The organism is Nonomuraea sp. NPDC004580 (assembly GCF_040609855.1).
GTDB lineage: Bacteria > Actinomycetota > Actinomycetes > Streptosporangiales > Streptosporangiaceae > Nonomuraea > Nonomuraea salmonea.
The window spans coordinates 1-47,208 of sequence record NZ_JBEXLH010000064.1 but is presented as its reverse complement, the minus strand read 5'-3'; the positions used below and the strand labels follow the sequence as shown (position 1 = coordinate 47,208).

The following is a 47,208-nucleotide window of genomic DNA, read 5'->3' as shown; positions in this document are numbered from 1 at the left end:
GGCGGGCAGCAGCACCCCGGCCAGCACCAGGCCCGCCACCAGCACCAGCGCCGCCACCGGCAGGATCGTCAGACCGATGACCACGGCCGCGAGCCCGGCCATCGCCGCCGCGGCGGCCGGCAGGAGGCAGCGGACCAGCAGGTCCTGGACGGCCTCTGTGTCGTCCACCATCCGGCTCAGCAGGTCGGCGCCGCCGTGGCGGGGACGCTGGGGCGGGATGAGGGCCTCGTACAGGTCCTCCCTGGTGCCCGCCTGGGCGCGCAGGGCGACGTCGTGGCCGGTGAGGCGTTCTGCGTAGCGGAAGACGCCCTTGCCGGTGGCGAACGCCCGCGTCGCCACGATCGCCACGCTCAGGGCGGCCAGCGGCGGCTGCTCGGCCGCCCGCGTGATCAGCCACGCGGCGGCGGCGATGAGCCCGAGCCCGGCGAGGTCGGCCGCCGACCCGGCCAGCACCGCCCACCACACGCGCAACCCGATGCGCCGCTTCACGGCCTGCTCCCTTCCACGCGGACACCGGTGTCGGACAGCACGCGCCCGTCGTGGATCCGGATGACGCGGTCGGCCAGGTCGATCATGGCGGGCCGGTGCGCGACGATGACGGCCGTACGGCCCTGAGCCAGCTCGGCGGTGGCCGTCACCACCGCGGCCTCGCTGCGGCCGTCGAGGCGGGCCGTGGGCTCGTCCAGGAGCAGCACGGAGGCGGCGGGGCGACAGAAGGCGCGGGCCAGGGCGACGCGCTGGCGCTGGCCGGCGGACAGGTTCGTGCCGCGCTCGCCCAGGACCGTGCCGAACCCCTCCGGCAGGTCCTCGACGAAGTCGGCGTGCGCCGCCGCGGCGGCCTTGCGGACGTCCTCCAGGGACGCCGTGGGGGCGCCGAGCCGGATGTTGTCGGCCACCGACGTGGCGAACAGGTGCGGCCGCTGCGCCACGAACGCCAGCCGCCCCCGCCACCGCGCCAGGTCGAGCTCCCGCAGGTCGGTCCCGTCGATGAGGATCCGGCCTGAGGACGGCTGGACGAACCCGAGCACGAGGTGCAGCAGCGTGCTCTTGCCGCCCCCGCTCTCGCCGACCAGGGCCACCCGCTCGCCGGGGGAGATGGTGAGCGAGACGTCCTCCAGCGCCGCCGTTTCGCGGCCCGGATAGCGCACGGTGACCTTCTCCAGCCGGATCTCGGGCGCGCCGCCGCCGGGCACCGCACGGGTGCCGCCGCCGGCGCGCTCAGGCTCGTCGTCCAGGACGGCGAAGGCGGCGTCGGCCGCCGCCACCCCCTCCATGGAGGCGTGGAAGCGGGTCCCCATGGCCCGCAGCGGCAGGTACGCCTCCGGCGCCAGCAGCAGCACCAGCAGCGCCGTGGTCAGGTCGAGCGACCCCCCGAGCAGCCGCAGCCCGATCGGCACCGCCACCAGCGCCAGCGACAGCGACGCGCACAGTTCGAGCACAAGCGACGACAGGAACGCCACCCGCAGCGTCCGCATGGTGGCGCTGCGGTGGGCGTCGGCGACCTGCTTGATGACGCCGGCCTGGTAGCGGGCCCGGCCGAAGGCGCGCAGCGTGGGCAGCCCGCGCACGACGTCGAGGAAGTGGCCGCCGAGCCGCGACAGGGCGTGGAACTGCCGCTCGGTGACGGCCTTGGTGGTCATGCCGACGAGCGCGCCGAAGATGGGGATGAGCGGCAGCGTGACCAGAACGATCACGGCGCTGGCGAGGTCGGCGGCGAACAGCCGGATGAGCACGGCCACCGGCACCACCCCGGCCACGGCGATGGACGGCAGGTAGCCGGTCAGATAGTTGTCGAGCCCGTCGAGCCCGCGTCCCGCGAGCGTGACCAGCTCGCCCGAGCGGTGGGCGGCGAGCCGGGCGGGGCCCAGCTCGCGCAGCCGTTCCAGCAGCCGGTGGCGCAGCGCCGACTTGACGCCGGTCGCCGTGCGCCCGGCGAAGACCCCCTGTGCCCAGGCGAGCAGCGCCCGCACCCCGACCACCGCCGCCAGCACGCCGAGCGCCGCCGCGGTGAAGCGCCCGGACAGCACGCCCGCGAGCAGCTCGGCCTGCACCAGCACGAGCAGCCCTGCGAGCACCGCGGCGGCCATGGTGACGCCGAGGTGCGTGCGGACCGCACGCTCGGCCCGCATGAGCGAAAGCAAACCCTTGTGCACAGAGCCCCTCAGATCGCGCTCAGTAAGCCCTCAGAAGAACGAAGGGAGCAACGTGGCGGTCTTGCCTGGCCGGAAAGTCCGCCATACCCATACTTGCGCCCCCACCAGGATGGGTGCGACAGGCAGGACCATGAGACTCAGCACATTCAGCGTGGCCGGGGGAGCGGTGTGCGCCAGCAGGTACGGCATCGCGCCCGCCAGCACCCCGATCGCGGGCAGCGCGGCCACCAGCCCCGACACCAGCACCGCCCGCCCCGACCTGACGGCTCCGAACACGCCCGGCAGGCGCCAGGCCAGGAACGTCCAGCCGTGGAAGGCGAACAGCAGCGTCACCACGACGCCGAGCAGCAGGCCCAGCGGATGCACGACGGGGGCCTGGAAGCCGGTGGCGGCGGCGTACAGGGCCATGCCCCAGCCGGCGGACAGGCCGAGCGAGCCGAACGAGACGGCGCCGTCCCAGAAGCCCCGCCACAGCGACCCGCCGAGCCTGCGGCGGAACCACAGCCCGGCGTCGCGCAGCACCCAGCTCATCAGCATGGCCACGACCAGCGGATAGAGTCCGACCAGCACCTCGCCCTCCAGCAGCGGGTAGACCCCGGCCAGGGTCCCGGCGACGGCCACCAGCCACACCTCGTTGGCCAGCACGTACGGGGCGATCGCGGCCACCAGGCGGTCACGGTCGGCGCGCGTCCTGCCGAGCACCGGCAGCAGCAGCCCCACGCCGAGGTCGAAGCCCTCGAGCGCGAAGTATCCGGCGAGCAGCACGGCGAAGATGGCGAACCACAGCAGGTCCATCGTCAGCACCTCTCAGAAGGTCAGGGCGGGGGAGCGGGGCTCATCGGCGGCGGCGCCGAGGTCGAGCCCGCGCGGCCCGCGCCTGATCACCTTGGCGATGAGCACGTAGTCGACGACGGCGAGCAGGCCGAGCACGGCCGTGAAGGCGGCCAGCGAGCCCGTCACCATGCCGGGGGTCAGGCCCGGCGTCATGGCGTCGGCGACGCTGAGCCGCTCCCAGATCATCCACGGCTGCCTGCCGACCTCCCTGGCGATCCAGCCGAGTATCGACAGGACGAACGGCAGCGGCGTCATCAGCATGAGGATCGGATGCGCCCAGCGAGCCCGCGGCAGCACGCGGATCAGCGGCAGCATCACGAGCAGCACGACCAGCGCCAGGAGCTGGCCGATCTCGATCATGAAGCCGAGCGCGGTGGAGGCCACCGGGTTGTGCGCGCCGAACTTGTCCTCGGCGACGCCGGCGAACTGGGCGTAGCCGAAGGCCATGGTCACGAAGATGCCGACGGCGGCGGTGAGCACGCCGGTGCGCAGCGAGCGGCCGAAGAACTCCGTCTCGGGAGCATGCCGCCACAGCCGGTACGCGCTCGCGCCCACCAGCACCATCCCGCCGGTGAACAGCCCGGCCCCGATGACGTGCGGGAAGGAGAAGACCAGCGCCTTGTTGGCGAGCAGCGCGCCGAAGTCGGCCAGGCGCAGCCGCTCACCGTCAGCGACGGCGCCCGCCGGGTTCTGCAGGAACGAGTTGGCGACCATGATGAAGAACGCGCTGGCGTACGCGGTGAGCGTCACGACCCAGATGCAGGCCACGTGCGCCCACTTGGGCAGCCGGCCCCAGCCGAAGATCCACAGGCCGAGGAAGGTGGACTCCAGGAAGAAGGCCAGCAGCGTCTCCATGGCGAGGGGAGCCCCGAAGACGTCGCCGGCGTAGTCGGTCAGCCCGCTCCACGCCAGCCCGAACTGGAACTCCATCACGAGCCCGGTCACGATGCCGAGCGCGTAGTTGATGACGTAGACCTGCCCCCAGAAGCGCGTCATGCCTTCGTGCAGAGCCTGTCCCGACCGTGCCCACCTGGTGTGCATGATCGCGACCAGCGGCGCGAGGCCCAGCGTGAGCACCACGAACAGGAAGTGCAGGCTGCCGGTCACCGCGAACTGCGTGCGTGCCAGATCCAGTACGTCCATTCACCGCTCCGGAGTCGTGTTCATACGTAGGTAAGCTACACGTAGGAAGCCTACATGTAGATTGGCTACACGATGAACCGGTGTCTAGGATCGATGTCATGAACCCGGATGCGCTGCGCGGCCACATGGACGCTCTCCTGCTCTCCGTGCTGGAGGAGAAGCCGCTGCACGGCTACGCCATCATCGAGGCGCTGCAGGAACGCAGCGGAGGAGCGCTCAGCGTGCCCACCGGCACCGTCTATCCGGCGCTGCGCAAGCTCGAGCGCATCGGCCACCTGTCGAGCGAGTGGGCGACCGTCGGCGGCCGCAAGCGCCGCACCTACCGGCTCACCGATTCGGGCAGGAAGCAGCTGCAGGGGGAGCGGTCGGCCTGGCGGGAGTTCTCCACCGTGATCGGCAGCGTGCTGCGGGCCGAGTCGGCGGCGGTGTCGTGAGCGGTGTAGTGAGCGGTGTCGTGAGCGGGGCTCAGGCGCGCGTCACGCGTACGCACCTGGCGGCGCCGTAGAGCTGCAGGCCCCACATCGCCGAGGTGACCAGGTTCGCCAGCAGGGCCGGCAGCGCTTCGAGTGAGTTGGGTGCGTCGACGGCGAACGACAGCACCATCGCCAGCACGCCCGTGAGCGGCAGCGCCGTCCACACCATGATGCCCATCGACCGGACGGCCAGCCTGGGCTGCCGGATCCAGCGGGCGCCCCTGCTCAGCGCGAAGACCACGAGGCCGCCGTACAGGCCGGTGCCGAGCTGGAGCAGGTCGAGCAGCCGGGAGAGCGGGCCGTACCAGTCGGGCCTGTCGAGCCAGACGCTCGCGTCGGCGGGGTAGAGGTGCCACACCATCGACCACATCGCGACCGTGATCGGCACGCTGACGAACAGCAGCATGCCGAGCCGCCGCCCCGACGCGGCGGTCAGCTCAAGCTGGAAGCCCGGCGCGATCTCGGCCACCTCGCCGAACTCCTCGACCGCGCGCCGCTCGGCCTCCGCCCGGTCGAGCCCCTCGGCCTCGAACGCCTCGGCGGTGTCGAGCAGGCTGTCACGTGCCTCGACGACCAGGTCGTGCTTCGGCCCTGGCGGCCCGCAGACGGCTCTGTCCAGCTCGGCCACGTAGTCGTCGATGAGCATGGCTCAAGTGTAAAGAGAACGGCCGCCGGTCTCATCGGGGAATCCCCTGATATCCGGCGCGGGGCCGGAGCTTGTCATGTAGGAAAGGCCTCGTGGTTCCCCGGCATGGCGCCGATCGGCGGCCTGGTCGTCGGCGCGCCCGACCTCGACGCGCCGGCCGCCCGGCTGGGCGAGCACGGCGTCGCCTTCGACGGGCCGAGCGAGCCGGCGTGGGGGCGGCAGCTGCTCTTCCACGACCCCGACGGCAACGGTTTCGTGGTCAGCCAGGCGTGAGCGCCGACCACGTCTTCGCCGCGCTGGCCAGCCCCGCGCGGCGGGAGCTGCTGCGCCTGCTGCTCGACGAGGGCGCACAACCCGCCGGCCGGCTGGCCGAGCGGTTCGACATGAGCAGGCCCAGCGTGTCCGAGCACCTCAAGGTGCTCAGGGACGCGGGGCTGGTGTCGGAGACCCGCAAGGGCCGCGAACGCCACTACCGCCTGGAGGCGGGACCGCTGATGGAGATCCGCGACTGGCTCAGCCCGTACGAACGCTTCTGGCGAGAGCGCCTCGCCGCACTGACCACCCTGCTCGACGACCTGGAGGACGACCATGCCGCAGACCCCGCCACCCGCCGGCCCGCCGGAGACCGCTGAGGAGCGCACGGCCATCAGGCTCGACCAGTTCCTCGCCCACCCGCCGGCCAAGGTGTGGCGCGCGCTCACCGAGCCGGAGCTGCTGGCCCGCTGGCTCATGCCGAACGACTTCAAGCCCGAGGTCGGCCACCGCTTCGCCTTCACCACGACGCCCAAGAAGTCGGTCGGCTTCGACGGGGTCGTCCACTGCGAGGTGCTGGCGATCGAGCAGGAGAAGCTGCTCCGGCTGGCCTGGAGTGACGGGCGGGTGGACTGGACCGTGACCTGGCGGCTGGAGCCCGAGGGCAGGGGCACCAGGCTCTTCCTCGACCACGAGGGCTTCGACCCGGAGGACGAGCTGCAGCAGATGTCGCGGCGCATCATGGGCGGCGGCTGGCACCGCCACTTCGCCACCATCGAGGCGCTCGCCGCCGAGCTCTGAGCCCCGCACGCCCGCCGCCCCCCGACCGGCACTGTGGTCGGCACTGTGGTCGGCACTGTGGTCGGCACTGTGGTCGGCGGGCAGGGTGCGGGGTGTCGTCAGCGGGCGACGCCCTGGTTCGTCGGGGTGTGGTGCCGGCCGGCGTGGGAGGCCGTGCTCCACAGGACGGCCGCCGCCGTCAGCGCCGCCACCACGGCCAGCCAGAGCGCCGCCCGGCCGAGGCGCATGCCGTACCCGCACAGCAGCCACGACACCGACAGCCACCAGCCGTGACCGGCCTGGCGGCGCATCTCCATGGCGGCGAACGCGAAGTCGGCCGAGGTGGCGCGGTCGCTGGGGCGCAGGCCCGCATAGAGGGCGGCGAGCCCGTCGGGTGTGGCGCCCGGGTCGCCGGGGTCGTCATGGTGGTCGCTTCCGTGGCCGCTTCCGTGGCGGCCCCCGTGGCGGCCCCCGTGGCGGCCCCCGTGGCGGCCGCCTCGCAGGATGTGCTCGTCGGCCAGCACCCGGCGGCGGGAGAACCAGCGCAGCATCGGCCAGCGCAGGCTGAGCTGCACGCCGCGCGGCGTCAGCGCGAACGTGCAGTCCTTGACCCGCACTCCTGACGGGTGCGCCAGCCCCGCGAAGCGGCACGTCGTCAGGTCGAGCCCGTGCAACGCGAGGTCGACGGCGTCCACCTGGCGCAGCGAGGTGAGCGTGGAGCGGCCGCGCCCGGTCACGGTGGCCGGGCCGTGCAGCACCGCGCCCTCCAGGTCGGCCTGGGAGTCGGTGAGCCGCACGGTGGTGGGGCCGGTCACCTCGACGCCGCGCAGGTTCACGCCGCAGCAGGCCACGGCCACGTCGAGCAGCCCGTCGGCGCGCGCCCTGGCCGCCGACAGCCGCCCGGTGGCCGACAGGTACGCGTCGGCGGCGAAGTGGGCGGCCTCGAACCCGGCGTGCCCTTGGACCTTGCGGAACGACAGCGTACGGCCGAAGCGCGCACCCCTGAAGACCGCGCCGCCGCCCAGGCGGGCGCCGTCGAAGGTGGCGTACCCGTCGAACCTGGCGCGCTCGCACGACAGCCCGTGCCCGAACTCGGCCTGGCTGAACAGCGCGTCGCGCGACATCACGGCCTGGTCGAGCGAGACGTGCCCGCGTGCGGTGACGCCGTGGAAGGACAGCTCGCGGGCGAACCTGACGCCCGCCAGCGACACGTTGCCCTCGAACCTGGCGCCGAAGAACGAGGCCAGCCGGTCGAACCTGGCGCCGTCGAGCGACACGTCGCCGCAGAACGTCACCCCTGACAGCCGCACGTCGCCGGTGAAGGTGACCCGGTCGAGCCTGGCCCGTCCTGGACGGCCGCCCGTGGCGTCGAGGATGCGGGCCAGCAGGGCGCTGGTGACGGTGGTGCCGCGCAGGTCGAGCAGGCGGCCGGGGGAGAGCTCGGCGAGCGCCGCGCTCAGGTGCTCGGGATCGAGGTGGGCGAGACAGAGCCCGGTCGGACGGCTAGCGATTCCGGTGCAAGCAGCAGAATACGCGCAGGTGACCCAGTCCATGCTCAGGTGATACCCGCCGCCGCCGATGTCAAGGTTCGGCGATTTAATGTTCTATCCATCTTTATGTGGAAATATGCGGGTCATATTGGCCGTAAAGTGCCGGACATGCACGCTTTATCACGAGCATCCCTGGCGGCCTTGGTCGCGGTGGTGATCCCGGTGGCGGTCCCGGCCGCTCCCGCCGCCGCCGGCAACACGGCCGACCCCGCCTCAGGGCCCTGCGCCACCCCGGCCTCGCACCGCATCGCGCAGGTGCAGGGCGCCGGAGACGCCAGCCCCCTGGCCGGCCAGACGGTACGCGTCGAGGGCGTCGTGACCGCCGACTTCCAGCGGACCGACCAGCTCAGCGGCTTCTTCATCCAGGACCCCAGGCCGGACGCCGACCCGGCGACCTCGGAAGGGCTGTTCGCGTACGCCCGCGAGCCGGTCAAGGACGTCAAGGCCGGCGACCGGGTCCTGGTGACCGGCACGGTGACAGAGTTCAACGGCTGGACCGAGCTGTCGCCCGTCACCGCCGTGGACGTGTGCGGCAAGGGCAAGGTGGCGGCGCTGCCGTACCGGCTGCCGGTGGCCCCCGGCAAGAGCCTGGAGCCGGTCGAGAACATGCTGCTGACCTTCCCGCAGCCGCTCACCGTCAGCGAGCACTACAACTTGGGCCGCTACGGCGAGGTCACGCTCTCCTCCCAGGGCCGGCTGTTCCAGCCGACCGACCGGCGCGGCGTGGACACCGGGCTCAACGAGCGCCGCTCCCTGCTCGTGGACGACGCCTCCACCCGCGAGAACCCGGCCACGCTGCCGCCCATCGTGCGGACCGGCGACGTGGCACTCGGCGTCACCGGCGTGCTCGGCTACGGCTTCGGCTCCTACCGGCTGCAGCCCACCAAGCCCATCGCGTACGCGAACGCCAACCCGCGCACGCCCAAGCCGTTCCCGGTCATCGGGAACGTCAAGGTGGCCTCGTTCAACACCCTCAACTGGTTCACCACGCTCGGCTCGCGCGGCGCGAACAACGCCGCGGAGCAGGAGCGCCAGCTCGCCAAGCTGGTGGCCGCGCTCAAGGGCCTCGACGCCGACGCGGTCGCCCTCATGGAGGTCGAGAACAACGGCCAGACCGCCCTGCAGGCGCTCGTGGACGCGGTCAACGCCCAGGTCGGAGCCGGTACGTACGCCGCGCTCCCGCACCCGTACCCCGGCACCGACGCCATCCAGGTCGGCCTGATCTACAAGCCGGCCAAGCTCACCCCGGCCGGCGCGGCGCAGGCGTCGGACGACCCCGTCTTCAGCCGCCCCCCGCTGATCCAGACCTTCCGCAGGAAGGGCGGCGGCCAGCCGTTCACGATGCTCGTCAACCACCTCAAGTCGAAGGGCAGCTGCCCGTCCGGCGGCCCCGACGCCGACCAGGGCGACGGCCAGAGCTGCTGGAACGCCACCCGCGTCGCCCAGGCCCAGGCCCTGCTCGGCCTCATCGAGGACCGGGACCTGCCCAACCCGATCGTGCTCGGCGACCTCAACGCCTACGGCGAGGAGGACCCCATCGACACCCTAGAGGCGGGCGGCCTGACCAGCGTCACCAAGCGGTTCGTGCCCGCCGCGCAGCGCTACAGCTACCTGTTCGACGGGCTGGCGGGCGAGCTCGACCACGCCCTGGTCGGCAGGCAGCTGCTCAAGCGGGTCACCAGCGCCGCGATCTGGCACATCAACGCCGACGAGCCGCGCATCCGCGACTACAACACCGAGTTCAATCCGCCTGATCTCTACCGGCCGGACGCCTACCGCTCATCCGACCATGATCCGCTGGTCATCGGCCTGACCCTGCCGCCCGGCGGACGCTGAGCCCCGGCGGGCGCGGCCGATCCGAAGGGCCGCGCCCGCCGGCGGAGCATGGAATGCTGGGTGTGGGTACGTGGTTGAGACGGATGCACTGCTAGCGACAACGAGCAAGGAGCCACTTGTGGCGACCATCGAAGTAACCGAGAAGAACTTCAACGACATCGCCGACAAGGGGATCGTGCTGCTCGACTTCTGGGCCGAGTGGTGCCCGCCGTGCAAGAAGTTCGGGCCGATCTTCGAGCAGGCGTCGGACAAGCACGAGGACATCACCTTCGGCAAGATCGACACCGACGCGGAGCAGGGCCTCGCCCAGGGGTTCGACATCACCTCGATCCCCACGCTGATGGCCATCCGCGACGGCATCGTCGTCTTCGCGCAGGCCGGCGCCATCCCGGCGCCCGCGCTCGAAGACCTCATCAGGCAGGTCAGGGCCCTCGACATGGACGCCATCAGGGCCGAGCTCAGCGAAGAGCTGAAGAACGCCCAGCAGAACTGACCGCCGACACGTCGAGGCCCCGCCGGTTCACGGCGGGGCCTTTCTCATGCACGAATCAGATCCTGCGGGCGACGCCGACGTACCCGAAGGTGATGTGGTCGCCCAGCATCATCTCCTGGTCGGGACGCCACCTGGCGGGGAACGTCAGCCCCGGCTCGGCCAGCTCATAACCCTCGAAGAAGCGCTCGATCTGCTCCCGCGTGCGCAGGTTCAGCGCGGCCGTCGACTTCTTGTAGACCTCCAGCGCCTGCGGCGTCTCCTCCGGCGTCGGGTCCACCGCGTGGCTGATCACGAGGTAGCTGCCCGGCACGCTCGCCGCACGCAGCTTGGCCACCAGGTCGTAGGCGTCGTCGTCGGAGACGAAGTGCAGCAGCGCCAGCATCAGGAACGCCACCGGCTGGTCGAAGTCGACCAGCCCGCCCAGCTTGCCGAGCAGCGCGTCGGGCTCGCGCACGTCGGCCTGGAGGAAGTCGACGTTCTCCTTCCTGGCCAGCAGCGCCCTGCCGTGCACGCACACCACCGAGTCGTAGTCCACGTAGACCACGCGCGCCTCAGGGGCGATCTCGTGCGTGTTGCCCTGGGTGGGCAGGCCGGCGCCGAGATCGACGATCTGGCGTACGCCGGAGTCCACCAGGTGGCGCACCGCACGGCGAAGGAAGTCCCGGTTCGCCCTGGCGCCTTCCTTCGTGTGCGGGAATTTCTGGAGGATCTGTTCGGCCGCTGCCCGGTCGGCCGCGAAGTTGTCCTTGCCGTCGAGGAAGTAGTCGTACATGCGCGCGACGTTGGGGACGTTCGGGTCGACCCCCTCCGGAGCACCAGCCACGTCATTTCTCCTGAAATATGAGAGCTTTTCCGGGCGATCATAGCTCTCAAACCTCAGCTTTCTCCCGAATTCAGGATTGCCCGCCGATGAGACCTGGATCACTCTTTCCCCGAAAGCGACGCAGCGGACCGGAGAAGTACTCCGGCCCGCTGCGGGGTGAAAGGGGGACAGGCGCGTCACGCCGGGAACGGTCAGCCGCGGTAGAGCTCGGCGACGCGGAAGGCGAGGTCGAGGGACTGGCCGCGGTTGAGGCGCGGGTCGCAGGCCGTCTCGTAGCGGGTGGCGAGGTCGGCCTCGTTGATCTCGTGGCCGCCGCCCACGCACTCGGTCACGTCGTCACCGGTGAACTCGATGTGGATGCCGCCCGGGTGGGTGCCGAGCGAGCGGTGCACCTCGAAGAAGCCGGCCACCTCGTCGAGCACGTCGTCGACGCGCCGCGTCTTGTGACCGCTCGGCGCCTCGAACGTGTTGCCGTGCATCGGGTCGCAGATCCACGCCACCCGCGCGCCGGACGCGGTGACCTCCTTGACCAGCGCGGGCAGGTGCTCGCGGATCTTGGAGGCGCCCATCCGGGTGATGAACGTCAGCCGCCCCGCCTCGTTGGCCGGGTTGAGCTTGTCGACCAGCGCGAGCGCCTCGTCGGGCGAGGTGGTGGGCCCGAGCTTCACGCCGATCGGGTTGCGGATCTTGGAGAAGAAGTCGACATGGGCGCCGTCGAGCTGGCGGGTGCGCTCGCCGATCCAGACCATGTGGGCCGACACGTCGTACGGCAGCCCCGTACGCGAGTCGATGCGGGTGAGCGCGCGGTCGTAGTCGAGGATGAGCGCCTCGTGCGAGGAGTAGAACTCCACGGTGTGGAACTCCTCGGGCTCGGCCCGGCAGGCCCGCATGAAGGCCAGCGCCTGGTCGATCTCGCGAGCGAGCTGCTCGTAGCGGCGACCGGCCGGCGACTCGGCCACGAAGTCCTGGTTCCAGGCGTGCACCTGGCGCAGGTCGGCGTAACCGCCCTTGGTGAAGGCGCGGGCGAGGTTGAGCGTCACGGCGGAGGAGTGGTAGGCCTTGAGCAGCCGCCACGGGTCGGGCATGCGGGCCTCGGGCGTGAAGTCGAAGCCGTTGACCATGTCGCCCCGGTAGGCCGGCAGCTCCACGCCGTTGCGGACCTCGGTGGGCTTGGACCGCGGCTTGGCGAACTGCCCCGCGACCCGGCCGATCTTCACCACCGGCACCCGGCCGGCATAGGTCAGCACGATCGCCATCTGCAGCAACGTCTTCAGCTTCTGACGCACGTTGTCGGCGGTCGCGCCGGCGAACGTCTCGGCGCAGTCGCCGCCTTGCAGGACGAACGCCTCACCACGGGCGACGGCCGCCAGCTGCTCCTTGAGCTGGTCGCACTCGCCGGCGAAGACCAACGGGGGCAGGCCGCCGAGTTCGGCGACAACCTTGTCGAGCTCGCCGCGGTCTGGCCAGTCAGGCTGCTGCGCCGCGGGGAGGGCTCGCCAGGAATCGAGATCCACTAGATTGCTGCTCACGAGATACGAGGGTATTCCACTGGCTCGGCACCACCGACCCCCTTGTCCACGTTGTGAGAATGCGGTTATACGGGTGCGAACCCAGAGGAAGTCAAACTTGCTTTGCCATGAGGTGCTCGGGCCGTACGCCGAGGCCGATCACCCGGGCCACCAGCGCGTTGAGCACCGGGATCGCCGTCAGGTCGCGCGGCAGCCGGCGCGCCGGGTCGGCGTCGCCGCTGAGCGTGGGGCTGATGAAGCGGTTCTGGATCACCTGCTGCAGCGCCTGGGTGATCCGCGTGGGCGGCATGCGCCGCCGCTGCACCAGGTGCAGCGCCCGCTCCGGGATCGGCCCGCCGTGCCTGAGCGGGCCGGCCAGCAGGTTGGCGGTCGCGACCGCGTCCTGGACGGCCATGTTGATGCCGACGCCGAACACCGGTGACATGGCGTGCGCGGCGTCGCCGATGCACAGCAACCCCGGCCGGTGCCAGCGGCGCAGCCGGTCGAGGCGGACGGTCAGCACGCTGACGTCGTCGTAGCTGTTGATCTGCTCCGCCCGTCCGGCCAGCCAGGGCAGCAGCTCGGCGATCGGCCGGCGCAGCGCGCCGATGCCCTCGTGCGTCAGCCGCTCGTGGCCGCCCTTGAGTATCACGTACGCGAGCTGCCAGTAGTCGCCCCGGTTGATGGCGACCATCAGGCGGCCCCGCGAGACCCGCAGGAACGGATCCTCGCGGTCGCCCGGATCGCGCGGCAGCCGGAACCACAGCACGTCCATGGGCGCCCCGAGGTCCTGCGGCGTCAGGTCGGCCTTCGCGCGCAGCGCCGACGTGCGGCCGTCGGCGGCGACCGTCAGATCGGCCCTGATCTCGTGCTCGCCCGACGGGTCGCGGTAGCGCACCCCGCGGACCGCGCCGCCCTCGCGGATCAGGTCGACCGCCTCGGCGTTCATCAGCAGCCGGAAGTTCGGGTAGCGGGCCGCCGCGCGCGTGACGAGCGTGAGGAAGTCCCACTGCGGCACGAACGTGATGTAGTTGTACCTCGTCCGCAGGTTCCGCACGTTCACCAGGCGGATGTCGCCCGCGTCCGACACGACGGTCAGGCTGTACGCCTTGCGGTGCGGCAGCTTCAGCAGCTCCTCGGCCAGGCCCAGCTCGTCGAGCACCTCCATGGTCGAGGGGTGGATCGTGTCGCCCCTGAAGTCCCGCAGGAAGTCGCCGTGTTTCTCGAGCAGCGTCACCTCGGCGCCGGATCGCGCCAGAAGGAGGGCGAGCATCGCACCGGCGGGGCCGCCCCCCGCGATCACACATCCCATAATTCATCCCCCAATGAGATTGTCGCACCTTCGCCGAAATGCACAAGGGCGGGGGCCATCCGGCGTGCCAGGAGCGCCGAAGTACAGGGGTGAGCCGCCTCTCACACCTGGGAGTGGACGATGAACGACGAGCTCCACACCCTCTCGGGCGCCTACGCCGTGCACGCGCTGCCGTACGCCGAGTGGGTGCTGTTCGAGGAGCACCTGCACGTGTGCGACGGCTGCGCGGCCGAGGTCCGCCGGCTGCGCGAGACCGCGGCCCGCCTCGCGGAGACGGTCGCCGAACCTCCGCCCGCCCGCCTCCGCCGCCGCCTCCTCACCGCCGCCCACCGAACGCGGCCCCCGGGGATCCGCGACGACGCGCCCACGGTGTCGCATCGACTGCCCGTGCCGACCGTGCCGTCCGTGCCGTTCGTGCCGTCCGTGCCGTCCGTGCCGTCCGTGCCGTCCGTGCCGTCCGTGCCGCCCGGGGACGGCGATGGCGGGCGGGTGGTGCCGTTGGGGCGAAGGAGGCGGCGCGTGGAGGTGGTGGCCGGGGTGTCGGCCGCCGTGTCGGTCGCCGTGTCGGCGGCGGCGGCCGTGGCGCTCGGCGTGCTCGCCTTCGACGCCCGCCGCGACCTCGCCGACCTCACCGCCAGGAACGGCGAGCTGGCCGCCGTGCTGGCCGCGCCCGACGCCGAGACCATGCGGCGGCCGGTCAGCACCGGCGGCACCGGCACGGTCGTCATCTCGCGCGAGCGGGGGCGGATGGTGTTCACCTCGTCGGGGCTGGCCGAGCTGCCGCGCGCGAAGGCGTACGAGCTGTGGCTGATGGGCCCGGAAGGCCCGCGCCCGGCCGGCCTGCTGGAGCCCGGCCCCGGCGGGGCGAGCGGCCCGATGGTGCTGACCCCGCTGCGCCGCGACGACCGCGTGGCGCTCACCGTCGAACCGGCCGAGGGCTCCCGGCAGCCCACCACCGACCCCGTCATGCTCGCCGACCTCCCCAAGGCGTGACCCCTCGCACCCAGCCCGACATGTTCGCCGACCTCCCCGGGGCGTGCCCCCCAGCCCAGGCGTGATCGAATCGAGATGGACTATCGGGGCCTATCACCCGATAGTGCGATCATGCGTAAATTCGCGGCCCTGACACTGGCCGCCACAGTGTCATCCACCGTGTTATCCGCTCCGGCAGCGCCCGCGCACGCCGCCGGGCCCGGCTCGGCCACCGTCGTGCCGGTGCAGGTCACCGGAGCACCGGCCAAGCGGTTCAACCTGATCGTCATGGGCGACGGTTACACCGAGGCCGAGCAGGACGAGTTCAGGGCGGACGTGGACCGGCACCTCAACGTGATGTGGTCCATCGAGCCGTTCAAGTCGTACCGGAACTACATCAACGTCTACCGGATCGACATCGTCTCCGGCGAGTCCGGCATCAGCTGCGACCCCGGCCTGGACGCGCCGCGCAGGACCACCCCGCTCAGCATGGGCTTCTGGGGCCACTGCAACCCCGCCGGCGTGCAGCGCCTCATCACCATGGACAACACCGCCGCCACCCGCTACGCCGACCTGGTCACCGGCACGACCTCGGGGAACCGGCAGATCCTCGCGCTGGCCAACAGCGGCACGTACGGCGGCGCCGGCGGCTCGTACGCCACCGCGTCGGGCAGCAACAGCATGTCGGCCCTGATCAGCCCGCACGAGCTGGGCCACTCGCTGGGCGGCCTGCAGGACGAGTACGACTACTACCAGCGCGGCGTCCCCGGCGGCGCCTACACCGGGTCCGAGCCGTCGTCGGCCCACCACACGCTGCTGACCGAGCAGCAGATGCGCGACCAGCGCATGAAGTGGTGGCGCTGGCTGGGCGAGGAGAGCGAGTCGGGCGGCACGATCGGCCGCTACGAGGGCGGCCTGTACTACACGACGGGCGTGTGGCGCCCGAGCGCCCACTCCATGATGAAGACCCTCGGCTACGCCTACGACCAGGTCGGCCGCGAGGTCATGGTGCAGCGCATCACCGCGAAGACCGCGGTCGTGCAGGACGCGACGCCGACCGGCGCCCCGGTGGGCGCGGACCGGGTGCTGTGGGTGGAGCCGATGCGGCCGGTCGGCCACTCCCTGGTCACCACCTGGACGGTGGACGGCGAGCAGGTCGAGGGCGACCGCGACGTACTCGACCTGCGGACGCTGAACCTGTCGCCCGGCAGGCACACGGTCACTGCGACCGTCGCCGACCCGACGGACTTCGTCAGGGACCCGGAGATCAAGGCGGCCGTCAGCGCCACCCGCACCTGGACGGTGGACACCGCGCTCACCACCCCGCCGGACGGCGTCGAGCCGGCGTTCGTCTCGTCCACGCCGACCGACCGGCCGGTGGGCCGCGACGACGTCGTGTACGTGGGGACCACCCACCCGGCGGCGACCGTCCCCGAGGTCACCTGGACGCTGAACGGCGAGAGCCACCAGGGCACCGACCTGGACCTGGGCGAGCTGGACCTGCCCGAGGGCACGCACACGCTCACCGCGACCCTCGCGGGCGAGACGCTCACGTGGACGGTGGACGCCACCGCGCCGCGCACGGCGTACGCGCTGTCGGAGCCGCTGGCCAGGTCGGGCGACACCTACGTCTACAACGGCCCGTTCACGATGCGGCTGACCGGCGACGACGACCACGACGGCTACGTGGTCTCGGAGTCGCGGGTGGACGGCGACGGCTGGTTCACCTATTTCGGCTGGCCCACGTCGTCGGAGCTGCCGTGGACGTTCTCCGAGGAGGGCACGGAGATCGACTCGCTGGTCTACGGCAAGCTGCCGCGCGGCCGGCACACCATCGAATACCGCTCGATGGACGCGGCCGGCAACCACGGCAGGCCGAAGAGCTTCACCGTCACCACGATCGCGCCGCCGCCCGCCTGCACCCGCACGATCAAGGGCGCGCACCGGGGCCCGCTCACCGTCACCGGCGGCGTCACCTGCCTCGACGGCGCCGAGGTCACCGGCACGGTCACGGTCGGGAAGGGCGCGTCGCTGGTGGCGTCGGGCGGCCGGATCACCGGCGCGGTCAGCGCCGACCGGCCCGCCGAGGTGCACCTGCTCGGCACCCGGGTCAGCGGCGCGCTCGCGGTGCGCGGCGCGGCGAACCTGACCGTCGTGGGCGCCGACCTGCGCGGCGCGGCGCTGCTCACCGGGCTCAAGGACGGCGCGGCCGTCCTGTCGGGCAGCACGGTCAAGGGGGCGCTCGCCTGCTCCGGCGGCACGCCGGCCGACCTCGGCTTGCCGAACACGGTCAAGGGCGGCAGCAGCTGCGGCGACCTACTCGACGGGCCGCGCGGCCGCGCGTACGAGGCGGTCCAGCACGTCCGTCAGTGACGCGGTCGCGCTGACGCGGACCCTGGCGTACTCGTCCGGCGGGTACTGCCGGGGTCCGTTCTCGATGAGCAGGATCAGGTAGAGGTAGGCGCGGTAGAGGTCGAGCCTGGTGCGGGCGGCAGGGGTGAGCTCCAGCGGCGTCACCTCGCGGTAGCCGGCCAGCAGCGGGTCGTCGTCGGCCAGCTCCCCGAAGATCGTCGGCGTGACGAACTCGGCCAGCGGGTCGCCCCAGAAGGCCCGCTCGTGGTCGATGATCGCCTGGATGCGGGGCGGCCCGGTCACGTCGAGGAAGACGTTGCCCGCCCACACGTCGAAGTGCACCAGCCGCGGCGTCATCACCTCGTCCAGCACCGGCGCCGCCGCCTCGGCGATCGCCATGATCTCCGCGGCCGGCAGCGGCAGCGGCGTCGGGTAGCGCTCGGTGTCGCCCAGCAGCGCCGCCACCATCGCGAGGAACGCCGAGCGCCACGTGGGGCCGGTGATGCCCGCGTGCGGATAGCCGAACACCTCGCCGGTCACCGTGTTGAACCTGGCCAGGTGACGGCCCAGCTCCCTGCGCAGCCCGGCCTCGCCGTCCGGCTTGACGTCGTTCCACGACACGCCGTCGAGCGCGGCCAGCAGCAGGTAGTCGCCGCCCAGCACCGGATCGTCGAACCCGGCGCGCAGCAGCGCCGCCACCGGCACGCCCGCCTGCGCCGCCAGGCCGATCGCGGCGGCCTCCATGCGCAGCAGGTTGCGCTCGTAGCTGAGCTGGTCGAGGTCGGGCGGCGGGCTCAGCTTGAGCACCGCGTCACGGCCGTCGGCCAGCCGCAGCCGCCACACGGCGTTGGCGTAGCCGTCGGTCAGCTCGGTGGCCGACTCGACGCCCACGCCCACCGCGCGGCGGGCCAGGGCGTCGAGCTCGGCCGCCGCTAAGCGCCGCTTGGTCCTGCTGTCCATGGCCCTCGCATCCTGCTGCTCATGCGGACTCCCGGCGTACGAGGTGGGTGTCGAGGATCACCACGGGCTGGCGCAGCTCCTCGCCGTTGATGCGGGCCACCAGGAGCTGGGCCATCTGCCGCCCCATCGCCTCGGTCGGCTGGTGCACGGTCGTCAGCGGCGGGTCGGCGTGCAGCGCGGCCTTGGAGTCGTCGAACCCGATCACCGCGACGTCGTCGGGGATCGAGCGGCCCTCGGCCTTCAGCACGCGCATCGCACCGAGCGCCATCGGGTCGGAGGCGGCGAACACCGCGTCGAGCTCGGGGTGGGCGCGCAGCAGCTCGGTCATCGCCGCGGCGCCGCTGTGCTCGGAGAAGTCACCATAGGCCACGAGCTCGGGAAGGCCCGAGGGCAGCAGCGCGTCTCGGTAACCCGAGAGCCGGTCGACGCCCACGCCCATGTCCTGGGAGCCGGCGATCGTGGCGATCGCGGTGCGGCCGAGGCCCAGCAGGTGTTTGACCGCCTGCCGGGCCCCTGCCCTGTTGTCCATGTCCACATAGCTGTAAGGGTCGAGGCCGACGGGGCGGCCGCCCAGCACGGTCGGCACCCCCATCGCCTCCAGCCTGCCCGGCAGCGGGTCGGCCCCGTGCAGGGACAGCAGCAGCACGCCGTCGACGTGCTGACCCGTCAGGTAGTGCTCGAGCCGCGCGTGCTCCTCCGGGGTGCGCGCCATCGCGAGGATGAGCTGCAACCCGGTCTCGGCCAGCGCCGAGCCGATGCCGCGGATCGTGCCCGCGAAGTACGGCTCGTCGAAGACCCGGAACTGGGACTCGGACACCACCAGCGCCACCGTGTCCGTGCGGCGCGTCACCAAGGCGCGCGCCGCACGGTTGGGCACGTAGCCCAGCTCGCGGATCGCCAGCTCGACGGCCTCGCGGGCCTTGGCGCTGACGTTGGGCGAGCCGTTGATGACTCTCGACACCGTGCCCCGGCCCACTCCGGCCCGAGCAGCGACTGCCTCAAGAGTCGGTCGGTTCATGGCGCCTATTCTGCCGGATGATCTCCGAGTACCAGAGCGCGCTGTCCTTCAGAACGCGCTCCTGGGTCTCGAAGTCCACCCGCACGAGGCCGAATCGCTTGCCGTAACCCCAGGCCCACTCGAAGTTGTCCATCAGCGACCAGGCGAAATAGCCCTCCAGCGGCACGCCCGCGTCGATGGCCTCCTTGCAGGCGCCGAGGTGCGCCTCCACGTACGCCTGCCGCTCCCCGTCGTGGACGCGGCCGGCGTCCAGCACGTCGTCGAAGGCCGCGCCGTTCTCGGAGACGACCATCGGGATCGGCGGGTAGTCCCGCGCCACCCTGGTGAGGATCTCCACCAGGCCGCCCTCGTCGATCTCCCAGCCCATCGCGGTCACCGGGCGGCCGCCGTTGACGAACGAGACGTGCTCGCTGCCGACCCACGGAGACCCCGAGTCCGTGGGGGCCGCGGCGGCCGACTGCTTGCCGCCGGGCGCGCCCGAGACGGTGAAGCGGCTGTAGTAGTTGACCAGCAGCACGTCGAGGGGCGCGTTGATGGTCTTCATGTCGCCCGGCTGGATGAAGTCGGGCTCGACCGGCAGGTCGGCCAGCACGTCCTCCGGGTAGCGGCCGAGCAGCATGGCGTCCAGGAAGAAGCGGTTCTGCAGGCCGTCGATGCGGCGGGCCGCGTCCAGGTCGCGCTCGCTGTCGGTCTCCGGCGTGACCGCGTACAGGTTGACGCAGCCGCCGACCCGGCGGGCGTTCATCGCCTGCACGGACAGACCGTGGGCCAGGTTGAGGTGGTGCGCGCCCCTGATCGCGTTCTCCGGCTCACGACGGCCGGGGGCGTGCTCGCCCGAGGCGTAGCCGAGGAACGCGGCGCACCATGGCTCGTTGACCGTGCTCCACGTGTGGACGTAGTCCTTCAGCGCGTCGTGGACCGCGGCGGCGTAGTCGGCGAAGCGGTAGGCGGTGTCGCGGTTGGGCCAGCCGCCCTCGTCCTCCAGCGCCTGGGGCAGGTCCCAGTGGTAGAGGGTCAGCCACGGGTCGATGGCGTGCTCGCGCAGTTCGTCGCAGAGCCGCCGGTAGAAGTCGAGACCCTTCTGGTTGATCGGGCCGGAGCCGTCCGGCTGGATCCGGGGCCAGGAGACCGAGAACCGGTAGGCCGACAGGCCCAGCTCCGCCATGATGGCGACGTCTTCCCGGTAGCGGTGGTAGTGGTCGATGGCCACGTCCGCGTGGTGCCCGTTCAGCACCTTTCCCGGCGTCTTGGTGAAGGTGTCCCAGATGGACGTGCCGCGCCCGTCCTCCGCGACCGCCCCTTCGATCTGGTACGCCGAGGTCGCGGCCCCCCACGCGAAGCCCGCAGGGAAGCGCAGCCCGGAACGCGTCTGTTCCTCTTGTGTCGTCACGCTTTGACCGCACCTTCCATGAGGCCGCCCACGATCTGGCGGCCGAATGCGACGAATACTGCGATGAGCGGAATGATGGACAACGCGGTGCCCGCGAAGATCAACGAGTACTCCGTGGAGTACCTCGCGTTGAGCCCGTTGATCGCGATCTGCACGGTCGGGTTGTCCTGGTTGAGCACGATCAGTGGCCACATGTAGTCGTTCCACATGAGCATGAACGTGTTGATGCCGAGCACGGCCATGCCGGGCCGCACGGCGGGCAGCACGACGTTCCACCAGATGCGCAGCGTGGCGGCGCCGTCCACCCGGGCGGCCTCGACCAGCTCCATCGGCACCGACTGCCGCGTGTACTGCGTCATCAGGAAGACGCCGAACCCGTTGAGCAGGTACGGCAGGATGACCGCCTTGAGGGTGCCCGTCCACTCCAGGCTCACCATGAGCCGGTAGAGCGGCACCACGCCCATCTGCTGCAGCGGCACCGCCATCGTCAGCAGCACCAGCAGCAGCAGCGCGTTGCGGCCGCGGAAGTTCAGGTTGGCGAACGCGAAGCCGGCCAGCGTCGAGATGAGGATCACCGAGATCGTCACGACGCTCGCCACGATGAACGAGTTCGTCAGGCCGGCCACGAACTTCGCCTCGGGGTGCTGGAGCACCGCGATGATGTTCTGCCCCAGGTTGCCGCCCGGCAGGAACTTCGGCGGCGACGAGACCGCGTCGGAGTTCGTCCGCGAGGCGATGACCAGCATCCAGTACAGCGGGAACGCCGACAGGAAGATGGCCAGCCCGAGCAGCACCCGCGTCAGGACGGTCGGTTTCCAGATGGTCATTTCGTGCCCCCGATCCTGCGCACGAACGCGAAGTTGATCGCCGCTCCGATGAGGATCAGCAGGAACAGCAGCCAGGCCGCGGCCGAGGCGTAGCCGTAGTCGAACTCACGGAACGCCTCCTTGTAGACGAACATGGCCACCGTCTGGAACTGGCCCTGCGAGCCGCCGTCGGGGTTGCCGTTGTAGAACGTCATCGGCTCGGAGAACAGCGTCAGGCCGCCGATCGTGGAGTTCAGCACCACGAAGATCATCGTGGGGCGCAGCATCGGCAGCGTGATCTGCCAGAACTGCCGGCGCTGCGAGGCCCCGTCGATCGAGGCGGCCTCGTACAGGTCGCGCGGGATCGTCTGCATGCCGGCCAGGAAGATGATCGCGTTGTAGCCGGTCCAGCGCCAGTCGACCATGGTCGCGATCGCGATCCACGACGGCACGCGCTCGGCCCGCCAGTTCGTGTTGTCCACCCCGACCATGCCGAGCAGCCAGTTGACCAGGCCCCAGTCGCGGGCGAACAGCTGCGTGAACACCACCGCCACCGCCACCACCGAGGTGACCAGCGGCAGCAGCACGCTCATGCGCAGCGCCAGCCGGAAGCGCATGTGCTTGTTCAGCGCGTTGGCCAGGAACAGCGCCAGCAGCATCTGAGGGACGGTGGCGATGATGAACATGGCCAGGGTGTTGACCGTGGCCCGCCAGAAGTCGTCGTCGCTCAGCAGCGCGGTGTAGTTGCCCAGACCGGCCCACTCGACGGTGCCGGTCAGGTCGTAGTCGTACAGCGAGTAGTAGAGCGTGAACGCCAGCGGGAAGAGCCCGAAGGCGGCGAACAGCAGGAAGTAGGGGGACACCAGGAAGTACGGCATCGCCTTGACGTCCAGGCGGGAACGCCAGCGGCGGCCGGGCGGGCGGGCGCGGTGGTTGCTCCGCGCCGCCCGCGGAAGGGTGTCGAGGCTCATAACAGACCTTTCGGCGGCAACAAGCCCGGCCCGCCTCAAGGCGGGCCGGGCGGGAGATCAGCCCGCGGCCTTCACCGCGTCGTCGACCAGCTGCTGCCAGGCCTTGTCGTACGGCACCGAGCCGTCGTCCATGCCCTGCACGACCGACTCGATCGCGCTCTTCACCTGCGCGTGCTTCACACCGAGGAAGACCGGCTGGAGGCTGGCGGCGGACTTGGCGAAGATCTCACCGACGGGCGCGTCGTTGAAGTACTCGTTCTTCGCGCCCTGCACCGCCGGGTCCTGCTGCGCCTTCGTGTTGCTCGGCATGTTGCCGAAGTCGGTGAAGATGCTCGCCTGCGTCGTCGCCTGCGTCAGGTAGTCGGCGACCATCGCCGCCTCCTTCGGGTGCTTCGACTGCTTCGGCACGGCCAGCCAGGAGCCGCCCCAGTTGCCGCCGCCGCCGGGCACCGCCGCGACGTCCCACTTGCCCTTGCCCTCGTCACCGGCGTTGCCGCTGATCGCGCCGAGCATCCAGGACGGGCAGCCGAGCGTGGCGAACGCGCCCTTCTGGGTGCCCGTCGCCCACTCGTCGGTGAAGTTGCGCAGCTTGGCGGTCAGGCCCTGCTGGCTCAGCTTCTGGGCGAAGTCGAAGGCCGTCCTGACCGCCGGGTTCTTGTCGACGATCAGATTGTTGTCCTTGTCGAAGTAGGAGACGTTGCCGTTCTTGGCCGCCTCCTGGTAGAGCACCACCTGGTACAGCGTGTTGGTGCCGTCGGCCCACTTGGTGTCCTTGACCTTCGACTGGAACTTCTCGCCGGCCTTCAGGAACTCGTCCCAGGTCGGCCACAGCGCCGCGACCTCCTCGCGGTCGGTCGGCAGGCCGGCCTTCTCGAACAGGTCCTTGCGGTAGCACAGGCTCATGCCGCCGATGTCGGTGCCCAGGGCGAACAGCTTGCCGTCGGCGGCGACGCCGTTCTCCCACTTCCAGGCGGGGAAGTCGGCCTTGCGCGACTCCAGGCCGTGCTCCTTCAGGTCCGCCCACCATTCGGTGCGCGCCTTGGCCAGACCCATGCCGCCCTCGTCGATGCCGACGACGTCACCCGCGCCGCTGCCGGCCTGCAGCCACTGGATCATCTGCGGCCAGTACTGCTGCTCGAACTGGTCGGTCAGGTTCTCGTGCTGGATCTGGATGTCCTTGTGCTCGGCGTTCCACTTGTCGACGGCGTTCTTGTAGCCGAAGTTGGTGCCGCCGCCGAACGTCTGCACGCGGATGGTGATCGGCCCCGCCGCGGCGGAGGAGGCCGGGGCGCCGCTCTGCTCCGCGGTGCCACCGGAGCCGCACGACGCGACGGCGAGCGCCGCCGCGGCCAGGGCCGAGGCCGCGGCGAGGGTGCCGCGACGCTTCCTGATCATCATGGTGGAGCCCTTCTGGGGGTGAATGTTGGGAGGGCACCGCGACACGCGCTCTGCCGCGGTGGAATCTTTGGGAGCGCTCCCACAAAGGGTGCACTTACCCGGTTCGCCCGTCAATCCCGCGAAACGCAACCGTTACCAATGGGGCGGTTTAACACTCAAAAACGGGATTTTTAGGCATATGCGTCCCAAAGAGCTGATTGGGAGCGCTCCCATCACAAGAGGCATCTTTCGTGTCGCTTCGGGGCATGTCTCCCCACCTGAACGGCCCTGAGCCACGCGGCTGTCGTCATGGGGCGGCACCACGGGATCAGGAACGCGGATGTCGCAGCTGCTGTCGCTGAGGTACCCGGCCCCGGAGGAGGCGGCGGGGCCGCATGCCGGCACCCACGCCGAGTTCCTGGAGCGAGGCCGCGCGGGTCACTCGGCGGGCACGCAGGCGGCGGCGCGTTCCTCCAGGAGGGCGCGTTCGCGGGCGTTACGGGTCATGGCGGCGGCACGGACGAACTCGGCACGGGCCTCGTCCCTGCGGCCCAGCCTGGCCAGCAGGTCGCCGCGCACGCTCGGCAGCAGGTGATAGCCCTTGAGCGCGGACTGGCCGGCGATCTGATCGAGCAGCGCGAGCCCGGCCGCGGGACCGTACGCCATCGACAGCGCCACCGCCCTGTTCAGCTCGACGACGGGGGAGCGGGACAGCTTGGCCAGCTCCTCGTACAGGCTCGCGATCCGCGCCCAGTCGGTCTCCCCGGGTGTGAGCGCCCGAGCGTGACAGGCGGCGATGGCGGCCTGCAGCGTGTACGACCCCGGCGAGCCGGACAGGGCTTCGGCGCGTTCCAGGGCGGCCAGGCCGCGGCGGACGAGCAGGCGGTCCCAGCGGCCGCGGTCCTGCTCCAGCAGCAGGATCGGCTCGCCGGACGGCCCCACCCTGGCCGCCGACCGGGACGCCTGGATCTCCATCAGCGCCACCAGCCCGTGCACCTCGGCCTCCTGGGGCATGAGCCCGGCGAGGACACGGCCGAGGCGGAGCGCGTCCTCGCACAGGGCGGGCCGCATCCAGTCGTCGCCCGCCGTCGCCGAGTAGCCCTCGTTGAAGATGAGGTAGACGACCTCCAGCACGGACGACAGCCGCGCCGCCAGCTCCGCCCCCTGCGGCACCTCGAACGGGATCTTCTTCTCGGCGAGCGTCCGCTTGGCGCGGACGATGCGCTGCGCCGCCGTCGGCTCCGGCACCAGGAACGCCCGCGCGATCTCATCGGTGGTCAGGCCGCCGAGCACGCGCAGCGTCAGCGCCACCCGCGCCTCCATCGACAGCGAAGGGTGGCAGGCCGTGAACACCAGCCGCAGCAGGTCGTCCTCGATCTCGTCCGGCTCCGGCGCCTCCTCGGTGAGGTCGATGCGACGGCCCAGCTCGGCGAGGTTGCGCTGGAGGCGTTCGTTCCTGCGGATGAGGTCGATGGCGCGGCGCTTGGACACCGTCATCAGCCACGCACCCGGATTGCGCGGCACCCCCGACTCCGGCCACTGCTCAAGCGCCGCCACCAGGGCGTCCTGAGCCAGCTCCTCGGCCAGCCCGACGTCACGGACGAGCCCGGCGAGCCCGGCGATGAGCCGCGCCGCCTCGATCCGCCAGACCGCCTCGATCGTCCGCTGGACGTCAGAATCCGCCACCGGCCCATGAGACCAGTCAGCCCCACGACTCGCAACCGGGATCAGGGGCGAGGCTCGTCTCCCAGCAGGCGCTCGCGCAGGGCATGGTCGTATGCGCGCTGTTCCGGCGACAGCGTCCCCTCGGGCATGTCAGAGCCGTCGAACACCTGCCACACCTCCAGGCCGACCCCGTCGTTCCCCGGCGGCACCGGGACGCGCAGCGCCCACTCGATGGCCTCCTCGCGCGACTTGACCTGGATCAGCCAGAAGCCCGCGATCAGCTCCTTGGCCTCGGTGAACGGCCCGTCGATGACGGTCGCCCTGCCGTCGCTGTAGGAGATCTGGGCGCCGTGCGAGCTGGGATAGAGGCCCTCGGCCGCCAGCAGCACGCCCGCCTTGGTCAGCGATTCGTTGTAGGCGCGCATGCCGTCCACGAGTTCCTGGCTGGGCACCGCCCCCGCCTCGGTCTCGGCGCTCGCCTTACCCACGATCATGAACTTCATCGGTTCTCCTCGCATCTCTTCGAACGTTCTCGGCAAGGCGTCGAACGGCTGCGTCCTGGATCGACTCGCCCCGCGACCCTTCTTCGCGGCGCCGGACGTCAGGTCTGCGGCCAGGGCGGTGGGGTGGTGAGGGCGTGGAGGGCTTCGCGGGCGTTGCGGCCGGCGCCGGCGGAGACCTCTTTGCCTTCCCGGTCGCGCGCGACGGCCAGGACGAGGCCCTCGGCCGGGTTGTGGGCCAGCGTGATCGTGTGGCCGCCGGTCAGCAGGGCGTCGGCGGTGGCCGAGCGGTCCTGCTGGGCGTCCTTGCCGAGCAGGACGTGCGCGCCGACCAGGCCGGCGACCGGCTTGCGGTGCCGGCCGAGCAGCACGGGCTCGCCGTACGGGTCGGCGACCTGGCGTACGAGGTCGCCCAGCTTGGACCGCGCGGTCGACAGCGGCACGAGCGGCAGGCCGGTGAGCACCCCGCCCACCCTGAAGAGCGGCACGATGGCCGCCCACTCCCAGCGCTCGCGGGTGATCATGATGGTCCTGCCGTCCTTGGCCTCCTCCACGAGCCTGCCCCAGCGGGCGCGGGCGTCCTCGACCGCGAAGGGGACTCCCAGCATCGACACCATCTCGTCGTACGACGGCCGCTCACCGTGGATCATCGCCAAATGGTAAGGCGCCTTACAACTTTCCGCAATTGACCGCCTGGGCGGAACCGGGTTACCGTCCCGAGCGTGGCACGCAGCGGCTGGCCCTGGCCCGCGGGTCGATGCGGACGGAGCCGTTGCTGCTGGTGCTGGACGAGCCGACCGCCGCACTGGACGCACCGGCCGAGAGCGCGGTCTTCGCCCGCTACGCCGAGGCGGCCGGGAGCCGTCCGGGAGCCGTCACGTTGCTGATCACCCACCGCTTCCCCACCGTGCGGATGGCGGATCTGATCGTCGTGCTCGACGAAGGCCGGATCGTGCAGTGCGGCACCCACGACGAGCTCAGCGAGATCCCGGGGCCGTACGCCGACCTCCTGACATGACGAACGCGCGCCCCCGGAAGGGGCGCGCGTTCCGCTGTCACGAAGAGGGACGCGAGGGAAGGTCAGCCGGCGTACTCGGGGTAGCCGTAGCCGACGACCTGCGACTTCGGCCGGACCCGCTCTTCGACCTTGCCGTTGCCGGTGTTGCCCTCGATGGTGGAGATGGTGCCGTCGTGGTTGTCCTTGACGACGAAGCCGACGTGCTGGATGTCGCTCAGGGAGTCGCCGCCCTTCCAGGAGAAGAACACCACGGCACCCGGCTTGGCCTCGTGGCCGAAGCGCTTGTTGGCGGCGAACCACTTGGCGTGGGCGACGGTCCAGGCGTCCCAGCCGACCTGCGGGCGGGCGCCGGTCTGCTCGCCGACCCAGGAGACGAACATCGAGCACCAGGCGGCGTTCAGGTAAGCGTTGCGGCTGCCGCCGTCACGGGCGACGGTCTCGGCGGCACGCTGGGAGTTGGCGTACCACTGCTGGAACTTGGTCCCGCCGCCGCTGGCGTTCTCGGAGACGCCCACCTGCGCCCTGGCGACGGCCAGGACCTGGTCGGCGGTGGCGGTGATCTTGGTTTCGTCACGCTCGCCCGCCTTGTGGGCGGCGAGCGCGGTGGCCGGGTGCTTCGCGGCGGTGGCCGCGGCGACGGCGGTGGAGGTGTCGGCGTGGGCCGCGGCGGGGACGCCGAAGGCCGAGGCCAGGACGCCGGCGCCGAGGACGGCGCGGGCGATGGTGCTCTTCGAGACAGCGGTAAGACGATGCTTGGCCATCGAGGGGGTTGCTCCTTGCTTCCATGCCGCTTACCGGGTTAGCTGACGGGTTCGGGCGTGGAAGCTGCCCTACGGCACCGAAGTGCCGATTCACCCCAAAGGACATGGGTCCCCGGTTCCGCGCGTGGCGGATTCAGCGGTCACAGGACGATCCTGTGATGTGTCGTGCGATGGTCTGACATAGCCGGACAAACCGGACGTATGCCTCAAGATGCCCCATAAGGTAATACATGAGGCAAGAGGATTACAAATCCATAAAAGTAAAGTCAGCGGAGCTGACTGCGCGCCTTGGCCAGAAGCCCCATCATGGCAAGGGATTCGTCAAGCGGCATGATCGAGGATTCGGTCCTGCCTTCGGCCGTGGCGGCGCGGACTTCGCGGAGCTCTCCGGCGTAACCGTTGTCGGCCGGGTCGAGCACGTGCTCCTCCGGCTCCATCGCCGGCCCGGAGAGGACGATCCGCTGCGGTGCCCAGAACGGCGCCTGGATGTCCGCCCGCATCTGGGTACCTACAACACTGGCCCCGTTCGGGTAATTCCCGAGCAATGAGGTGGCCACGAGAGCGTGCCGCCCGCCGGGGTAACGCAAGACGCCGGCCGCCTCCGCGTCAACGCCGTTCGGGGCCAGGGAGCCGGTGACGTGCAGGTCGGTGGGCATGCCCAGGATGAGCTGGGCCAGCCCGAACGGGTAGATCCCGAGGTCGAGCAGGGCGCCGCCGCCCAGCTCCGGCGCCCACAGGCGGTGCGCCGGGTCGTACGGATGGGCGAAGCCGAAGCTCGCCTGCACCGACCGGATCTCCCCGAAGCGCGGATCCTCCGTGATGCGCCTGATGAGCGGGTTGAACCGCATCCACATGGCCTCCATCAGGAAGACCCCGGCCTCGCGGGCCAACCGCACCATCTTCTCCGCGTCGTCCACGGTCGCGGCCAGCGGCTTCTCGCACAGCACCGCCTTGCCCGCCGCGATCGCGGCCTCGGCGACCTGCAGGTGCTGGGCGTGCGGGGTGGCGACGTAGATCGCGTCCACCGCCGGGTCGGCGCACAACTCCTCATAGGACCCGTACGCCGACTCCGCGCCCAAAGCCGACGCCAGGGCCTGCGCCCTGGCCAGGTTCCTGCTTCCTACGGCGGCCACCCGCATGCCGGGCTCCGCCACGATCGCCGCACCCACGGTACGGGCGATGCCGCCGGTGGCGGCTATTCCCCAAGTGAAATCTCGCACGCCGGCGATCGTATCCGGAAGGCAAATAGGGGCTTATGTCGGTGGTGCCGGAAATATCAGGAATGTCGTTTTGTCACATCCGTCACTCGAACGAGTCGGGGTCGGGCCCGAGCCGCTGCCCCCGGCTGAGCGCGCCGATGGCCGCGAGGTCCTCGGCGTCCAGGATGAAGTCGAAGACGTCGATGTTCTCGGCGATCCGGGCCGGCGTCACCGACTTCGGGATCACCACGTTCCTGAGCTGCAGGTGCCAGCGCAGCACGATCTGCGCCGGCGTCTTGCAGTGCTTGTCGGCCAGCACCCGCAGCGCCGGGTCGTCGAGCAGCCCCCTGCCCTGCCCCAGCGGGCTCCACGCCTCGGTGAGGATGCCGTTGGCCTCGTGGAACTCGCGCATCTGCCGCTGCTGGAAGTAGGGGTGGAGCTCGATCTGGTTGATGGCGGGGACGATGTCGGCCTCGTCCATGAGCCTGGTGAGCGTCTCGACGGTGAAGTTGGAGACGCCGATGGCCTTGGCCCGGCCGTCCCGGTAGATCTTCTCCATGGCCTTCCACGCCTGCACGTACTTGTCCTGGCGCGGCATCGGCCAGTGGATGAGGTAAAGGTCGACGTAGTCGAGGCCGAGCCGGGCCAGCGACTCGTCGAAGGCGGCCTCGGCGCGGGCGTGCTCGCCGTTGGCCAGCTTGGTCGTGACGAACACCTTCTCCCTGGGCAGCCCGCTGTTGCGCACCGCGCGGCCCACGCCCTCCTCGTTGCCGTAGGCGGCGGCCGTGTCGATGTGCCGGTAGCCGGCCTTGAACGCGGTCGTGACCGCCTGCTCGGCCTCCTCGGCAGGTACCTGCCAGACGCCATAACCGAGCTGCGGGATCTGCACGCCGTCCGTGTTGAGCATGAGCGAGTTCATACCCTCCATTGTTCATGCCGCGTTCCTGGCGGCTTAAGCCGGGCGGGCTAGCTTGAAGCGGTCGTGAACGGCCCATCACCTGGGAGGGCAGGAGTGGTCGAACAGGCGTCGGCCTGGGTGGAGTCACCGCTCCAGATGCTGTGCGCCGTCGAGGCCCACCACGCCGGGCTCCTCGGCCCGGCCACGGCGGTCGTGCCGCGCGCCGGTCTGCGCCCGCTCAAGGCCACCCGGCGCGAGCTGCGCTCGATGGCGCTGCCCGGCGGGCTGGAGCTGGCCGAGCCGCGTGAGCGCATGCCGCGTCGCGCGCTGGCGGTGGGCGACGCCTTCTCGGGACGGGTGCAGCTGCGCTGGCTGCTGTCCAGGCCGGGACGCGTCGTCGTGGTGGACGACGGGCTGGCCACGCTGCGGCTGCTCGAACTGCTGGCCGCCGGGCCGTACCGGCCGCTGCTGCGGGCCCGCTCCGAGGGTGGACGGCTGCGTGCCGTGCTGGGCCTGGCCGCCGCGCTGCGGCTGCGGCTGAGCGAGGTGTCGGTCTTCACCGCCCTGCCCGTGGACGACCGGCTCGCCGAAGCCGTACGGGAAGCCGGCGTGCATCTCGTCCGCCACGACTTCGCCTGGCTGCGCGCGCAGCCGCCCAGCTCCGAGGGGCCCGCCGAGCGTACGGTCGTGCTCGGCACCTCGCTCGTCCGCAACGGCCTCGTCCGCCGCGACCACTACCTGCGCTGGCTGACCGACCTGGCCGCGCGCGAGCCGCTCGCCTACTACCCGCACCGCCGCGAGGACCCCGTGGACGTCGCGCTGATCCGGGAGCGTCCCGGCATCACCGTCCACGACGGCGGCGTGCCGGCCGAGCTGACGCTGCGCGGCCTCGACGCGGGCCAGCGCGTGCTCAGCCTGCCCTCGACCGCGATCACCTCGCTGCGCGTGCTGCTCGGCCCGCGCGGCGTCGCCGTCGAGCCCGTGGACGTACCCGATGACTGGTGGACCAGCAGGGCGGCGCCCGCCCTGCGCTCGCATTTGACAGGAGTTCCCGGGTGAGAGTGCTGGCCGTCGCCGACTCCGACTCGTATCTGAAATGGGCGGCCTGCCTGCTCGACGACCTGCCTTCCGGGTGCGTGACCGACCTGGTCGTGGTGCGCACGCCGATCGCGCCCTCGCCTGAGCAGATCGCCGCCGCCGTGGGGGAGCGGGCCGTGCCGCCGGTGCTGTCGGCCCGGTCGCTGCGGCGGCTGGCCGAGCGCACCAGGCCCGACGCGATCCTGGTGGCCTGTACGGGCCCGGTGGTGGACGTGCTGGTCGCCGAGGTGCTCGACGGCCTGCGGCCCCGGCCCGTCTTCGTCTCCGGGCTGCCCGGCATCTCCGTGCCCGCCACGGAGAAGGCGTGGACGTTCCGCAGCGGCTGCGACCTGTTCGTGGTGCACAGCGAGCGTGAGGTGGCCGAGTTCACCGCGATCGCCGGCCGGCTCGGCGGCGGTGGCGCGGTGGGCCTGGCCAGGCTGCCGTTCCTGCGGCCCCAGCGGGGCGCCGCCGGCGGCGACCGGGTGGTGTTCGCCACCCAGGCCAAGGTGCCGCGCGAGCGCCGGCAGCGCGAGCAGATCCTGCTGTCGCTGGCCGCGCTGGCGGCCGACCGGCCTGACCTGGAGGTCGTGGTCAAGCTGCGCGCCCTCGACGGCGAGCGGCAGACGCACAACGAGCGGCTGCCGTACCAGCGGTTGTGGCGCGAGATGGGGGAGCCCGGGCGGCTGACGTTCGCGGCCGGGCCGATGCGGGAGCAGCTGGAGCGGGCGGCCGGGTTCGTCACGGTCAGCTCGACGGCCGCGCTGGAGGCCATCGCGATGGGGGTGCCGTCGCTGGTGCTGCGCGACTTCGGGGTCAGCGCCGAGATGATCAACCTGGTGTTCGAGGGCAGCGACCTGCTGGGCACGCTGGACGAGCTGGCCGAAGGCGGCTTCCGTACGGCGTCGCCCGCCTGGTGCGCCGCCAACTACTTCCACCCCGCCGAGCGCGACGACTGGGCCGGGCGGCTGGCCGGCCTCGTGGAGGCGGGGCCCGGCACGCCCGCGCGGTCGCTGCTCGACGGGGCCGAGCACGCGGCGGCGCGGCGCAGGGCGAGGCTCCGCGTGGAGGTGCCGCCCAAGATGCTGCGGGTGGGGTACCGCGCCAAGCGCCGCGTGCGCCGCTACCTCAGAGCGCTGACCTGATCTTCCTGCGGATGCGGGTGAGCGTGCCGGGCCGGGCCCCCGCGGGCGGCGGTCCGGCCAGGCCGAGGGCCTCCAGGCGGCGGCGCTTGAAGTAGCGCGGGTCGAACGCGACGCCCTCCGGACGCAGCCCGGGGTAGGCGTCGGCCTGCATGCAGTAGCCGACCGCGCGCACCAGCGCCGGCAGGTCCGTCTCCGGCGGCTGCTCGACGCCGCCGTCCGCCGACAGGCGCGGCAGCAGCGCGTCCACGATGGTGGCGGGCACGCGGTTGCTGTTCTCGTACGGGGTCAGCCGCTCCAGGACCAGCTCCGTGCCGTACGAGGCCACCGGCAGCCCGTAATAGCGCCACGCGGTCACCAGGGCCGTGGAGAAGCAGCCCACGACCAGCTCGGGCCGCAGCGCCGCGAAGCACGCCTCGGCCGGCACGCTCTCCCCGGCCACCTCCAGCCGCACGCCCGCCGGTCCCGCGGCGGCCCGCAGCAGCTGAGCGTGCCGGCGCCCGGCGGCCGGGTGCGGCTTGAAGACGACGGAGGTGTGGCCGCGGGCGGCCAGCGCCTTCAGCATCGTCTCGTGCAGCGCGGCCTCCTCCTCGGGCGTGACGATCTCCAGCGCCGACAGGTACTGGCCGAGGATGATCGCCCGTCCGGCAGGAGGGGCCGGGGTGGCGGCGGCGACCTCGTCCACGATCGCGAGGAAACGCTCGGTGGGCAGGGTCTCGGGGGCGACGCCGTACTCGGTGAGCAGCAGCGGCGTCAGGCCCGGCACCAGGTCGAGGTGGAGCAGCCGGGTGACGCGGCGGAAGATCTCGGCGGGCAGCGGGTCGCGGGTGGGGCCGTAGCTCATCAGCCCGTCGGAGTAGACGGTGATCGGGCAGTCGCGCACCAGCCCGGCGATCGTCCGCGCGGGCGGCACCGCGATCGACTCCAGCACCAGCTCCGTCACCCCGTCCAGGCCCCAGTGGGCGCGGATGAGGCGCTCCAGCATCGGCACCTCGATGACGCGGGCCCGCCAGTCCGACGGGTGCAGCGGCGCGATCAGCTCGTTCCACGAGCGCACCTCGTCGAAGCGGGAGCGCAGCGCGGCGAAGCCGGGCGTCTCGTCCAGCGGCGCCGCCACCTCGGGCACGGCCGCGTTCGTGGAGACGATCAGCAGCCTGCGGCCGTCGCCGAAGCGGCCGTCGTCGATGGCCGCCGCCAGCGACATGGCGCCGAACAGCGTCGAAGCGTAGAAGACCCGCACGTCACAGCTCCTCGTGGTCGCGGCGGACCCGGAAACGCGTCCCGGGCGCCAGGTCGGGCAGCAGGGCCCGCAGGGCGGACTCGCGCTCGGCCGGCATGCCCGCCAGCGCCTCGGACACCTGCTCCTGCGGCAGCGTGCGCAGCATGTGCCTGCCGCGCTCCTCGAAGCGGGCGCGCAGCTCGGGCGTGAACCGGTCGCCGATGTTCAGGTGGTGGGCCAGCAGCGCGCAGAAGTTGCGCACCGCCTTGGGCAGGAACTCCGGCTCCAGGTCCTTCAGCACCAGCTCGAACGCGTCGAAGAAGTGCAGCTGGCGCTCGTCGCCCACCTGCGTGAGCGAGCCCGGCACCAGGCGCCGGTAGAACAGGCCGGCCAGCGGCACCACCGCGAACGAGGCGGCCTCGCGGTGCAGCCGCCAGATCCACGGCCGGTCCTCCGCGGTGTGCAGCGAGCCGGGGAAGTGCAGCAGGTCGCCGAGCGAGCGACGGTAGACGCCCGCCCAGGCGTACGGGTAGTCGACCATCGTGCGCACCCCCGCGGGCAGGATCGCCTCGCGAGGGTCGAGCACCGCGCCCCGCCGCGCCAGCGGGGCGCGGTGCACGACCCGCTTGCGGCCCTCCGCCTGCACGTGGTCGGTGCGGACGAAGTCGCAGCCGAGCCCGTCGATCGCGGCGACGAGCCGGGCCAGGTGGCCGGGGGCCAGCCAGTCGTCGCCGTCCATGAACGTGACGTACCGGCCTCCCGCCGCCGCCAGGCCCGCGTTCCGTGCGTCCGCGAGGCCCAGCGGCTCCGGGTTGCGCAGCACGGTCAGGCCCGGCAGGTCGTCGGCGAAGCCGGCGACGATGTCCGCCGTGGCGTCCGCGGACCCGTCGTCCACGACGATGAACTCGAAGCCGGGGGCGGCGTTGCGGCACAGGGAGGTGAGCGCGTCGGCGATGAAGCGCTCACCGTCCCGCACCGGCACGACGACCGAGAGCGTGATCAAAGCGGCTGGTCTCCTGCTGGAGGGTGGGAGGGGGTGGGAGGGGGTGTCGGTGGCCGTCGGTTCGGGGGCTCAGACGGCACCCGTCTCAGACGGCGCCGGGTCAGACGGCGCCGGGTCAGACGGTTACGCGGCGCAGGCGGGCCTTAGGGGCCTCCTCGCCGGGGAAGACGCGCTTGACGCCGTCGCCCAGGGCCTGCTCGATGATGCGGATGTCGCGGACCAGGTGCTCCAGCCCGGCCGGCTCCAGCGAGGCGGCGTGGTCGGAGCCCCACATCGTCCGGTCGAGCGTGATGTGCCGCTCCACGCAGACCGCGCCCAGCGTGACCGCCGCCAGCGAGATCTGCAGGCCGCGCTCATGCCCCGAGTAGCCGACCGGCACGCCGTACCGCTCCTTGAGCGTGGTGATCGTGCGCAGGTTCGCCTCCTCGGGCGGCAGCGGGTACGTGGACGTCGCGTGCATCATGATCAGCTTCTCGGTGCCGAGGATCTCCACGGCCGCGTCGATCTCCGCGAGCGTGGACATGCCGGTCGACAGGATGACCGGCTTGCCGGTGGCCGCGAGCGCCCGCAGCAGCTCGTGGTCGGCCACGCCGGCCGAGGCCACCTTGTGCACCAGGACGTCCATCTCCTCCAGGAACTCCACCGACGGCACGTCCCACGGCGAGGCGAACCAGTGCAGCCCCCGCTCGTCGCAGTGCTTCGCGATCTGCGCGTACTCGTCCCGGCCGAACTCGGTGCGCTCCTTGTACTCCAGGTACGTCATCTCGCCCCACGGCGTCTGCCGGATCTGCCCCTTCTGCTCCTCGGGCACGCAGATCGCCGGGGTGCGCTTCTGGAACTTGACCGCCTGGCACCCCGCGTCGGCGGCCACGTCGATGAGCCGCCTGGCCAGGTCGAGGTCGCCGTTGTGGTTGATGCCGATCTCGCCGATGACGTACACCGGCTCGCCGTCGCCGACCAGCACGTCCCCGATCGCGACGGGACCGAAGTGCGGCCTGACGCGCGCCTCGGCGGTGGGCGGCTCCGGCCGGGCGGCCACCACCCTGTCGCACAGCTCGCGCACCGCGCCCGACCCGCCGGGCCTGGTCAGCACGACGCGGGCGGCGGCACGCACCCTCGGGTGCGCGTCGGGCGTGGCGATCGGCCAGCCGACCTCCGCCATCGGGCCGAGGTCGTTGACGTCGTTGCCGACGTACGCCACCCGCGCCGGGTCGAGGCCCTCGATGCTCAGCCAGTCGCGCAGCACCGTGCGCTTGTCGGCCAGGCCCTGCAGCACCGGCACGCCCAGCTTGCGGGCGCGGGCGGCCACGACCGGGTTCTGTTCGGTGGACATGACCAGCACCTTCACCCCCGACCGCTTCAGCAGCGAGACGCCCATCCCGTCGGAGCGGCTGACCAGCACCATCTCGCGGCCGTCGGAGTCGACGTAGGCGCGGTCGTCGGTGTGCACGCCGTCGAAGTCGGTGATGACGCAGTCCACGTCGATCGGCTCGGGCTGGTCGATGAACGGCGCGAGCGCGCGTACCAGCTCCAGGTCCTCGGGGTCGTCGACCTCGATGGCGTGCCGGGCCGGCACCGGCTGCACGGCGACCGTGCCGAAGAAGCGGTGGCCGTGCTCGCGCAGGCCGGCGGTGCGCATGACGTAGAAGGCGCCGTTCTCGCGGAACTGCGGCTCGCGGTCCTGCCGGCGCGGCCGTACGGCCGGGTCGTGGTTGACGCCGGAGCCCCCGGCCGTCCACAGGAACTCGTGCGTGGGCAGCCCGGACACGACCGAGTCGGCCTCGCCGTCGAGCACCCTGCGCACCGCCGCCGACAGGTCGGCGGGGTCGATGAACGCGCTCGTGCACTGCACGAGCACCACCACCTCAGGCTCGGCGCCGAGCGCGTCGAGCGCGTGCAGCACCGCCGACTCGCTGGAGGCGGTGGCGCCGCTCAGCTCGGCGGGCCGCTCCACCACGACCGCCCCCGCCTGGCGGGCGGTCTCGGCGATCCCCTCGTGGTCGGTGCTCACCACCACCTGGTCGATCGACTCGGCGCGCAGGCAGGCCCGCACCGCCCTGGTGACCAGCGGAACGCCCCCGACCAGGGCGAGGTTCTTCAGGGGTACGCCCGCCGAACCTCCGCGGGCGGGAACTACGGCCAGGACTCGCAAGGTGACTCCTCAGTGCATCGGATTGCACCCAGAAGCTAGAAGGCCGGATTGAACGGGCGGCGTCACCGTCCTGAACTCTGCGTGGGGATCCGGTAGAGCAACTCTGGCCTGCCCACCCCGCCGTACTGCGGGACGCGGGCCGCCACGCCCAGCTCCACCAGGTATTCGAGGTAGCGCCGCGCGGTCACCCTGGACACCCCGATCGCGTCCGCCACGGCCTGCGCCCCCACCCCGCCCGCCTGGGCGCGCAGCTGCCCGGCCACCGCGTCGAGGGTGTCCTGCGCCATCCCCTTGGGCAGCTCGGCGGACGAGCCGCGCAGCGTGCCCAGCACCCGGTCCACGTCGCCCTGCCCGACCGCCAGCCCGGCCTCTTCCTTGAAGCGGGCGTAGCGGGTCAGCTTCTCGGCGAGCGCGGCGAACGTGAACGGCTTGAGCAGGTACTGGACGATGCCCAGCGACACCGCCGAGCGGACCATGGTGAGGTCGCGCGCGGACGTCACCGCGATCACGTCGCACAGCAGGCCGCCCGCCCGCACCGCCCGGCACACCTCAAGGCCGTGCATGTCGGGCAGGTAGAGGTCGAGCAGGATCAGATCGACCGGCCTGCGGCGCAGGAAGCGCAATGCCTCGCCGCCCGACCTGACCACCCCGGCCACCTCGAAGCCGGGCACCCGCTCGACGTAGATGCGGTTGGCCTCGGCGGTGATCTCCTCGTCCTCGACCACCAGCACGGAGATGAGCCCGGGTTCCGGCGTCGTCACGGCACCGGCTCCCGCCGCGGCGCCGGCAGCCGTACGGTGAAGACCGAGCCGGCCACGTCGATCGTGCCGCCGAGGCGCCGCACCGCCTGGCCCACCAGCGCCAGGCCGAGCCCGTGGCCGTCGCCCTTGGTGGTCCAGCCCTTCTCGAACGCGGCCCGGCCGGTCAGCCCCGGACCGTCGTCGGCCACCCTGATGAGCACGCCCCGCTCGTCGCCGCTGAGATGCACCTCCACCCGGCTCGCCGCGTCCACGGCGTTGTCGATGAGGTTGCCGACGATCGTGACCAGGTCGCGCGGGTCGAGGCCCAGGTCGTCCAGCTCGCTGTCCGGGCTGATCACCAGCTCGGCGCCGCGCTCCGCCGCCACCGCGCTCTTGCCCAGCAGCAGCGCCGCCAGCACGGGCTCGCGCACCGCCCCCACCACCCGGTCGGTCAGCTCCTGAGCGGCCCGCAGCTCCGCCGTGCCCAGCGCCACCGCCTGCTCGGTACGGCCCAGCTCCACCAGCGTGATCACGGTGTGCAGCCGGTTGGCCGCCTCGTGCGCGGCCGAGCGCAGCGAGTCGGCGAAGCCGCGCTCGGCGTCGAGCTGGCCGGTCAGCGCCTGCAGCTCGGTGTGGTCGCGTACGGTGACGACCGTGCCGAGCCTGCTGGCCGCGCTGTTGACCGCGAGCACCCGGTCACCGGCCAGGTGCACGCGCTCCTCGTCGTCCGTCAGCAGCTCCGCCATGCCCAGCTCGGCGACGTGCCGCCCCTCGGCGTCGGCGGGCAGGCCCAGCAGCTGCCTGGCCGCGTCGTTGCACAACGTCAGCGTGCCGTCCCTGCCGACCAGCAGCAGGCCCTCCCTGACCGCGTGCAGCACGGCGTCGTGGTGCTCGTGGATGCGGCCCAGCTCGACCGGGCCGAGTCCGTGCGTCTGGCGGCGCAGCCGGGCGGTCACCAGCCACGTGCCCGCCGCTCCCAGCCCGAGCGCGAGCGCCACGATGAGGCCGCCCCAGGCGAGCTGGTCGCGCAGCCTGGCGTCGATGCGGTCGATGGTGATGCCGGCGCTGACCAGAGCCCGCACCCGGCCGCCGGCCAGCACCGGCGTCACCACCCGCTTCGAGGGGCCCAGCGTGCCGGTGTAGGTCTCGGTGAACGTCTCTCCGCGCAGCGCCGGCTCGATGTGGCCGAGGAAGCGCCCGCCGATCTCCGCCGGGTTGGGATGGGTGTAGCGGGTGCCGTCGGGGCGCATGATCGTGATGAAGTCGACCTCCGTCGCCGTGCGGACGCGCTCGGCGTACGGCTGCAGCCGCGCCGTCGGGTCGCGTTCGTCGAGCGCGGCCAGCACGTCGGGCGAGGCCGCCACGCTCACCGCGACCGCCTTCGCCGTGCTGCCCGCCTCGTCGGTGAGCAGCCGGTGGGCCTGCACGAGGGCGAGCGTCGCGCCGCCCGCCGCCGTGACGATCACCACGAGCAGCTGCAGCACCAGCATCTGCCCGGCCAGGCTCCAGCGCCGCATGTCCCACCCTCCCCGTGAACGAAACTTACGCAATGGTGACCTGCATCACTTGTGCAGCGCATAGTCGCACGGACAGAAGCTCGTTCCAAAACCGCCGGAGAACCCCCCTATGCGCGATCGCACCCGTTATCTCTACCTGGCCGTCATCGTGGCGGTCCTGCTCGGGATCCTCGTCGGCTTCATCTGGCCCGACCTCGCCGTCCAGCTGAAACCCATCGGCACGGGGTTCGTCTCGCTCATCCAGATGGTGATCGGGCCCGTGATCTTCTGCACGATCGTGCTGGGCATCGGCTCGGTACGCCAGGCCGCCCAGGTCGGCAAGGTCGGCGGGCTCGCGCTCGGCTACTTCATCGCCATGTCCACGGTCGCGCTGATCATCGGCCTGGCCGTCGGCAACGTCATCGACCCCGGCTCCGGCCTGCAGCTCACCGACGCGGCCAGGGAGCGGGCCGAGGCGGAGGCGGCCAAGGGCGCCGACGCGAGCATGGTGGACTTCCTGCTCGGCATCATCCCCAAGACGCTGGTGTCGGCGCTCACCGAGGGCTCGGTGCTCCAGGCGCTGCTGGTGGCGCTGCTCGCCGGGTTCGCGCTGCAGGCCATGGGCCGCAAGGGCGAGCCGATCCTGCGCGGCATCGAGCACTTCCAGCGGCTGGTCTTCCGCATCCTCGCCATGATCATGTGGGCGGCGCCGGTGGGCGCGTTCGGCGCGATCGCGGCGGTCGTCGGCGACACCGGCCTCGAGGCGCTCAAGAGCCTGGCCATCATCATGATCGCCTTCTACGTGACCTGCGCGCTGTTCGTCGGCGTCGTGCTCGGCACGATCCTGTGGCTGGTCGCCAGGATCAACCTGTGGTCGCTGCTGCGCTACCTCGGCCGGGAGTTCCTGCTGATCCTGTCCACCTCGTCGTCGGAGACGGCGCTGCCCCGGCTCATCGCCAAGATGGAGCACCTCGGCGTCAGCAGGACCGTGGCCGGCATCACCGTGCCGACCGGCTACTCCTTCAACCTCGACGGCACCGCGATCTACCTCACCATGGCCACCCTGTTCATCGCCACGGCCACCGGGTCGCCGCTCGGGTTCGGCGAGCAGGTCACGCTGCTGCTGTTCATGATGATCGCGTCCAAGGGCGCGGCGGGCGTCACCGGGGCGGGGCTCGCCACGCTGGCCGGCGGCCTGCAGGCACACCGGCCCGAGCTGGTGGACGGCGTCGGCCTCATCGTCGGCATCGACCGGTTCATGTCGGAGGCCAGGGCGCTGACCAACTTCGCCGGCAACGCCGTGGCCGCTGTGCTCGTCGGCACCTGGACCGGCGAGTTCGACAGGGAACGCGCGGGACAGGTGCTGGCCGGGCAGGCCCCGTTCGACGAGGCCACGCTCCTGGACGACGGCGACTCCGACGGCGACTCCGACGGCGACTCCGACGGCGGCTCCGGGGGCGACTCGGATGGCCGCGAGCCCGCCAAGGAACTCTCGACCACCTGACGGCACGCCATCAGCGCCTCCCGCCGCCCGCGCGGCCGGGAGGCGCCGGCGTGACGTCGCCGCCTCGGTCATGCGGCCGGGAGACGCCGGGGTGACGTCACGGCCTGCCGGCCCGCTCATGCCGACGGCAGGCGCAGCACGAAGCGGGCGCCGCCCGGGCGGTCCTCGACGCAGATCGTGCCGCCGTGCGCCACGGCCACGTCGCGCGCGATGGCCAGCCCCAGCCCGGCGCCGCCCGTGTCACGGCTGCGGGCGGTGTCGAGGCGGGTGAAGCGCTCGAAGATGCGCTCGCGGTCGTGCAGGGGGATCTCGATGCCGTCGTTCTCCACGCTCAGCACCACCAGGGCGTGGTGGTCGGAGCCGTTGGCCGTCCTGTCCGGCTCCGCGTGCACGGTGACCAGGACGGTCTGCTCGGCGTAGCGCTGGGCGTTGTCCAGCAGGTTCGTCAGCACCCTGGCGAGCTGCGTCCGCACGCCCTCCACGTACGCGCCCTCCGCCAGGTCCACCTGCACGGGGATCTTGTCGTTGCGGGTGGCCAGCTCCTGCCGCACCAGGCAGGCCAGGTCGAGGCGTTCCTTGACGATGTCCACCCGGGAGCCGATCCTGGCCAGCAGCAGCAGGTCGGTGATGATGGTCTCCAGCCGGTCGGTGTCGCGCAGGGCGCTCTCGACCAGCGCCTCCATGTCGGTGTCGTCCGGATAGAGCTGGGCGCTCTCCAGCTGGGCGCGCAGCCCGGCGATCGGGGTGCGCAGCTCGTGGGAGGCGTCGGAGGCGAACTGGCGCTGCTGCTCGGCCGAGCGTTCCAGCCGGGCCAGAGTGCCGTTGACGGAGCGGGCGAGCAGGGCCACCTCGTCGTCGCCCGGCGGCTGGGTGACGCGGCGGCTCAGGTCGCCGGCGTGCACGGCGTCCAGCTCGGCGCGCATGGTGCCGACCGGCCGCAGCGCCCGCCCGGTGACCAGCCACGTGGACCAGCCCGCCAGGGCGATGAGCATGGCGACCTCGATGAACACGACGATCTCCAGCGTGCGGGTCTGCAGCACGTCGGGCGAGCTGCGTCCGGCATAGACGACGGGGGAGTCGGGGAACATCGACACTCGCACCGCCGACACGTGGACGCATTCGGTGGGCAGGCAGGTCGTGGTGTTGATGACCTGGCCGGCGCCGGTGGGCCTGACGTCATCGAGCAGCGGCAGCGCCCTGGCCCCGTCGCTGGCCCCCAGCAGCCGCCCGTCGGCGCTCACCACCTGGATCAGGTCCACGGACGGGTCGGGCACCGGGATGGCGGCGCCCAGCGGCAGAACACCGCCGCGCATCTCGGAGGCGATGCGTTCGGCGGTGTTCCTCGTGTCGTTGAAGACGCTCGCGCTCACGAGGGTCCTCGCGACCATGATCCCCGCGACGGCCACAGGGACCAGCACGAGGGCGGCTACGGCCGTCGCGATGAGAGTGACGCGTCCGCGCAGGGACCTGGCCCACCAGGGTGCCATCCCCCGAGGCTACCGAGCGTGATTGCAGTGTTTTGTCGCTTATATACCGTATAAGGGAAAAGATTAGGCAAGCCTCAGCGCTGCAGCCACACCGTGGTGTCCGGCGGGACGGCGCCGTCGTCCGGCAGGGGGCCGCTGGACAGCAGCACCTCGCCCGCGATGCCGGGGCGCACCGGCTCGTCACCGGTGTTGAGCACCACGACCAGGCCGGGCTCGCGCTCGATGACCAGCACGTCCTCGGGCGAGTCGAGCCAGGTCAGCGTGCCGCCGCCGAGCGCCGGGTGCTGCCTGCGCAGCCGCAGCGCGGCGCGGTAGAGGTTCAGTGTCGAGGCGGGGTCGTCGTGCTGCGCCTCGGCCGACAGCGCCGCCCACTCGGCCGGGATCGGCAGCCACGGGTTCCGCCAGCCGAGCCCCTCCGACGACGTCCACGGCAGCGGCACCCGGCAGCCGTCGCGGCTCTCGCCGCGCCGCAGGAACGCCGGGTCCTGGCGCAGCTCGTCCGGCAGGTCGAGCACCTCGGGCAGGCCCAGCTCCTCGCCGTTGTAGAGGTAGGCGGAGCCGGGCAGCGCCAGCATGAGCAGGGTGGCCGCGCGGGCGCGGGCCGGCGAGCCGTGCCGGGTGACGTGGCGCGGCTTGTCGTGGTTGGACAGCACCCAGGTGGTGGGCGCGCCGACCAGCTCGGCCTCGGCGAGCGACTTCTCGATGACGGAACGGAACGACTTGGCGTGGAAGTCGGCCATCATGAACTCGAAGTTGAAGGCCTGGTGCAGCTCGTCGGGCCCGACGTAACGGGCCAGCCGCTCGGGGGAGGACACCCACGCCTCGGCCACCGCCATGCGCCCGCCGGGGTAGGAGTCGAGGATCGGCCGCCACTCGCGGTAGATGTCGTGCACGCCGTCCTGGTCGAAGTACGGCACCTGCTCGTCGCCCAGCATCTCGGCCTGCGGGCCGTCCTTCTTGCCCACGTCGGGCAGGCCGGCCGCCTTGATCATGCCGTGCGCCACGTCGATGCGGAAGCCGTCCACGCCCCGGTCGAGCCAGAAGCGCAGGATGTCGCGGAACTCGGCGCGTACCTCGGGGTTCTCCCAGTTGAGGTCGGGCTGCTCGGGCGCGAACAGGTGGAGGTACCACGAGCCGTCCTCGACCTGCGTCCATGCGGGGCCGCCGAAGATCGACTCCCAGTCGTTGGGCGCGTCGCGGAAGATGTAGCGGTCGCGCAGCCCGGCCTTGAACCAGGGGTGCTGGTCGGAGGAGTGGTTGGGGACCAGGTCCACGATGACCCTGATGCCCTTGGCGTGCGCGTCGGCCGTCAGCGCGTCGAAGTCGGCGAGCGTGCCGAACATCGGGTCCACGTCGCGGTAGTCGGCGACGTCGTAGCCGCCGTCGGCCATCGGGGAGGTGTAGAACGGGCTCAGCCAGATGGCGTCCACGCCCAGCTCCGCCAGGTAGTCGAGGCGCTCGCGGACGCCCGCGAGATCCCCGACGCCGTCACCGTTGGCGTCGGCGAAGCTTCGGGGGTAGACCTGGTACACGACGGCGTCCCGCCACCAGTCGTCGTTGCCGAGCATGTGCGTCCTTCCCGGATGATCCGGATATCGGTGTGGTTCTGGTGAAGGATGTCCGATTCGTGGGATGAGGTCAAGTGCAAGTTTCGGAAACTTGCAGATCCATCCTGCAGCGTGGTGGCCGGGTGTCGAGCAGGTCAGGACTGATGGTGCTGGTGTTGATCAGGTAACGCTCTTGCGCAAGTTCTTCCACTTTTTGCAAAGAGCGGCTAACGTCCCGGAAACGTCGAGCCAATATCGGCGGCGGTGCAACGACGCATCGCCGTTCCTCCGTGACCTCAGGAGGTCCCCCCATGCACATCCGGGCTCTGGGTGTGGCAGCTCTCGCGACTCTCGCGTTCGCGGCGACCGCGTGCGGCGGATCGTCGCCGCAGACCCCCGCCGACGGTACGGCGGCGCCGTCGTCCGCGCCTTCTTCGGCCCCCGCGGCTGCGGGCGGCACGCTCGTGATCTGGGCCGACCCCAGCAGGGTCGAGCCGCTCAAGCCGTTCGCCGAGCAGTTCGGCGCCGAGAACGGCGTGACCGTCGAGGTCAAGGAGATCAGCAAGGACAACCAGACGACCTTCCTGACCGCCTCGCAGCAGGGCAGCGGCCCGGACATCATGATCGGCGCGCACGACTGGATCGGCAACCTCGTGCAGAACGGCGCCATCGACCCGGTCACGCTCACCGAGGAGCAGAAGGCCGCCTTCTCCCCGAAGGCGATCCAGGCGGTCACCTTCGACGGGCAGATCTACGGAGCCCCGTACGCGGTGGAGAACATCGCCCTGATCCGCAACACCGACCTCGCCCCCGACGCTCCGGCGACGATCGAGGACATGATCGCCAAGGGCAAGGCGCTCAAGAAGGACGGCAAGGTCAAGGAGGTGCTCTGCCTGCCGGTCGGCCAGAAGGGCGACGCCTTCCACGTCTACCCGATCTTCGCCTCGGGCGGCGGGGCGCTGTTCGGCACGACCGCCTCCGGCGACCCCGACCCCAAGCAGGTGCTGCTCGGCTCGGAGGGCTCGGTCGAGGCGTTCGGCAAGCTGAAGGACCTCGGCGAGAAGGGCGAGGGCGCGCTGCGCACGTCCCTGACCAACGAGAACTACATCCCCACCTTCGCCTCAGGGAAGTGCGCCTTCCTCGTCTCCGGCCCGTGGGCCATCAGCGAGATCAAGAAGGGCGGCGTCACCTACGACATCAGCGCCGTCCCGCCGTTCGAGGGCGGCCGGCCCGCCACCCCGTTCGTGGGCGTGCAGAGCTTCTTCGTCGCATCGAAGGGCAAGAGCAAGGCGCTGGCGCAGGAGTTCGTCGCCAACTACGTGACCAGCAAGGACGTCGCCAAGGCGCTGTACGAGGCCGACCCCAGGCCCCCGGCGCTGACCGCCGCGCTGGAGGAGGTCCAGGCGAGCGACCCCGACGCCGCCAAGTTCATGGAGGCCGGCAAGGACGGCCTGCCGATGCCCGCCATCCCCGCGATGGCCGCCATCTGGGAGCCGTTCGGCATCGCCGAGACGGCCGTGGTCAAGGGCGGCGACGCGGCCAAGGCCGCCGCGTCGGCGCAGAAGGCCATCGACGGCGCGCTCAAGAACTGACCGCTCATGCCTTCGCACGTGCGCGCGGCGGCACGGCCGCGCGGGGAGCGGAGCACGGCGTTCGTGGTGAGCAGGATCGCGGTGCTGGCCGTGGCCGGCGCGATCCTGCTCTACGCCGTGCCGCCGCTGGTGGCCACCGGGTCGTGGGTGTCACTGACGCTGCTCGGCGCCGCCACCGCGGTCATCGCCTGCCTCTATCTGACCCGGCGCTTCATCCCGGCCAAGTACCTCATCCCCGGCACCGTCTTCCTCCTCGCCTTCCAGGTGTTCCCCGTGCTCTACACGGTGACCACGGCGTTCACGAACTTCGGTGACGGGCACCGCGGCGACAAGGCCGCCGCCATCGAGGCCATCCAGACCGGCTCGGTCCGCCAGGCGCCCGGCTCGCCGGAGTACACGCTCACCGTCGCCCTGCGCGGCGAGGAACTGGTGTTCCTGCTCGTGGACCCGGACACCAAGCAGGTCTCGCTGGGCACGCAGGCCGGCGTCGGACCGCTGGCCGGTGCGCGGCTCGGCGTGACCGGCAAGGTGCTCGCCGCGCCGGGGCTCACCGTGCTCAAGGCGCCCGAGGCCGCCGCGCGCGGGCCCGAGATCACGGCGCTGGCCGTGCCCACCGGTGACGGCCTCATCAAGGCGAACGGGCTCAGCCGCGCCGTCGAGGGCAAGGCCGCCCTGGTGTACGACGCCGCCTGCGACTGCGTACGCGGCGACGGCGGCCCCTGGACGGCCGACGAGTCGCAGGGCTACTTCGTCAACGCCCAGGGCGAGCACCTGGCCCAGGGCTGGCAGGTCAACGTCGGCCTGGACAACTTCCTGCGGGTGCTCACCAACCCCACCATCTCCGGCTATTTCGCCGGCGTGCTGGGCTGGAACCTCGTCTTCGCCCTCGCCTCGGTGCTCGGCACGTTCGCGCTCGGCATGTCGGTCGCCCTGGCCCTGCACCACCCGCGCATGCGCGGCACCCGTGTCTACCGGATCGTGCTGATCCTGCCGTACGCGATGCCCGCCTTCGCGATGCTGATGGTCTGGCGTGACATGTTCAACCGCGACTTCGGCCTGATCAACCAGCTGCTCGGGGCCGAGATCGACTGGCTGGGCCAGACGGGGACCGCCAGGCTCGGCGTGGTGCTGGTCAACCTGTGGCTCGGCTTCCCCTACATGTTCCTCGTCACCACCGGCGCGCTGCAGGCCATCCCGCGCGAGCTGACCGAGGCCGCCGCCATCGACGGCGCCACCCCGTGGAAGGCGTTCCGCCGGGTCACGCTGCCGCTGCTGCTCGTCGCGCTCACGCCGCTGCTGATCTCGTCGTTCGCCTTCAACTTCAACAACTTCAACGCCATCGCGCTGACCACCGACGGCGGGCCGTTCCCGGCGGAGAGCCCGCAGGTCGGCGGCACCGACCTGCTCATCACCTACACCTTCAGGCTGGCGTTCGGGCCGAGCGGCGCGCAGTTCGGCTTCGCGGCGGCGATCTCGGTGTTCATCTTCGCCATCGTGGCCGTCATCTCGGCCGTTGCCTTCCGGCGTACCCGCAAGCAGGAGGAGGTCTACGCGTGAAGCTCGCCCTGCGGCACGTCTTCGTGCTGGCCGTGTGCGCGTTCGCGGTGTTCCCGATCCTGTTCGTGGTCTCGGCCGCGATCAACCCGCTGGGCACGCTGGCCTCGACCGAGCTGTTCCCCACCGGGGCCGGCCTCGACAACTTCGGCGACCTGCTGACCTCCGACGCCTACCCCTTCAAGCGCTGGTTCTTCAACTCGGTGTTCATCGCGCTCGCCTCGTCGTTCGCCAGCCTGGTGCTGTCGATGATGGCCGCGTACGCCTTCAGCCGCATGCGCTTCGCCGGCCGCAGGACCGGGCTGCTGGCGCTGCTGCTCATCCAGATGTTCCCGCAGTTCCTGGCCATCGTGACGATCTTCATGATCTTCACCAGGGTGACCGAGCTCTACCCGGCCTTCGGCTTCGACACCGTCTGGGGCCTGCTGCTGCTCTACCTCGGCGGCGCGCTCGGCGTGAACACCTGGCTGATGAAGGGCTTCCTCGACACCGTCCCCAAGGAGCTGGACGAGGCCGCCACCATGGACGGCGCCACCCACGCCCAGATCTTCTGGCGCATCATCATGCCGCTGGTCACGCCGATCCTCGCGGTCACCGCGCTGCTGGCGTTCATCGGCACGATGAGCGAGTTCCTGATGGCGAGCGTGTTCCTGCGCGATCCGGAGAGCAAGACGCTCGCGGTCGGCATGTACGGCATGATCGCGGGGGATCACCGGAACACGAACTTCGGCATGTTCGCCGCGGCCACGCTGATCACCGCCGTGCCCACGGTCGGCGTGTTCCTGTGGTTGCAGAAGTACATCGTCTCCGGCCTGACCGCCGGCGCCGTCAAGGGATAGATGAGCACAGTGCGTCACCTCGGGGAGCCTCATCACGACGGGTCCGCCCTCTACGTCTCCGACCAGCGGCCCGGGCTCGGCGCGCGGGTCACGCTCTGGCTGCGCGCGCCGGTGGCCGCCGGGGTCGCCGGCGTGCACGTCCGCGCCGTGCTCGACGGCGAGCCCC

General features: G+C 71.5%; 42 protein-coding genes, 1 pseudogene and 1 riboswitch. Of the genes and pseudogenes, 15 read left to right on the top strand and 28 right to left on the bottom strand.

What is annotated here, in order from left to right; genetic code table 11:
• The 4 genes and pseudogenes from ABZW11_RS38845 to ABZW11_RS38830 form a co-directional block, all read right to left on the bottom strand.
• Nucleotides 1-489: pseudogene (locus ABZW11_RS38845) on the bottom strand (thiol reductant ABC exporter subunit CydC); the annotation flags it as partial.
• The gene (gene cydD, locus ABZW11_RS38840; RefSeq protein ID WP_355428917.1) at nucleotides 486-2,129 is read right to left on the bottom strand and encodes a thiol reductant ABC exporter subunit CydD; all 1,644 of its coding nucleotides are present in this window, start codon (nucleotides 2,127-2,129) and stop codon (nucleotides 486-488) included. The gene cydD and the pseudogene ABZW11_RS38845, both read right to left, overlap by 4 nt.
• A 54-nt stretch (nucleotides 2,130-2,183) precedes the next feature.
• Nucleotides 2,184-2,948, bottom strand: a complete 765-nt coding sequence (locus tag ABZW11_RS38835) for a cytochrome d ubiquinol oxidase subunit II (RefSeq protein ID WP_355428922.1) — start codon at nucleotides 2,946-2,948, stop codon at nucleotides 2,184-2,186.
• A gap of 12 nt (nucleotides 2,949-2,960) precedes the next feature.
• Complete coding sequence (locus tag ABZW11_RS38830) at nucleotides 2,961-4,130, bottom strand: cytochrome ubiquinol oxidase subunit I (protein WP_355428914.1); 1,170 nt, start codon at nucleotides 4,128-4,130, stop codon at nucleotides 2,961-2,963.
• A 98-nt stretch (nucleotides 4,131-4,228) separates the two neighbouring features.
• On the opposite strand from ABZW11_RS38830, the gene ABZW11_RS38825 reads away from it, so the two are divergent.
• Nucleotides 4,229-4,564, top strand: coding sequence for a helix-turn-helix transcriptional regulator (locus tag ABZW11_RS38825; RefSeq protein WP_355428919.1), 336 nt, complete (start codon nucleotides 4,229-4,231; stop codon nucleotides 4,562-4,564).
• A gap of 31 nt (nucleotides 4,565-4,595) precedes the next feature.
• Here the strand turns inward: ABZW11_RS38825 and ABZW11_RS38820 are convergent, their stop codons facing one another.
• Nucleotides 4,596-5,249 carry a permease prefix domain 1-containing protein gene (locus ABZW11_RS38820; protein ID WP_355428911.1) on the bottom strand — a complete coding sequence of 218 codons (654 nt, stop codon included), beginning with the start codon at nucleotides 5,247-5,249 and terminating at the stop codon, nucleotides 4,596-4,598.
• A gap of 105 nt (nucleotides 5,250-5,354) precedes the next feature.
• On the opposite strand from ABZW11_RS38820, the gene ABZW11_RS38815 reads away from it, so the two are divergent.
• The 3 genes from ABZW11_RS38815 to ABZW11_RS38805 are packed head-to-tail and all read left to right on the top strand — an operon-like array spanning nucleotide 5,355 to nucleotide 6,302.
• On the top strand, nucleotides 5,355-5,522 hold the full coding sequence (locus ABZW11_RS38815) for a hypothetical protein (protein WP_355428908.1): 168 nt from the start codon (nucleotides 5,355-5,357) through the stop codon (nucleotides 5,520-5,522).
• A complete protein-coding gene (locus ABZW11_RS38810) occupies nucleotides 5,519-5,881 on the top strand; it encodes a metalloregulator ArsR/SmtB family transcription factor (protein WP_355428905.1) in 363 nt (120 codons plus the stop codon). The genes ABZW11_RS38815 and ABZW11_RS38810 overlap by 4 nt, the downstream gene beginning before the upstream one ends.
• Nucleotides 5,838-6,302 (top strand): SRPBCC domain-containing protein, encoded by a 465-nt coding sequence (locus tag ABZW11_RS38805; protein WP_355428902.1) that lies wholly within the window; start codon nucleotides 5,838-5,840, stop codon nucleotides 6,300-6,302. The genes ABZW11_RS38810 and ABZW11_RS38805 overlap by 44 nt, the downstream gene beginning before the upstream one ends.
• 98 nt (nucleotides 6,303-6,400) lie before the next feature.
• Here the strand turns inward: ABZW11_RS38805 and ABZW11_RS38800 are convergent, their stop codons facing one another.
• Nucleotides 6,401-7,834: a pentapeptide repeat-containing protein gene (locus tag ABZW11_RS38800; protein WP_355428899.1), complete on the bottom strand. Its 1,434-nt coding sequence runs from the start codon at nucleotides 7,832-7,834 to the stop codon at nucleotides 6,401-6,403.
• Between the two features lie 105 nt (nucleotides 7,835-7,939).
• On the opposite strand from ABZW11_RS38800, the gene ABZW11_RS38795 reads away from it, so the two are divergent.
• Nucleotides 7,940-9,667: an ExeM/NucH family extracellular endonuclease gene (locus ABZW11_RS38795; RefSeq protein WP_355428896.1), complete on the top strand. Its 1,728-nt coding sequence runs from the start codon at nucleotides 7,940-7,942 to the stop codon at nucleotides 9,665-9,667.
• A 118-nt stretch (nucleotides 9,668-9,785) separates the two neighbouring features.
• Nucleotides 9,786-10,160 (top strand): thioredoxin family protein, encoded by a 375-nt coding sequence (locus ABZW11_RS38790; RefSeq protein ID WP_345402140.1) that lies wholly within the window; start codon nucleotides 9,786-9,788, stop codon nucleotides 10,158-10,160.
• Nucleotides 10,161-10,215: 55 nt separating this feature from the next.
• Here the strand turns inward: ABZW11_RS38790 and ABZW11_RS38785 are convergent, their stop codons facing one another.
• The 3 genes from ABZW11_RS38785 to ABZW11_RS38775 form a co-directional block, all read right to left on the bottom strand.
• Nucleotides 10,216-10,983 (bottom strand): SAM-dependent methyltransferase, encoded by a 768-nt coding sequence (locus ABZW11_RS38785; RefSeq protein ID WP_355428893.1) that lies wholly within the window; start codon nucleotides 10,981-10,983, stop codon nucleotides 10,216-10,218.
• A 191-nt stretch (nucleotides 10,984-11,174) separates the two neighbouring features.
• The gene (locus ABZW11_RS38780) at nucleotides 11,175-12,512 is read right to left on the bottom strand and encodes a class II 3-deoxy-7-phosphoheptulonate synthase (RefSeq protein WP_355428890.1); all 1,338 of its coding nucleotides are present in this window, start codon (nucleotides 12,510-12,512) and stop codon (nucleotides 11,175-11,177) included.
• 91 nt (nucleotides 12,513-12,603) lie between these two features.
• Nucleotides 12,604-13,803 (bottom strand): FAD-dependent oxidoreductase, encoded by a 1,200-nt coding sequence (locus ABZW11_RS38775; RefSeq protein ID WP_355428887.1) that lies wholly within the window; start codon nucleotides 13,801-13,803, stop codon nucleotides 12,604-12,606.
• Nucleotides 13,804-13,923: 120 nt separating this feature from the next.
• Between ABZW11_RS38775 and ABZW11_RS38770 the strand changes: the two genes are divergently transcribed.
• A complete protein-coding gene (locus tag ABZW11_RS38770) occupies nucleotides 13,924-14,796 on the top strand; it encodes an anti-sigma factor (RefSeq protein WP_355428884.1) in 873 nt (290 codons plus the stop codon).
• A gap of 111 nt (nucleotides 14,797-14,907) precedes the next feature.
• The gene (locus ABZW11_RS38765) at nucleotides 14,908-17,148 is read left to right on the top strand and encodes a M64 family metallopeptidase (protein ID WP_355428881.1); all 2,241 of its coding nucleotides are present in this window, start codon (nucleotides 14,908-14,910) and stop codon (nucleotides 17,146-17,148) included.
• Here ABZW11_RS38765 and ABZW11_RS38760 read toward each other — a convergent pair.
• From ABZW11_RS38760 to ABZW11_RS38720, 9 genes are all read right to left on the bottom strand, one after another.
• Nucleotides 17,092-18,087, bottom strand: coding sequence for an aminoglycoside phosphotransferase family protein (locus ABZW11_RS38760; RefSeq protein ID WP_355428879.1), 996 nt, complete (start codon nucleotides 18,085-18,087; stop codon nucleotides 17,092-17,094). The two genes, ABZW11_RS38765 and ABZW11_RS38760, sit on opposite strands and share 57 nt — an antisense overlap.
• 19 nt (nucleotides 18,088-18,106) lie before the next feature.
• A complete protein-coding gene (locus ABZW11_RS38755) occupies nucleotides 18,107-19,105 on the bottom strand; it encodes a LacI family DNA-binding transcriptional regulator (protein WP_355428876.1) in 999 nt (332 codons plus the stop codon).
• Entirely contained in the window at nucleotides 19,086-20,495 is a 1,410-nt protein-coding gene (locus ABZW11_RS38750; protein ID WP_355428873.1) for a GH1 family beta-glucosidase, read from the bottom strand. Before ABZW11_RS38750 ends, ABZW11_RS38755 begins: the two co-directional genes overlap by 20 nt.
• Nucleotides 20,492-21,322 (bottom strand): carbohydrate ABC transporter permease, encoded by an 831-nt coding sequence (locus ABZW11_RS38745; RefSeq protein ID WP_345402170.1) that lies wholly within the window; start codon nucleotides 21,320-21,322, stop codon nucleotides 20,492-20,494. The genes ABZW11_RS38750 and ABZW11_RS38745 overlap by 4 nt, the downstream gene beginning before the upstream one ends.
• Entirely contained in the window at nucleotides 21,319-22,272 is a 954-nt protein-coding gene (locus ABZW11_RS38740; RefSeq protein ID WP_355428869.1) for a sugar ABC transporter permease, read from the bottom strand. Before ABZW11_RS38740 ends, ABZW11_RS38745 begins: the two co-directional genes overlap by 4 nt.
• Nucleotides 22,273-22,329: 57 nt before the next feature.
• Nucleotides 22,330-23,670: an extracellular solute-binding protein gene (locus ABZW11_RS38735; RefSeq protein ID WP_355428866.1), complete on the bottom strand. Its 1,341-nt coding sequence runs from the start codon at nucleotides 23,668-23,670 to the stop codon at nucleotides 22,330-22,332.
• 417 nt (nucleotides 23,671-24,087) lie between these two features.
• Nucleotides 24,088-25,335 (bottom strand): RNA polymerase sigma factor, encoded by a 1,248-nt coding sequence (locus ABZW11_RS38730; RefSeq protein WP_355428863.1) that lies wholly within the window; start codon nucleotides 25,333-25,335, stop codon nucleotides 24,088-24,090.
• A 41-nt stretch (nucleotides 25,336-25,376) separates the two neighbouring features.
• Nucleotides 25,377-25,817, bottom strand: coding sequence for a YciI family protein (locus tag ABZW11_RS38725; protein ID WP_355428860.1), 441 nt, complete (start codon nucleotides 25,815-25,817; stop codon nucleotides 25,377-25,379).
• Between the two features lie 98 nt (nucleotides 25,818-25,915).
• Nucleotides 25,916-26,464 carry a hypothetical protein gene (locus ABZW11_RS38720; protein WP_355428857.1) on the bottom strand — a complete coding sequence of 183 codons (549 nt, stop codon included), beginning with the start codon at nucleotides 26,462-26,464 and terminating at the stop codon, nucleotides 25,916-25,918.
• A gap of 35 nt (nucleotides 26,465-26,499) precedes the next feature.
• On the opposite strand from ABZW11_RS38720, the gene ABZW11_RS38715 reads away from it, so the two are divergent.
• A complete protein-coding gene (locus ABZW11_RS38715; RefSeq protein ID WP_355428854.1) occupies nucleotides 26,500-26,832 on the top strand; it encodes a hypothetical protein in 333 nt (110 codons plus the stop codon).
• A gap of 62 nt (nucleotides 26,833-26,894) precedes the next feature.
• Here the strand turns inward: ABZW11_RS38715 and ABZW11_RS38710 are convergent, their stop codons facing one another.
• The 3 genes from ABZW11_RS38710 to ABZW11_RS38700 all read right to left on the bottom strand — a co-directional run bounded on the left by ABZW11_RS38710 (nucleotide 26,895) and on the right by ABZW11_RS38700 (nucleotide 29,711).
• Nucleotides 26,895-27,593, bottom strand: a complete 699-nt coding sequence (locus tag ABZW11_RS38710; protein ID WP_355428851.1) for a CHAP domain-containing protein — start codon at nucleotides 27,591-27,593, stop codon at nucleotides 26,895-26,897.
• Nucleotides 27,594-27,605: 12 nt separating this feature from the next.
• Nucleotides 27,606-27,742: riboswitch (cyclic di-AMP (ydaO/yuaA leader) on the bottom strand.
• Nucleotides 27,743-27,859: 117 nt separating this feature from the next.
• Nucleotides 27,860-28,813, bottom strand: coding sequence for a Gfo/Idh/MocA family oxidoreductase (locus ABZW11_RS38705; RefSeq protein WP_355428848.1), 954 nt, complete (start codon nucleotides 28,811-28,813; stop codon nucleotides 27,860-27,862).
• An 82-nt stretch (nucleotides 28,814-28,895) separates the two neighbouring features.
• Nucleotides 28,896-29,711, bottom strand: a complete 816-nt coding sequence (locus ABZW11_RS38700; RefSeq protein ID WP_355428845.1) for an aldo/keto reductase — start codon at nucleotides 29,709-29,711, stop codon at nucleotides 28,896-28,898.
• Between the two features lie 93 nt (nucleotides 29,712-29,804).
• On the opposite strand from ABZW11_RS38700, the gene ABZW11_RS38695 reads away from it, so the two are divergent.
• Together ABZW11_RS38695 and ABZW11_RS38690 are read left to right on the top strand one after the other, a co-directional pair.
• Nucleotides 29,805-30,749, top strand: coding sequence for a hypothetical protein (locus tag ABZW11_RS38695; RefSeq protein ID WP_355428841.1), 945 nt, complete (start codon nucleotides 29,805-29,807; stop codon nucleotides 30,747-30,749).
• Nucleotides 30,746-31,912: a DUF6716 putative glycosyltransferase gene (locus tag ABZW11_RS38690; protein ID WP_355428838.1), complete on the top strand. Its 1,167-nt coding sequence runs from the start codon at nucleotides 30,746-30,748 to the stop codon at nucleotides 31,910-31,912. Before ABZW11_RS38695 ends, ABZW11_RS38690 begins: the two co-directional genes overlap by 4 nt.
• On the opposite strand, the gene ABZW11_RS38685 is transcribed toward ABZW11_RS38690, so the two are convergent.
• The 5 genes from ABZW11_RS38685 to ABZW11_RS38665 form a co-directional block, all read right to left on the bottom strand.
• Entirely contained in the window at nucleotides 31,896-33,149 is a 1,254-nt protein-coding gene (locus tag ABZW11_RS38685; RefSeq protein WP_355428835.1) for a polysialyltransferase family glycosyltransferase, read from the bottom strand. The genes ABZW11_RS38690 and ABZW11_RS38685 overlap by 17 nt on opposite strands.
• Nucleotide 33,150: 1 nt before the next feature.
• Complete coding sequence (locus ABZW11_RS38680; RefSeq protein WP_355428832.1) at nucleotides 33,151-34,131, bottom strand: glycosyltransferase family 2 protein; 981 nt, start codon at nucleotides 34,129-34,131, stop codon at nucleotides 33,151-33,153.
• A 115-nt stretch (nucleotides 34,132-34,246) separates the two neighbouring features.
• On the bottom strand, nucleotides 34,247-36,283 hold the full coding sequence (locus ABZW11_RS38675; RefSeq protein WP_355428829.1) for an N-acetylneuraminate synthase family protein: 2,037 nt from the start codon (nucleotides 36,281-36,283) through the stop codon (nucleotides 34,247-34,249).
• Between the two features lie 62 nt (nucleotides 36,284-36,345).
• Nucleotides 36,346-37,044 carry a response regulator gene (locus ABZW11_RS38670; RefSeq protein WP_355428826.1) on the bottom strand — a complete coding sequence of 233 codons (699 nt, stop codon included), beginning with the start codon at nucleotides 37,042-37,044 and terminating at the stop codon, nucleotides 36,346-36,348.
• Nucleotides 37,041-38,540 carry a sensor histidine kinase gene (locus tag ABZW11_RS38665; RefSeq protein ID WP_355428823.1) on the bottom strand — a complete coding sequence of 500 codons (1,500 nt, stop codon included), beginning with the start codon at nucleotides 38,538-38,540 and terminating at the stop codon, nucleotides 37,041-37,043. The genes ABZW11_RS38670 and ABZW11_RS38665 overlap by 4 nt, the downstream gene beginning before the upstream one ends.
• A gap of 109 nt (nucleotides 38,541-38,649) precedes the next feature.
• On the opposite strand from ABZW11_RS38665, the gene ABZW11_RS38660 reads away from it, so the two are divergent.
• Entirely contained in the window at nucleotides 38,650-40,023 is a 1,374-nt protein-coding gene (locus ABZW11_RS38660) for a cation:dicarboxylase symporter family transporter (protein ID WP_355428820.1), read from the top strand.
• A gap of 116 nt (nucleotides 40,024-40,139) precedes the next feature.
• Here ABZW11_RS38660 and ABZW11_RS38655 read toward each other — a convergent pair whose 3' ends face one another.
• Together ABZW11_RS38655 and ABZW11_RS38650 are read right to left on the bottom strand one after the other, a co-directional pair.
• On the bottom strand, nucleotides 40,140-41,510 hold the full coding sequence (locus ABZW11_RS38655) for a HAMP domain-containing sensor histidine kinase (protein ID WP_355428817.1): 1,371 nt from the start codon (nucleotides 41,508-41,510) through the stop codon (nucleotides 40,140-40,142).
• Nucleotides 41,511-41,584: 74 nt separating this feature from the next.
• A complete protein-coding gene (locus ABZW11_RS38650; RefSeq protein ID WP_355428814.1) occupies nucleotides 41,585-43,078 on the bottom strand; it encodes a glycoside hydrolase family 13 protein in 1,494 nt (497 codons plus the stop codon).
• Between the two features lie 290 nt (nucleotides 43,079-43,368).
• On the opposite strand from ABZW11_RS38650, the gene ABZW11_RS38645 reads away from it, so the two are divergent.
• Genes ABZW11_RS38645 through ABZW11_RS38635 form a run of 3 tightly spaced genes read left to right on the top strand, consistent with a single transcriptional unit; the run spans nucleotide 43,369 to nucleotide 47,042 of the window.
• Nucleotides 43,369-44,649, top strand: a complete 1,281-nt coding sequence (locus tag ABZW11_RS38645) for a maltose ABC transporter substrate-binding protein (RefSeq protein ID WP_355428811.1) — start codon at nucleotides 43,369-43,371, stop codon at nucleotides 44,647-44,649.
• 6 nt (nucleotides 44,650-44,655) lie between these two features.
• Complete coding sequence (locus tag ABZW11_RS38640; RefSeq protein WP_355428808.1) at nucleotides 44,656-46,206, top strand: ABC transporter permease subunit; 1,551 nt, start codon at nucleotides 44,656-44,658, stop codon at nucleotides 46,204-46,206.
• Entirely contained in the window at nucleotides 46,203-47,042 is an 840-nt protein-coding gene (locus ABZW11_RS38635) for a sugar ABC transporter permease (protein WP_355428805.1), read from the top strand. The genes ABZW11_RS38640 and ABZW11_RS38635 overlap by 4 nt, the downstream gene beginning before the upstream one ends.
• Nucleotides 47,043-47,208: the final 166 nt, after the last annotated feature.

What these genes read in the sequence shown, in the direction of transcription:
- cydD (WP_355428917.1), bottom strand. Translation starts at nt 2,129, where the DNA reads ATGCGGGCCGAGCGTGCGGTCCGCACGCACCTCGGCGTCACCATGGCC.
- ABZW11_RS38835 (WP_355428922.1), bottom strand. Translation starts at nt 2,948, where the DNA reads ATGGACCTGCTGTGGTTCGCCATCTTCGCCGTGCTGCTCGCCGGATAC.
- ABZW11_RS38830 (WP_355428914.1), bottom strand. Translation starts at nt 4,130, where the DNA reads ATGGACGTACTGGATCTGGCACGCACGCAGTTCGCGGTGACCGGCAGC.
- ABZW11_RS38825 (WP_355428919.1), top strand. Translation starts at nt 4,229, where the DNA reads ATGAACCCGGATGCGCTGCGCGGCCACATGGACGCTCTCCTGCTCTCC.
- ABZW11_RS38820 (WP_355428911.1), bottom strand. Translation starts at nt 5,249, where the DNA reads ATGCTCATCGACGACTACGTGGCCGAGCTGGACAGAGCCGTCTGCGGG.
- ABZW11_RS38815 (WP_355428908.1), top strand. Translation starts at nt 5,355, where the DNA reads ATGGCGCCGATCGGCGGCCTGGTCGTCGGCGCGCCCGACCTCGACGCG.
- ABZW11_RS38805 (WP_355428902.1), top strand. Translation starts at nt 5,838, where the DNA reads ATGCCGCAGACCCCGCCACCCGCCGGCCCGCCGGAGACCGCTGAGGAG.
- ABZW11_RS38800 (WP_355428899.1), bottom strand. Translation starts at nt 7,834, where the DNA reads ATGGACTGGGTCACCTGCGCGTATTCTGCTGCTTGCACCGGAATCGCT.
- ABZW11_RS38795 (WP_355428896.1), top strand. Translation starts at nt 7,940, where the DNA reads ATGCACGCTTTATCACGAGCATCCCTGGCGGCCTTGGTCGCGGTGGTG.
- ABZW11_RS38775 (WP_355428887.1), bottom strand. Translation starts at nt 13,803, where the DNA reads ATGGGATGTGTGATCGCGGGGGGCGGCCCCGCCGGTGCGATGCTCGCC.
- ABZW11_RS38770 (WP_355428884.1), top strand. Translation starts at nt 13,924, where the DNA reads ATGAACGACGAGCTCCACACCCTCTCGGGCGCCTACGCCGTGCACGCG.
- ABZW11_RS38765 (WP_355428881.1), top strand. Translation starts at nt 14,908, where the DNA reads ATGCGTAAATTCGCGGCCCTGACACTGGCCGCCACAGTGTCATCCACC.
- ABZW11_RS38760 (WP_355428879.1), bottom strand. Translation starts at nt 18,087, where the DNA reads ATGGACAGCAGGACCAAGCGGCGCTTAGCGGCGGCCGAGCTCGACGCC.
- ABZW11_RS38755 (WP_355428876.1), bottom strand. Translation starts at nt 19,105, where the DNA reads ATGAACCGACCGACTCTTGAGGCAGTCGCTGCTCGGGCCGGAGTGGGC.
- ABZW11_RS38745 (WP_345402170.1), bottom strand. Translation starts at nt 21,322, where the DNA reads ATGACCATCTGGAAACCGACCGTCCTGACGCGGGTGCTGCTCGGGCTG.
- ABZW11_RS38740 (WP_355428869.1), bottom strand. Translation starts at nt 22,272, where the DNA reads ATGAGCCTCGACACCCTTCCGCGGGCGGCGCGGAGCAACCACCGCGCC.
- ABZW11_RS38735 (WP_355428866.1), bottom strand. Translation starts at nt 23,670, where the DNA reads ATGATGATCAGGAAGCGTCGCGGCACCCTCGCCGCGGCCTCGGCCCTG.
- ABZW11_RS38725 (WP_355428860.1), bottom strand. Translation starts at nt 25,817, where the DNA reads ATGAAGTTCATGATCGTGGGTAAGGCGAGCGCCGAGACCGAGGCGGGG.
- ABZW11_RS38720 (WP_355428857.1), bottom strand. Translation starts at nt 26,464, where the DNA reads ATGATCCACGGTGAGCGGCCGTCGTACGACGAGATGGTGTCGATGCTG.
- ABZW11_RS38710 (WP_355428851.1), bottom strand. Translation starts at nt 27,593, where the DNA reads ATGGCCAAGCATCGTCTTACCGCTGTCTCGAAGAGCACCATCGCCCGC.
- ABZW11_RS38700 (WP_355428845.1), bottom strand. Translation starts at nt 29,711, where the DNA reads ATGAACTCGCTCATGCTCAACACGGACGGCGTGCAGATCCCGCAGCTC.
- ABZW11_RS38665 (WP_355428823.1), bottom strand. Translation starts at nt 38,540, where the DNA reads ATGCGGCGCTGGAGCCTGGCCGGGCAGATGCTGGTGCTGCAGCTGCTC.
- ABZW11_RS38660 (WP_355428820.1), top strand. Translation starts at nt 38,650, where the DNA reads ATGCGCGATCGCACCCGTTATCTCTACCTGGCCGTCATCGTGGCGGTC.
- ABZW11_RS38655 (WP_355428817.1), bottom strand. Translation starts at nt 41,510, where the DNA reads ATGGCACCCTGGTGGGCCAGGTCCCTGCGCGGACGCGTCACTCTCATC.
- ABZW11_RS38650 (WP_355428814.1), bottom strand. Translation starts at nt 43,078, where the DNA reads ATGCTCGGCAACGACGACTGGTGGCGGGACGCCGTCGTGTACCAGGTC.
- ABZW11_RS38645 (WP_355428811.1), top strand. Translation starts at nt 43,369, where the DNA reads ATGCACATCCGGGCTCTGGGTGTGGCAGCTCTCGCGACTCTCGCGTTC.
- ABZW11_RS38640 (WP_355428808.1), top strand. Translation starts at nt 44,656, where the DNA reads ATGCCTTCGCACGTGCGCGCGGCGGCACGGCCGCGCGGGGAGCGGAGC.